The following is a 57,671-nucleotide window of genomic DNA, read 5'->3' on the forward strand; positions in this document are numbered from 1 at the left end:
TCGCATTATAGGGACTCAGATCACATTAGCAAGTATTAATTAGTGTTTTTTGTGATTATTAAATTGAATGATTATTTAGCGAACAACTTGCTTTATTTTCATACTAATTACGCACTATATTGAACATATTTACGCGTTATAATGAGATGCTGTTTTTATAAATTCATTGTTTGTTGTTTTGTTCCTATATAGAGAGAGAAAATATTGTGATTAATATAGATATATTAGTAGGTAGTACATTGGGTGGAACAGAGTATGTTGCGGAAGCTACCCAACCTTTTTTAGAAAAAGCAGGTTTTAGCACTCAAGTTCACTTCTCTCCTGATTTAACCATGTTGAATATAGAAGAAAAAAACATATGGTTAATTTGTTTAGCTACACATGGTGCAGGTGACTACCCTGATAACTTTAAACAAATAGTAGAACAGATTAATAAAATGCAGGGTGATTTGTCTAACATTCATTTTGGCTTAATCGGTATTGGTGACTCGAATTACGACACTTATTGTTATGCTGCAAAACAATTCGATCTTCTGTTACGTGAAAAAGGAGCGCATCGGTTAGGTAATATATTCAATATTGACGTTGTTGAATCACCGATCCCAGAGGACCAAGTTGAAGATTGGATCCCTTTCTTTATAAAAGATCTTAATTATTTAGCTATTTAATTGATAAGTTACCCACAAGTTTCTGTGCATAATTCATTTATAACTACTGAATTAGTTTTGCGTAATCACTTTATAAAAATGTGCATAAATTGGGCTGTTGATAAAGTACTTTTCTATACTCAGGTTGATCGCATTAAGATCCCTTATTATGCACACGATCGGATCTCTTTTAAGATCCTGATCTTTAATCGATTAAAGTTGTTTTACACAGAAATTCAATTGCTTAATAAGTATAGTAATAAAAGATCTTTAAAGATCTATATATAATACTAATACTATTGTTTTCTGTTAAAACAACCTTGTTGCTTTCCTTTATTTTTTAAACGGGTAAAATCTAACTTTAATTTTATATAGCTGTATTTGGAATATTATGATTTACCATGAACAATTTGACGTTATCGTTATTGGCGGTGGCCATGCAGGAACTGAAGCTGCTGCTGCACCTGCTAGAATGGGATTAAAAACCCTATTATTGACTCACAATATTGAAACATTAGGTCAAATGTCATGTAATCCTGCAATTGGTGGGATTGGTAAAGGACACTTAGTCAAAGAGATTGATGCCTTAGGTGGTTTAATGGCATCGGCTATCGACAAAGGTGGTATTCAATTCAGAACGCTTAATTCAAGTAAAGGACCAGCTGTTCGTGCTACTCGTGCTCAAGCAGATCGTCTTTTGTACAAAGCAGCTATTCGTGAAAAATTAGAGAATCAAGAAAATTTACAAATTTTTCAACAAGAAGTTGAAGATCTGATTATTGAAAATGATCGCGTTGTTGGTGTTATTACTAAAATGGGCGTTCGGTTTTCTGCTAAATCAGTTGTATTAACCGTAGGTACTTTCTTAAACGGTTTAATTCATATTGGTTTAAAAAATTACAGTGGTGGTCGTGCAGGCGATCCAGCTTCGATCACTTTATCTGATCGATTAAAGGAAATGCCATTACGCATGGGTCGTCTAAAAACAGGTACACCTGCTCGTATTGACGCACGAAGTATCGACTTTTCTGAATTAGAGGTTCAACACGGTGATAATCCAACACCTGTATTTTCTTTTTTAGGTAATCGTTCTGAACATCCACGTCAGATCCCTTGTTATATCACTCACACCAATGAAAAAACGCATGATATTATTCGTGCTAATTTAGATCGAAGTCCAATGTATTCAGGTGTGATTGAAGGTGTAGGGCCTCGCTACTGCCCTTCTATCGAAGATAAGATCATGCGTTTTGCTGATAAGAATTCACACCAAATATTTGTAGAGCCTGAAGGTTTAACAACGCATGAAGTTTACCCAAATGGTATTTCTACAAGTTTACCTTTCGATGTTCAACTTGCTTTCATTCAATCGATGAAAGGTTTTGAAAATGCATTTGTAACACGTCCTGGCTATGCGATTGAATACGATTATTTTGATCCCCGAGATCTTAAATCTACGTTAGAAAGCAAATACATTGATGGTTTATTCTTTGCCGGACAAATCAATGGCACAACGGGTTATGAGGAAGCTGCTGCTCAAGGTTTATTAGCAGGTATGAATGCTGGCTTACAAGTACAAGACAAAGAAGGTTGGGCTCCTCGACGAGATCAAGCTTATATTGGTGTATTAGTTGATGATTTATCGACACTAGGTACAAAAGAACCTTACCGTATGTTTACTAGCCGTGCTGAATATCGATTATTATTGCGTGAAGATAATGCTGATACGCGTTTAACAGAAAAAGGCAGAGAGCTAGGCTTAGTTGATGACGTACGCTGGGAAGCTTTTAGTAAAAAACAAGAGCTTGTAGAAACTGAATTAAAACGTTTAAAAGGGCAATGGGTTAACCCTAATTCTATTAATGCTGACAAAATTAATGAATTATTGAAAAAACCTATGCAACGAGAAAGTACATTGGAAGCAATGATTCGTCGACCTGAAGTGACTTATGAAAGCTTGATGAAAATCGAAGGTTTAGGTCCTGCAATTGCTGACCCTATCGCTGCAGAGCAAGTTGAAATAAATATAAAATACCAAGGTTATATCGATCGTCAGTTAGATGAAATTGAAAAATTGAAACGTCATGAAGATACGCTTTTACCGAAAGAATTAGATTACTCAGAAATCAAGGGTTTATCTAACGAAGTGACCGCGAAGCTAAATGATTTAAAACCAGAAAGTATTGGTCAAGCATCGCGTGTATCAGGGATCACCCCTGCTGCTATTTCGATTTTATTAATACACTTAAAGAAAAGCGGCGTTCGTCGTAAGGCTGGTTAATGAGTTTACGACTTCAGTTAGATGCGCTTATTGCGCAAACGGATCTTGTCATTACAGATCAACAAGTATCTCAATTAGTACAGTTAGTTGAGTTGTTAGCTAAGTGGAATAAAGCGTATAATCTCACTTCTGTACGCGATCCATCACAAATGCTTGTCAAACATATTATGGACAGTATAGTCGTATCACCTCATTTGCAGGGAGATAGCTTTATTGATGTTGGAACTGGACCTGGCTTACCAGGTCTACCGTTAGCAATTTTAAATCCTGATAAACATTTTGTTTTATTAGACAGTTTAGGAAAACGTTTACGTTTTATTCGACAAGCTATCCTCAGTTTAGGGTTAAAAAATGTTGAGATAGTACAAAGCCGAGTTGAAGAATATCAACCTGAAACTGGTTTTGACTGTGTCTTGAGCCGTGCCTTTGCATCATTAGAAGATATGTTATCTTGGTGTTATCACTTACCGAATACAAGTGGTCACTTCTTAGCGCTTAAAGGGCAATATCCTGAATCTGAAGTTAATAATTTAGATTCTAAATTTAAATTTATTGAGTCGGTTACATTACAAGTCCCACAATTAGATGGTGAACGCTGTTTAGTGAAAGTTAAGCGTGTCTCGTAATCACTCAAATACATATTAAGTAGGTTTTTGTGGGTAAAATAATAGCGATTGCAAATCAAAAAGGTGGCGTTGGTAAAACGACTACTTGTGTTAACTTAGCGGCTTCAATGGCGGCCACTAAACGTAAAGTTTTGATTATTGATCTTGATCCTCAGGGTAATGCAACCATGGGTAGCGGGATTGATAAATATGAAGTTGCTCATACCGCATATGACCTGTTAATTGATGAGCTTCCCCTTGCTCAAGTCATTGAGTCTGAAACGACGGGGGGATTTGATTTAGTCGCTGCTAATAGTGATGTTACTGCAGCTGAAGTTAAATTAATGAGCTTTTTCTCACGCGAGACACGTTTAAGAACTGCTCTAGAAGGCGCTAGGGATGTTTATGATTACATCTTTATAGACTGCCCTCCTTCGCTCAATATGTTAACAGTTAATGCTATGACAGCTGCTGATTCAGTGTTGGTACCTATGCAGTGTGAATATTATGCGTTAGAAGGTTTAACTGCATTAGTTGATACGATTAGCAAACTCGCAGCCGTGGTTAATGCAGATCTAAAGATCGAAGGTATTTTGCGCACTATGTACGATCCTCGTAATCGATTATCTACAGATGTATCAGATCAATTAAAGAAGCATTTTGGTGATAAAGTTTACCGCACTATTATTCCTCGTAATATTCGCTTAGCTGAAGCACCAAGCTTTAGTAAGCCAGTGATGTATTATGATAAAAACTCTACCGGAGCAAGAGCATATTTATCATTAGCGGGTGAAATTTTAAGGCGAGAAGAACAATCTATCAGTACAGAACAGGAAGTTATTTAATATGTTAGGCAAAAAAAGAGGCTTAGGTAAGGGACTGGATTCATTATTAAGCAGCAGTACCGTCACGCGTAATAAGCAAGTCTCACATGATGCGAATGCAGAACAAACACAGCAGCGTATTAATCAAGATCAAGGAGCCTTACAAGACATTGATATCAATCTGTTGCAAGTTGGTAAATACCAACCTCGTCGAGATATGTCATCGGATGCATTACAAGAATTAGCTAACTCAATTCATGCACAAGGCATTATTCAGCCCCTTGTAGTTCGTGAGACCGGTCATCAAAAATTTGAGATTATTGCCGGCGAACGTCGTTGGCGAGCAGCAAAAATAGTTGGACTTGAATCGATTCCTTGTTTAATAAAAAATGTGGAAGATGATGCCGCTATTGCAATCGCCTTGATTGAAAATATTCAACGTGAAAATCTTAATGCAATGGAAGAAGCGATTGCTTTAAAGCGCATTGTTGATGAATTCGAATTAACCCACCAAGAAGTTGCTCAAGCCGTTGGAAAATCACGTACTGCTGTTAGTAACCTACTACGTTTAAATAATCTTAACGAAGATGTTCAAACATTATTAGAACATGGCGATCTAGAGATGGGCCACGCACGCGCTTTATTAGTGTGTGAAGGAACACTACAATCTGATCTTGCTAAAATAGTTGTAAGTAAAGCATTAAGTGTGCGTGAAACTGAAAAATTAGTTAAAAAATCGCAAGCACCAGAGAAAGTTAAAACGCCCCCTCTTTTTTGTGAAAAAACTGAGTTATTTGTTACAACTTTAGAAAATAAATTTGGTCTAAAAGTAACAGCTAAAAATAGTAAAAATGGATCTGGTAAATTAGTCATAGATTACAGTTCTATAACAGACTTAGATGCATTGATCACATTAATAGAAAATAAATAAAGAAAAGCGAAGGTTTTCGTTACTTTATTGTTTTAGATCATATGCAGTTTCCTCTGCTTTATATTAAATAATCATGAAAGTTTCCCGATTCTACTACCTCAACGCATCGCTCCATATTGCATTGACATTTTTTGTCGGTATAATTTGCTCAAGTTTTAATTTGGGCGAATAATTGATTATTTTTTATCATTTATTCATGCTTTGAATTAGCTAGTAAAAGGAAATCAGAGTGGTTGATAAACTAGCAAAAAAAGGTCAGGTTTCAGGGCTGAAATTGGTGGCTTTTCAATTATTATTAATGCTAATTATTGCATTGGTTTCAACAGTGTTTTTTTCGATTAAGTCTGGTTATTCAGCCTTAGCTGGAGGAGTCACTTTTTTGCTTCCTAACCTTATTTTTGTTTTGATGGCATTTGCACACGCAGGTGCGAGACAAACTAAAAAAGTACTTAGGGGGTTTTACGCAGGGGAGGCTATTAAACTCTTTTTAACTGTGCTGCTGTTTGTTGTGTTTTTGAAATACGTGTTGTTATCACTAACAGCTTTCTATATTTCATTCTCATTGCTGGTTGCCTCACAGTGGTTAGCGCCTTTCTTTTTTTATAACAACGATGGGATAAAACATGGCTGGTCAAGGTGAAGCTCTAACATCATCAAGTTATATTCAACATCATTTAACAAACCTTACATGGAGTGTTGATGGTGGTTGGAATGCGCATGATGCTGGTTTTTGGACTTTTCACGTCGATTCTCTACTGGTTGCAGTAGGCCTCGGTGTATTATTTCTTTGGTTATTTCGTAGTGTAGCAAAACATTCAACAGTTGGTGTACCTGGTAAGTTACAGTGTTTCATCGAAATGGTGATTGATTTTGTAGATGAGAATGTAAAAGATACTTTTCATGGCAAAAATGCCTTGATAGCACCTTTAGCATTAACTATTTTCGTTTGGGTATTCTTAATGAACCTAATGGATTTAGTACCTGTAGATTTGCTACCTCATGCTGCGCAAACTATCGGAGTACCTTATCTTAAAGTTGTACCTACAACTGATTTAAACGTAACACTTGGTATGTCATTGAGTGTGTTCGCTTTAATCATTTACTACACTGTCAAAGTAAAAGGTTTCGGTGGGTTCGTTAAAGAACTGACTATGCAACCATTTAACCATTGGGCATTCATCCCGGTAAACTTCTTACTTGAATCTGTAACGCTATTAGCGAAGCCTGTTTCATTAGGACTACGTTTATTTGGAAACTTATATGCTGGTGAGTTGATATTTATTTTGATAGCACTACTGGGTTACTGGCAATTACCACTTTACTTCCCGTGGGCCGTATTCCATATTTTAATTATTGTTCTACAAGCCTTTATCTTTATGATGCTGACCATTGTATATCTCAGCATGGCACACGAAGATCATTAATTAATTTTTAGGTATGACATTAATTTTTACTTTTTAAGTAATTACTTTTAAACATAAAACAATTTAATTTTATTTGGAGAATTTTTCATGGAAACAGTATTAGGTTTTACTGCAATCGCTGTAGCACTTCTAATTGGTTTAGGCGCTGCTGGCACAGCTATCGGTTTTGGTATCTTAGGTGGTAAATTCCTAGAAGGTGCTGCACGTCAACCAGAAATGGCACCTATGTTACAAGTTAAAATGTTCATCGTTGCTGGTCTTATCGATGCAATCGCAATGATCGGTGTTGGTATTGCATTATTCTTCACATTTGCAAACCCATTTGTAGCTCAACTAGCGGGCTAATAACGGATCCTAATTTACTTAATTACTAAGGAGCTGTTATGAATATTAATGCAACCCTAATTGGCCAAGCTATCGCATTTGCGATATTTGTTTGGTTCTGCATGAAGTATGTGTGGCCACCACTTTTAGACGCAATTGAAGCGCGTCAAAAGAAAATTGCGGATGGTTTAACGCAAGCTGAACGTGCAGGAAAAGATCTTGAACTTGCGCAAGCTAAAGCAACTGATAAGTTGAAACAAGCTAAAGCACAAGCGGCAGAAATTATCGATCAAGCTAATAAGCGTCGTACACAAATTGTTGAAGAAGCTAAAAATGAAGCTGAAACTGAGCGCAGTAAAATTATTGCTCAAGGTGAAGCGGAAGTTGAAGCTGAACGTAACCGTGCTCGTGAAGAGTTACGTCAACAAGTTGCTGTTCTAGCTATTGCGGGTGCTGAAAAAATCATTAAGCGTACTATTGATAAAGAAGCGAATAGCGACATTATTGATAAATTAGTTGCTGAACTATAAGGAGCGAAGTTATGTCTGAATTGACTACTGTAGCTCGTCCTTATGCAAGAGCCGCTTTTGAATTTGCAGTTAGTAATAACAAAATCGAAGCTTGGTCTACGATGCTGTTTTTTGCCGCTGAAGTTGCACAAGATGCAACCATGGCAAAGATACTAACACGCGATAAAGCACCAAAAGAGTTAGCTGATCTGTTTATTAATGTTTGTGGAGACCAACTCGATGAGAATGGTCAAAACTTTATTAAAGTATTAGCTGAAAATGGACGTTTGAGTGTTTTGCCACGCATTAAACAACTTTTTTCTGATTTAGAAACTGAGTATAAAAAAGAGATCGACGCTGATGTTGTCTCTGCTTATGCACTGTCTAAAGTTCAGTTGAAAGAGTTGAGTATATCGTTGGAAAAACGCCTCGCACGAAAAGTAAACCTAAATTGTAGTATTGATAAATCGTTAATTGCTGGGATGGTTATTACCGCCGGTGATTTAGTGATTGATAGCACCGCTAGCGGTCAACTATCTCGTTTATCACATACTTTACAATCTTAATGGGAAGTTAGCATGCAACTGAATTCCACTGAAATTAGCGATCTTATCAAGCAACGAATTGGAAAATTCGAAGCGGTAAGCGAAGCGCGAAATGAAGGTACAATCGTTTCTGTAAGCGATGGTATTATTCGCATCAACGGCCTTGCTGAATGTATGCAAGGTGAGATGATCGAACTACCAAATGGTAGCTTTGCTATGGCACTTAACCTTGAGCGTGACTCGGTAGGTGCTGTTGTAATGGGACCTTACCGTGACCTTAAAGAAGGTGAAAAGGTAAAATCAACTGGTCGTATTCTTGAAGTACCAGTAGGTAAAGGTCTTCTTGGTCGAGTTGTTAACACAATGGGTGAGCCGATTGATGGAAAAGGACCTATCGAAAACGATGGTTTCTCTCCAATTGAAGTGATCGCACCTGGTGTAATCGATCGTAAATCAGTTGATCAACCAGTACAAACTGGTTGGAAATCAATCGATTCAATGATTCCAATCGGTCGTGGTCAACGTGAACTTATCATCGGTGACCGTCAAGTAGGTAAAACTGCTATTGCAATCGATGCAATCATTAACCAAAAATCTACAGGTTTATACTCTATCTATGTTGCGATTGGCCAAAAAGCGTCAACAATTGCAAACGTAGTACGTAAACTTGAACAGCATGGCGCGTTAGAAAATACTATCGTTGTTGTAGCATCTGCTTCTGAAGCTGCTGCATTACAATACCTTGCTCCATATGCAGGTTGTTCAATGGGTGAATACTTCCGTGACCGCGGTGAAGATGCACTGATTGTATATGATGATCTTTCTAAGCAAGCTGTTGCTTACCGTCAAATTTCACTATTGCTTAAACGTCCACCGGGCCGTGAAGCATATCCTGGTGATGTTTTCTACCTTCACTCTCGTCTTCTAGAGCGTGCATCTCGTGTAAGCGAGCATTACGTTGAAACCTTTACTAAAGGTGCAGTGAAAGGTAAAACTGGTTCATTAACAGCATTACCAATCATTGAAACACAAGCGGGCGATGTATCTGCATTCGTACCGACTAACGTAATATCTATTACCGATGGTCAGATCTTCTTAACAACTGAACTCTTTAATAGTGGTGTACGTCCAGCGGTTGATCCAGGTATCTCTGTATCACGTGTTGGTGGTGCTGCTCAGTGTAAGGTGATTAAAAAGCTTTCTGGTGGTATTCGTACTGCTTTAGCGCAATACCGTGAATTAGCAGCGTTTGCACAGTTTGCATCTGATTTAGATGAAGCTACGCGTAAACAGCTTGAGCATGGTAAAAAAGTAACTGAATTAATGAAGCAGAAACAATATGCTCCTATGTCAGTTGTTGAACAAGCGTTATCACTATTTGCTGCAGAGAAAGGCTTCTTAAATGATGTCGATGTTGAAAAAGTATTAGACTTTGAAGCATCTTTAATCTCTTACGCTAAAAATGAGCATGCTGAGTTTTATGCTCAAATTAATGCATCTGGTGATTACAACAAAGAAATCGAAGGGCAATTTAAGTCTCTTTTAGAATCTTTTGTTGCGACGCAAACCTGGTAATTAATTAACGGCGAAAGTCGTTAGTTAGCATTAATTAGGAGTAAGAAATGGCCGGCGATAAAGAAATTAGAAATAAGATCGCGAGTGTGAAAAACACTCAAAAAATCACTGGTGCCATGGAAATGGTTGCAGCATCAAAGATGCGTCGTGCGCAACAACGCATGCAAAGCAGTCTTTCTTATGCAACTACTATGCGCAAAGTGATTGGTCATATCGCACTAGGTAACTTGGAATACCACCACCCTTATCTTGAAGAAAGAGATATTAAGCGTGTTGGTTATATTGTCATTTCAAGTGATCGTGGTTTATGTGGCGGTTTAAACATTAATTTGTTTAAACCGGTTATCCAAGAAATGAAAAAACACAGCGAAGCTGGTGTTGAAGTTGATTTAGCCATTGTCGGTTCTAAAGCAAAAAGTTTCTTTGGTAATTTAGGCGCTAACATTGTTGCTCAAGCTACGGCTTTGGGTGATGCACCGTCGATTGATGACTTGATCGGTTCGGTAAAAGTAATGTTAGATGCTTATGATGCAGGTGACCTTGATCGTTTGTATATAGTGAACAATAAATTCGTTAGTACCATGGTACAAGTACCTACAATCAGTCAGTTATTACCTCTGCCAAAAGCAGAAAGTGATAACGAAGTTGCTGCCCATCACTGGGATTACATCTACGAAGGTGATGCTAAAGATATTTTAGATTCATTATTAGTTCGTTATGTTGAATCTCAAGTGTATCAAGCAGTAGTGGAAAACTTAGCGTGTGAGCAAGTTTCACGTATGGTTGCAATGAAAGCAGCAACCGATAACGCAAGTGACTTAATTGAAGATTTACAACTTGTTGCCAACAAAGCACGTCAAGCTGCAATTACTCAGGAACTATCTGAGATTTGTGGTGGTGCGGCTGCGGTATAATTTTAAAATAAAGATTTTAGAGGATCAGAAATGAGTTCAGGTAAAATCGTACAGATTATCGGTGCTGTTGTGGATGTTGAATTCCCACAAGAAAGCGTTCCGAATATATACAGTGCACTGATCGTGACTGAGAAAAACCTAACAATGGAAGTGCAGCAACAAATTGGCGGCGGCGTTGTACGTTGTATCGCTATGGGTGCTTCTGAAGGTTTGAGTCGTGGTTTAGAAGTTACTGATACTAAACATGCAATCACAGTACCTGTTGGTACGGCTACATTAGGCCGTATTATGAATGTATTGGGTGAGCCGATTGATGAATGTGGTCCTGTTGTTTCTGATGAACAATACGAGATTCACCGTGCAGCTCCTTCTTATGAAGAGCAGTCAGCATCAAATGAAACACTGGAAGTAGGTATTAAAGTTATCGACCTAATCTGCCCATTCGCAAGAGGTGGTAAAATCGGCCTGTTCGGTGGTGCTGGTGTTGGTAAAACAGTTAACATGATGGAGCTTATCAATAACATCGCACTGAAACATTCAGGTTTGTCTGTTTTTGCTGGTGTTGGTGAGCGTACTCGAGAAGGTAACGATTTCTACTTTGAAATGCAGGAAGCTGGCGTTGTAAACGTTGAAAAACCTGAATTATCAAAAGTGGCAATGGTTTACGGTCAAATGAATGAGCCACCAGGAAACCGTTTACGTGTTGCCCTGACTGGCCTTACAATGGCTGAGCGCTTCCGTGATGAAGGTAAAGACGTACTTCTATTCATTGATAACATCTACCGCTATACACTAGCAGGAACTGAAGTATCAGCTCTACTAGGTCGTATGCCATCAGCCGTTGGTTACCAACCAACACTTGCTGAAGAGATGGGTGTTTTACAAGAGCGTATTACCTCTACTAAAACGGGTTCTATCACTTCTATCCAAGCGGTATACGTACCTGCGGATGATTTAACGGATCCATCTCCTGCAACAACCTTTGCTCACTTAGACGCAACAGTTGTACTTAACCGTAATATCGCATCAATGGGTCTATACCCTGCGATTGACCCGTTAGATTCAACTTCACGTCAACTTGATCCATTAGTTGTTGGCCAAGAGCATTACGATATTGCACGTGGTGTACAAGGTATTTTACAGCGTTATAAAGAGCTGAAAGATATCATTGCTATCCTAGGTATGGATGAGCTTTCTGAAGAAGATAAGCAAATCGTATCTCGTGCACGTAAAGTTGAGAAATTCCTTACTCAGCCTTACCACGTAGCTGAAGTATTTACAGGTGACCCAGGTATTTACGTACCACTTAAAGACACATTAGCTGGCTTTAAAGGTTTAATTGCTGGTGAATACGACGACATTCCTGAGCAAGCGTTCCTATACGTAGGTGCAATTGAAGAAGCTGTCGAAAACGCTAAAAAAATGTAACAGCTGGAGGTTACTATGGCTAAAGCAATGACCACACATTTAGATGTTGTAAGTGCTGAAAAATCTTTATTTAAAGGATTAGTTTCACATTTATCAGTATCTGGTCAAGAAGGTGAACTAGGCATTATGCATGGTCACACACCACTTCTGACACCAATTAAACCAGGAATGGTTCAATTAGTTAAGCAAAATGGTGGCGAAGAAGTCATTTATATCTCAGGCGGTTTTCTTGAAGTACAGCCAGGTGGTGTTACGGTATTAGCCGATACTGCAATTCGTGGTCAAGATCTTGACAAAGCGAAAGCAGAAGAAGCTAAACGTGCAGCAGAAGCACAAATGTCAAATCCTTCTAAGGATATTGATTTTGCACTGGTTACTGCACAACTTGCGCAAGCAGTTGCGCAGTTACGTGCTATTAAGTTAACACGTAAGTAGATATTTAAACTTTCGTTAAAAAAAGGCGACCTTATGGTCGCCTTTTTTATTGCTGTTAATTTTGGGTAACTAACGAGGCTAATAGTAATAAAAGTGAAATTTATATTTTCAAAAAGCCATTTTTATAGGTCAAGTCTATAACATACCTTGCAGGCTTGTTCTCAACGATTTTCTTCTCTCGTCTAAAATTCACCTATTGATTGTTGATTAAAGTGCTTGAATAAAAATACTAATATGCAACAAATTTTGATATTTTTATATGTGCTTTTAGATTCAGATCACAATCGTATTAAATACTATTATTGTCTATAATTCTTTGTTTTCTTTTAATAAATATTCTTCTAGAATATTTTTTCAGTGTTTAATTAGTTGGTAGTTGTAATATATTTATTATGCTATTGTTAACATATTGTTTACATGACAACTTAATGTGAACAGGTGTCAAAATAAAGTATTAATCACTCTTCGATATATTATTAAAGGATTTATATATGAAAAAGTTAATTGCAGTTGCAGCGCTATCTTTATTACCATTTACAAGTGCGATGGCTGACCAAGATATTGGTTGTGGTCTGGGTTCAATGGTTATGGCAGGCCAAGAAGGTAAAGTATTTAAAGTGTTGGGTGCAACGACAAATGGTACTTCTGGTAACCAAACTTTCGGTATTACTTTTGGTACATTAGGTTGTGATGGTACTGATACAGTGACTTCAACAGCTAAAGTATCTCTATTTATTGATGGAAATATGGATAACTTAGCACGTGACATGTCTAAAGGTGAAGGTGAAACATTATCAACACTTGCAGAAGTTTGGGGTTTATCAGCTGAAGATCAAGTGACATTTAATCAACTTGCACAAGCAAACTTCTCTGATGTTTTCACTTCTGAAAATGTAACTTCTCAAGCAGTATTAGAGAATTTGAATGCATTGATGTCTAATAATGCAGATCTTTCTGCATACACTCTCTCTTAAGCATTTCTTTATATACTTATAATAAAAGCCCCTATTGGGGCTTTTTGTTTAGTGGCTATGAATAAAAAAAGTAAAATACTCTTCTGCATCTTGGCTTTCTTCTCTATCCCATTACTGGCAGATTCTTCTTTAGCAAAATTATCACAAGATAGTTATTGGTTACAGCTTGGACATTATAGAACCGCTGTTACAAGTGATTGGAAGAGTGAAGTCGATGAGTCTTCTTTTTTTATTGCGACACAGGGAAAAACAAACCCTAAAGCTGAATTACTCGCAACCATTGATGCGTTTAATGGTAAAAACTTAAATAGTGAAGAAACTAACGTAATGATCTGTCGCTTTCCCGCTCGTTTTAACTGGTTAAAAACTAAAGTTGATAATGATTGGGGTGAGTTAGATTGCCCTGAATTGCAGCGATGGAAAACGGTTATTGACCCTGCTGGTATTACCTTAGTCTTCCCAACTGCTTTTATGAATAATCCTTCTTCAATGTTTGGCCATACTTTATTAAGAATCGATGCCAAAGATCAAACCCGAAATAAAGAATTAGTAGCATTTGCTGTTAATTTTGCCGCAGATCCAGATTTACATGATAATGCGGCTACCTACGCTTATAAAGGGTTAGTTGGGTCTTATCCTGGGCGTTTTTCTTTAATGCCCTATTATCGTAAAGTACGAGAATACAACGATTTAGAATCTCGAGATATTTGGGAATATAAACTGAATTTAACACCTATTGAAGTTGAGCGTGTGTTGTTGCATTTATGGGAATTACAATCAACTCACTTCGATTATTACTTTATTGATGAAAACTGCTCTTATCAGTTACTTTCTTTGTTACAACTTGCACGTGAAAATATTGATTTAACTTCTTCGTTCACGATGCAAGCTATTCCCTCTGATACTGTTGCAGTATTGAGAGATAATCAATTATTACAAGAGCCTAATTATAGACCAGCTTTTGGCACTAAGTTATTCCATTATTCACAACAACTTTCTGATACTGAATTAAAAGCCGCGCGTTCTTTGATGGAAGGCGGCGAGCTAGATGAAAGCGCATATACTATTCAACAGAAAGCAGCCATTTTAGAAATGGCTTATGAATGGTTAAATTTTGAATTTTATGATCTAGGGTTAGACCGTGACATCGTTGCACCACGTACTAATCGTTTATTAATGGCGCGAAGTAAAATAAAGTTACCATCACCTTTCACTCAACCACTGAAACCTAGTATATCGCCAGAGCAAGGGCATGGTTCATCACGTTTTGGTGTGTCTATTGCCGATACTGACAGTGATCAAGCTCGTTATAGTATATCTTATAGGCTGGCTTACCATGACTTATTAGATCAATCTGCTGGTTTTATCCCTGGCGCCCAGATTAGTTTTTTTGATATTGAAGCGAGCATTAATAATGCAAATAATAGCCGCTTGGAAAAACTGTATTTTATTGATGCAATGGCATTGCCTGTTGATAATAGAATTTTTGATAGCTGGTCTTGGAATATACGCATGGGATTTGATCGACAAGCTGATAAAAAAACGCAAAGTGGGCATTGGTTCACACAAGGTGGTTACGGCAAATCAATTGGTGATCCAAACCAATTACAAGCTTATTTATTAGGTTCTTTTGAACTAAACGGCGGTGACATCACGGACAATGATTTAAAGGCTGGAGTAGGCTCTGAATTAGGTGCTATTTGGCAAGTGAATAAATCCAATAAGGCCGCTTTAATGGCTAATATAATGTATTTACCTGACTCCGATGTAGATTATCATTATCAGGTTGATTTCGACTGGAATTGGGCTTTTGAACGCAATTGGGCGCTACGCAGTAAGTTGCGTCATCAAAAGTGGCGTGCTGAAGAGTCGATGGTTAAATTAACGTTATATCATTATTTTTAAGTTTTATAGCGACTCAGTTGTAGTGAACTCTTTCGCTTTTAGTAGCCACTCTGGTAGTTCTTTTTTACCTTGTTCTGATAATTGGTAAGTTCCTCTTTCTATTTTTTCAAACCAACCATAATAATCGTCACTTAAAAATCGTGTTGCCTGTGGTTCAGTAATGGCTTTATTAATATCCGCGCCTTTAGCTATTGGTTGTGCTAGAAAAAACTCTGCAACGCGAATGCAACGTTGTCTGTATGCAGTTAACCCTGCTTTAGATCTTGTAGAGCCGCCTTTTTGCGTGTCACCTATTCGTTGGTTAAACTCTTTTAATAATCCGGACTGTTTACGTTTATTTTTGCGTGGCATGTAGTCTTGAGGATCAAATACCACCTCCACATATTGTTGCTCTTGTTGGATATCTACGACAATTAAACCGATTGCTAGTCGTTTAATTAGCTTTTTAACCTGTTTATTTTGTTTTTTATAAACAGTGCATTGTTTGGGTACTGCAATATAAACGATATCAGACAAACTAAATCTATCTACCGCTTGTAATAACAAGGTGATATTTAAATTTAATTTTAATTCTACAATAATAATCTGATCATTCTTTTTAGCGACGATATCGCAATTTTTTATCTCACCCTTAACTTCATAGTCTAAACATTGTAGATAGTTCTTAATCGGGAGATATAAATCACTTTCTTTTATTTTATTAGGCATTCTTAATAGTATTTCGCTTAAATTATTTAGTTTGATTAGTATGTTACCTCAATCCCTGATAAGCAAATCGATGGTGTGCCGTTATTTTCCGTATCTATGTGTCAAATAGCCGTTCTTACTGTGATTATTGTTTTGATCATTTACCGCTAATTACACCAGATTAACTATGTCCCGGTGATCTAGGCGGTAATCATTATTAACTTTATGCTTTTATCGTTGCAGAGATAAGCAGGAGTGACCGCCCCATTATAATTAGACATCGCGACAGGTTTAAGTGTGAGCGCGATGCGTTAACTAAAACGACACTTTAGCCAGTGGGGTGCCACAATATTAATTATGTTATCTGCGCAAAATTAGAGTTTCTTAGTGACCCATGTTTTGATCGCTGCCATCGTTATTGTTGTGACTAGTAAGTTGATACAGCAAGTAAGATTAAAATTGATTTATTATTTATTAAAGCTGACAGTTGAAAGTGAGTGCTTACTTCTTATTGTTTTTTTAAGTATTTTTCATATTGAATTGGTTGATTATGTTCTATGTTATTGGTAGTTAGGTATGACTTAAATAGCTAGTCACTTAACTATAATTAATATTATTTTTACACTCAGTCTGATAGTAGATCTATATAGTATTAAAATTATTCGATTTTGTTTGATCTACTTCTCTGCTATTCGCTTGTAAAGTTAGTCTATACCGCTATTGCCATTGGTATAATTGGCTCCAATAGGTATAATAGATTTCATTTTTTTCAATCAACTCGAAGCCTAAATCATGCAAAAATTCGATACAAAAACATTCCAAGGGCTGATTCTTGCATTGCAAGACTTCTGGGCTCGCCAAGGTTGTGCAATAGTTCAACCGCTTGATATGGAAGTTGGAGCTGGAACATTCCACCCACAAACCTTTTTACGTTCGATTGGTCCTGAGCCAATGAGCAGCGCTTATGTACAACCTTGTCGCCGTCCTACTGATGGTCGTTATGGTGAAAACCCAAATCGCTTACAACACTACTACCAATTCCAAGTCGTATTAAAACCATCTCCTAAAAATATTCAAGAGTTGTATTTACAATCGCTTGAAGAAATTGGTATCGATACCTCTATCCATGATATCCGTTTTGTAGAAGATAACTGGGAATCACCAACGTTAGGTGCTTGGGGACTAGGCTGGGAAATCTGGTTAAACGGGATGGAAGTGACACAGTTTACTTACTTCCAGCAAGTGGGTGGACTTGAGTGCTCTCCTGTTACCGGTGAAATTACCTATGGTTTAGAGCGTCTTGCTATGTATGTCCAAGGTGTAGATAGTATCTACGATCTCGTATGGACAGATGGACCAATGGGTAAAGTGACTTACGGTGATATTTTCCATCAAAATGAAGTAGAACAATCGACCTACAATTTTGAGCATGCCGATGTTGATGCATTATTTACACAGTTTGATCAATGTGAAAAAGATAGCCAAAAATTAATTGAAGCTAGCTTGCCGTTACCTGCTTATGAGCAAGTAATGAAAGCATCACATGTTTTTAACTTGTTAGATGCTCGTCATGCAATCTCTGTTACTGAGCGCCAACGTTATATATTACGTGTGCGTTCGTTATCAAAAGCTGTTGCAGAGGCTTATTACGCTAAGCGTGAAGCACTTGGTTTCCCACTTTGTAAAAATTTAAATTAATAGAGGCAAGTTTAATGTCACAAGAAAATTTATTGATTGAGTTGGGAACCGAAGAGTTACCACCAAAATCACTTCGCAAACTTGCTGAGTCATTTGCTAGCAATATCGAAGCTGAACTAAATAAAGCTGAATTAACATTTGAAAAAGTTAATTGGTTAGCATCTCCAAGACGTTTAGCTGTAGTCGTCACTAATCTAGTCGCGACTCAAGCAGATAAAATAGTTGAAAAGCGTGGTCCAGCAGTAAATGTAGCATTTGATGATAATGGTGTTGCGACTAAAGCGGCACAAGGTTGGGCACGTTCTAACGGCATTACCGTTGAAGAGGCCGAACGTTTAGTCACTGATAAAGGTGAATGGCTATTATTTAAGTCTGCGGTGAAAGGCCAACATATTAACAGTCTTATCCCAGCGATTGCGGAGTCGGCATTAGCTAAATTACCGATTGCAAAACCAATGCGTTGGGGAAGTGCAAGTACACAATTTATTCGCCCTGTACATACCGTAACTATGTTATTTGGTAGTGAATTAATTCAAGGTGAATTATTAGGTGTTGCTTCAGATCGCACTATTCGTGGACATCGTTTCATGGGTGAAGCTGAATTAACGCTATCACATGCGGATCAATATGAATCGTTATTAGATGATTCGGGTAAAGTTATTGTTGATTATGAACGTCGTAAAGCGATCATTCGTGAACAAGTAGAAGCCCTTGCTGCCCATGAAAATGGTGTTGCTGCAATTGATGATGAACTATTAGAAGAAGTTACTTCTTTAGTTGAATGGCCAGTAACATTAGTGGGATCGTTTGAAGAAAAGTTCTTAGCAGTTCCTTCTGAAGCGCTTATTTACACGATGAAAGATAATCAAAAATACTTCCCAGTATTAGATAAAGAAGGCAATTTATTACCACGCTTTATCTTTGTTTCAAATATTGTAAGTCGAGATCCTAAGCAAGTTGTTTCTGGTAATGAAAAAGTAGTGCGCCCTCGTTTAGCGGATGCAGAATTTTTCTTTGAAACGGATAAAAAGAAAACATTAGAAAGCCGTTTAGCATCGCTATCAACTGTATTATTCCAAAAGCAATTAGGCACGTTAAAAGAGAAATCTGAACGTATCAGCGCCGTTGCTGAAAAAATAGCGACTAGTATTCAAGCCAATCCAGAGCACGCAAAGCGCGCTGGTTTATTATCAAAAGCAGACTTAATGTCTGAGATGGTAATGGAGTTCCCTGATGTTCAAGGTGTAATGGGGATGTATTATGCTCGCTTTGATGGCGAACATGAAGATGTTGCAGTGGCTTTGAATGAGCAATATTTACCACGTTTTGCTGGTGATAAACTACCTACTTCTTTAGTTGCTTGTGCCGTTTCATTGGCAGATAAATTAGATACGCTGGTGGGTATATTTGGTATTGGACAAGCACCTAAAGGTGACAAAGACCCATTTGCATTGCGTCGAGCTGCTATCGGTCTATTGCGTATCATTACAGATAAAAACTTAGACTTAGATATTGTTGATCTAGTTGAAATAGCTAAAACAGGGTACGCAGATAAATTAACAAATGATAATGTTGTTAACGATGTGGTTGATTTCTTATTTGCTCGTTTCCGTGCAACTTATCAAGCAAATGGTTATTCAGTTGAGTTAATTCAATCTGTTTTAGAGCGTCGTCCAACAAAACCGGTTGATTTTGAAAAGCGTATTAAAGCGGTTGCTAAGTTCCAAACGTTACCTGAAGCGGCACCAATCGCTGCTGCTAATAAACGTATTAGCAACATTCTTGCTAAAGTGACTGAAGAAATTAACAACGAAGTTAGTCAAGATTTGCTTCAAGAAGATGCCGAAATCGCACTTGTTGAAATATTAGGCGCTCTAGAAAGCAAGCTAAGCCCTTTATTTTTAGTCGGAGACTACGAGTCAGCCTTGTTTGAGTTAGCTAGCTTACAGGCGCCTGTAGACGCTTTTTTCGATAATGTGATGGTAATGGCGGATGATTTAGCTGTAAAAAATAACCGTTTAGCCTTACTAAATCGTTTACGTAACTTATTTTTACAAGTTGCTGATGTATCGGTGCTATAAATATTATTATCGATTAATCCGAAAACGGTGAATAGTTATTATAGAAAGCTCAGTTTATACTGAGCTTTTTTGTTTCACGTGAAACAATACTTGAAATCTTAATTATCTAAGAGGCTATTTAAGTTTGAAATAGCTAGATTCAATTTATGGCTAAAGCATATTACCTATCATTATTGGTCCTATCATTTAATATGTTAGATCGTAAATTAGACAGATTGCTTAAAATATTACTCAAATTTAATAAACTGTTTGGTTGAATAATTATTAAATTTATAATGCATCTTTATTACATTTTAAATTTAATTGTTGTTGTCTGTAATTGTTTCACATGAAACAATTGTTTTTTCAAATTAATATTTTATTTTAATTCTCATTTTATATTCAGGATTTTTGCATGCCCTATTCAACATTTGGAAATAAATTTACACAGCACTCAGGCATAACAGAGTTAATGGATGATCTAAATAAAGGCGTAAAAGGCGGTGATGATATTTTAATGCTAGGTGGTGGCAATCCCGCCTCTATTCCGGCTATTCAAAAACGATTCACTGACCTAATGCAGGACTTATTAAATGAAGGGAAGTTAGTTGATACGCTCGCTAATTATGATGGGCCTCAAGGGAAAGATAGTTTTATTACTGCACTGGCAGAACTATTTAATGACTTATATGATTGGAATTTATCTTCTGAAAATATAATGTTAACTAATGGTAGTCAAAATGCATTTTTCTACCTATTTAATTTATTAGCGGGTGATTTTAGCAATGGAAAAAAACGTAAAATATTATTTCCATTAGCACCTGAATATATTGGTTATGCTGATGCCAGCGTTTCAGAAGCATCATTTGTTGCTGTTCGACCTAAAATTACGGAATTAGAAAATCAACAATTCAAATACCATGTTGATTTTGATGCGTTAGAAATAACTGATGATATTGGTGCTATTTGCGTATCTCGTCCTACTAATCCAACGGGTAATGTTTTAACTGATAGTGAAATAGAGAAGTTAGATAAGCTAGCTAAACAGCATAATATTCCGCTTATTATTGATAATGCTTACGGTACTCCTTTCCCTAATATTATTTTCGAGAATGTTAAGCCTCATTTTAATAACAATACTATTTTATGTATGAGCTTGTCTAAATTTGGTTTACCTGGTGCACGTTGCGGTATTGTGATTGCCAATCCAAGTATTATTAAAGCCATGTCTAATCTATCGGGCATTATGGCACTATCCCCTGGCGGAATTGGACCTGAAATTGTATTGCCTCTCGTAAAAACGAAAGAAATTATTACGTTGAGCGACAATGTAATTAAACCTTTTTATCAACAAAAATCTCAAATAGCTATGTCGTTATTATTGAAAAAAATAACTAATAAAAACTTCAGAATTCATAAAGCTGAAGGTGCATTATTTCTTTGGCTTTGGTTTAAAGATTTACCTATTAGCTCGAATGAACTTTATAAGAGATTAAAAGAGAAAGGTTTGATTGTTGTTTCTGGGCATTATTTTTTCCCTGGACTTGATCAGGATTGGCAACATACACATGAATGTATTCGACTCAATTATGCACAAGAAAGTGATGTTGTTGAACGTGGTGTTGATATTTTAGCATCGGTTGTGAATGAGTTATATCAACAGAAATGATAATAAACTTTGGATAGGTTGTTTCACGTGAAACAACCTATAGCGACTTTTAAAGCAAAGAGTATTTTTAAAGGAAAGAATTAAAATATAAACTCAAATCAATAAACTCAAATCAAGGTGAAGACCAATTCACTAACCTTTTCTTTATAAATACTCTCTTCCTTTTTCCCTCTATTTCTTATTAATATTCTTAGTGTTTTAATTTTACTATCAATGAGTTTAATACTTCGCTGATTGTTTTAATGCTGGCACTTGATTGATTAATTTTTTGTAGATGTGTACTGACTTGATGAGTGTGCTTTTCAATCGTTTTCGTGTTTATTGCAACCTCATTAATAGTGATTGACTGCTGCTCTGTTGCGGTTGCTATAGTATTGTTATGTTCATATATACTATCAATAATATGGGAAACTGAATTTAGTTCTTCTTGTACTGATAAACTATGGTTTGCACAATCAATTGCTGCATTACTTTGTAATAACACCATCTCGTTTGCTTCAGTCGTTGTTGATAGTAAATGATCAATGATGGTTTGTATTTCTTTTGTGGAATGTGATGTTCTAATTGCTAAAGCACGTACTTCATCAGCTACTACAGCAAAGCCTCGGCCTTGCTCTCCTGCCCTAGCCGCTTCGATAGCTGCATTTAAAGCTAATAAGTTAGTTTGTTTAGATACGTTATTAATCACTTCTAATACATTATTAATAGAGGCAGTGTCGGCAGTTAATTTTGTTACTACTTTACTTAACGATAAAATATTATCAGATAGTTTTTGAGTTCTATTTACTTGTAACGCTAATGTTGTACTTGCCATATCAACTAGTTTAACGGCTTTATTTGTCTGCTGACAAGTTTCTGCTGCACTCTCGGTAACATCAGTAAATGAATTTGATAGAGCTAAAATGGAGTACGTTACTAACTCTGTTTGCTTTTGTTGCTGTTGACCGCTCTCTGCGGCTTGTAGAGTACGTTCTTGTAATAAGTTACTCTCTATTAAGGATTGTTCTGATTGTGCCTTTAAGGCACTTGTAAGGTCCATCAAATATCTTTGTAATTGCTCGCAACGGAGAGTCACTGAAGTGAATTCTGATAGTTGGCTTTTGATAGTGAATTTTTTACTAAAATTTCCCGTTGTTAATGCATCAAAAAATGGCAAAAGCTGGCGAATAAAATGTAAGCTTTTGAACTGTAGCCATGCAGATATTGTTAGGATCAAAATAAATATTAGTAACGTAAAGGTGCCAATTAATTTTACTTTTTTGGTTATTTCCTGTTTTTGTTGATCGACCACATTTGAATATAAGGTAAAACTTCGAACTAAATTATTTAAAGCGAGTGTTATTTGTTCTTGGCTGCTCACTATGGCCGTTAATATTTTAGTTGTGTTGGTTAGTTCTTTGGGATAACGCCTACTTAAACTGCTTAAATCATTAATGCTTTGCCTCGTTAAATCAACAGTCTCTGGCTCATCAAAACTAAATTCGTCGACTTCTTCTGTGGTATATAAAAGTAAACTAGGTAAAGCATCGAGTTGATCAATATTACTTTGAACTATTTCATTTTCTGTTAACAGTTGTTGTTTTGTTTGTGAATTATTTAGTTGTAAATAGCGTTGTCTTAATAACCCAATTTTTTGTAACTGTTGACTTAAAGTTAATAATTGTTGCAGATATTGTGTTTTAACTATCATGCTAACGTCGGATTTTTTAGTTAAAGCAATTAAATCAGATATTAGATCATGTCGTTCTACTTCGTTATTTATTAATAAAATTTCTGGATTTGCAGCCAATTTCCCTGCTGCTCTTGCCTGTTGAATCGCTTTCTGTAATTTTGTAATTAGTATAATGACTGAGTCTGATTGCCTTTGTTCAAGCCAGTCTATAGGTGTATCACGTAGTTTTTCTAGTTTATTACTTGCATCAAGTAATTTATTAGCATCACCTGAAGCAAGGTAATGTTGTAAAGAAAGTGTTACATCAGAGGCTAATTCCGATTTTATAGCATGGTAAGACTGATTGATTTGATATGGCTTATCCATCTCATGCCATGCCCATATTATAAAAGCACTGATGAGAATAAGTAATAAGGCAATACAACAAGAAATAAATTTTGTAAGTAAGTTAATTGACATTATGCGATGCTTATAAAAAAGTTAAAAGCAGAGCATACAACTTGAATATTGCAGTTATATTGCAAAAAATAACCATTTAGAGGTGTAAATGAGTTCACTAGAAAGTGTAGAGTTTATTTAGATATATTTATCAATGGCATAAAAAATCCAGCTGCTAGGCTGGATTTTTATATTCTTCAATTTTAACAACCTTTAAAAGTTGCTAATTATATGAAGCTTAGATATCAATATTTCCGACACGTAGTGCATTTTTCTCGATAAATGCACGACGAGGCTCAACATGGTCACCCATTAAGGTTGTAAATAATTGGTCCGCACCAACAGCATCATCAACCGTCACTTGAAGCATGTGACGCGTACTAGGATCCATCGTTGTTTCCCATAGTTGACTTGGGTTCATCTCTCCCAGACCTTTATATCGTTGAATATATAAACCACGTTTTGATTCATGCATTAACCAGTTTACTGCTTCAATAAAGTTTTCCACTGGTTTAGTACGTTCACCACGTTGAATATAAGCACCTTCTTCTAATAGGTTCTGTATTTCTACACCTAAAGCAACTAATGATTTGTATTCAATTGAACCAAAGAACTCTTCATCAAAAGTATAAATAGTATCAACACCATGTTTACGTACAGTAAACAAAATTTTGTTGGTTAATTCATCTTCTGACTTAACGACATTAGCTTTATAGATGGTCCCTTCTAAATCTTGGCGGTTTAACACCTCAATAATAGTTTCCATCCATGTTGTTACTTTATCTGCATTCACTAGATCTTCAGCTTTTAATTCAGGCTGATAGATCAGTTTATCCAATACAACATTTGGGTAACGACGTGTTAAGCGAACAATCGTTTCTTGTGCAGTACGATAACGTTCAATCATACCTTGTAAAAATAAGCCGGTGATACCAGGTGCATCAGCACTTACGTGTAAAGATGCGCCTTCCATTGCGAGAGCAGTTAAGTAAGCTTGTAACGCTGGATCATCTTTTAGGTATTGCTCTTGCTTGCCTTTTTTCACTTTATAAAGCGGTGGTTGAGCAATGTAAATGTAACCATTTTCAATTAACTCAGGCATTTGACGATAGAAGAACGTTAATAATAGCGTACGAATGTGAGAACCATCGACGTCGGCATCGGTCATGATGATGATGCGATGATAACGGGTTTTCTCTGGGTTATATTCGTCGCGGCCAATACCACAACCTAATGCTGTAATTAGCGTTGCTACTTCTTGTGAAGATAACATCTTATCAAAGCGTGCTTTTTCAACGTTAAGAATTTTACCCTTAAGCGGTAAAATAGCTTGGTTCTTACGAGATCGGCCTTGTTTCGCACTTCCGCCAGCCGAGTCCCCTTCCACTATATATAGTTCAGAAAGTGCAGGGTCTTTTTCTTGACAATCTGCCAATTTACCCGGTAAACCTGCTAGATCTAATGCGCCTTTACGACGAGTCATATCACGTGCTTTACGAGCTGCTTCACGTGCGCGTGCGGCATCAACAATTTTACCAACAATGATTTTTGCTTCCGTTGGGTTCTCTAGTAAGAACTCTTGCAAGCGTTCATTCATTGCACCTTCAACAATTGGTCTTACTTCAGATGACACTAAACGGTCTTTTGTTTGTGAAGAGAATTTTGGATCGGGCACTTTAACAGAAATAACCGCTGTTAAACCTTCACGTGAATCACCACCTTCAGTCGAGGTTTTGTTCTTATTGTTTTTAACTTTTGCTAGTTCTTTCTCAATGTACGAGTTTAAGGTACGCGTTAATGCACCGCGGAAACCCGTTAAGTGAGAACCACCATCACGTTGAGGAATATTGTTGGTGAAACAGTAAATATTTTCTTGGAAACCATCATTCCATTGCATTGCAACTTCAACTGCAGTGCCATCTTCATGTTCTGTATTAAAGTGGAATATTTTATTATGTACTGGTGTTTTGTTCTTATTTAAATATTCAACAAAAGCGTGTATACCACCTTCATAATGGAAATGATCTGCTTTATCTTCTTCACGTTTATCTATTAATTTAATAGATACACCAGAATTCAAAAATGATAATTCACGTAAGCGTTTAGCTAAAATGTCATATTGAAATGTCACATTTGAGAAGGTCGATGGGCTAGGCCAAAAACGAATCTCTGTACCGGTTTGATCTGTATCACCGATAACTGCGATTGGCGCTTCTGGCTCACCTTTTGCGTAAGTTTGTTGGTGAATATTACCGCTACGCTTAACCGTCAAACGTAGTTTGTCAGATAATGCATTTACTACTGATACACCTACACCGTGTAATCCACCCGATACTTTATAAGAGTTATCATCGAATTTACCACCGGCGTGTAACACGGTCATTATTACTTCAGCTGCAGAAACACCTTCTTCTTCGTGCATATCAACTGGAATACCACGGCCATCATCACGTACTGATACGCTGCCGTCAGTATGGATAGTACAAATAATATCGCTACAGTGGCCTGCTAGAGCTTCATCGATTGAGTTATCTAATACCTCAAAAACCATGTGGTGTAGACCCGTACCGTCATCGGTATCACCGATATACATGCCAGGGCGTTTGCGAACCGCATCTAACCCTTTTAGTACTTTAATACTTGACGAATCATAACTATTCTCAGCCATAAAACTTTCACCTTTCTACTGTAATTTTACCCTGTTTCACGTGAAACAGAGTGCGTTCTTGCGTAAATAAATCTCCGATGCTCTGCGCTGAAATAGCGCTAATAAACACCTGAGCATCGGACTCTATAATATGTTTTGCTAATAGTGTTTGCTTGTTGCTATCGAGTTCAGAACTGAAGTCATCAATTAAAAAAACACACTGCTTATTGTCGATGGAATTTAAAAACAACCCTTGTGCTAAACGTAATGCATAAACAAGTAGCTTTAACTGCCCTCTCGATAGAACATCAGAAACAGGTAAGTTATTGATTTTTAATTTTAAATCCGCCTTTTGGGGACCAATACTTGTATAACCTAATTGCTTATCTCGATGAAAATTGTCGGATAAATATTGTGCTAACGGCTTATTGTTTTTGTCCCAACCACAAAAAAATTGACTTTTGATAGTAAACTCGGGCAGAAAATCTGCAATAGTTTGTACTATTAAAGGCTCTAATTTCGCAAAGTAATCGGCTCTCTGTGCGCTTATTTGCTCACTCAAGACACAAAGTTCATTATCCCATACTTGAAGCTCTTTGTAAGCGTTACATTGCTTTAAAGCGGCATTCCTTTGTTTTAAAAGTCGCTTTATGCGAGACCAGTTACTATAAAACAAAGGATCATGATAAAAAACGCCCCAATCTAAATAAGCACGGCGATTTTTAGGACTTCCTGATAATAAAGAATAGCTTTCAGGCGTGATTAATTGCATCGGAATGTATTGTGTTAATGACGCTAACTTCTTAACTATCTGACCATCGATTTTAAGGGTAGTTTCACCGCCTCTCGACTTTTGTAAACCGATTGGAAAAACGCGCTGCTGGAAATTGATTTCGCTATAAAGTGTAAAATGAGCTTGGTCGTGTTGAATAACTCTATTGGTTAAATGAGTTCGAAAAGAACGGCCTAATCCAAGTAGGTAGATAGCTTCCAGTAATGACGATTTGCCACTACCATTTTCACCAACAATTAAATTAATTTTGCAGTCAAAGATGAGTGTAGCGGAGTCGATATTACGGAATTGGTTAATGATTAATTTCTGTAATGACATTAATCAATTCCTTAAATAAAACGTGATAGGTGCAATTGTTAATCGTTAAAGGCGCATTGGCATTAATACGTATAGTGAGTCATCACTATCAAGAGATTCTATCAAAGCACTGTGATCAGATGTACTGAAGGTGATTTTTACTTGTTCGCTTTTCAAGGTGTTTAATACATCCAATACATAACTTACATTAAAACCTATTTCTAACTCTGCAGAATGATAATCTACATCGATATACTCTTCTGCTTCTTCTCGTTCTGGATTATTGGCGGTAATTTTTAATAAGTTTTCAGATAGTGTTAAGCGCACGCCGCGGAATTTTTCATTGGATAAAATGGCTGCGCGAGTGAAAGCTTGTTTTAGCGTTTCACGACTAGATATTAATTCTTTATCACCATTTCGCGGAATAACACGTCGGTAATCAGGAAAACGTCCATCGACTAATTTAGTGGTGAATACAAATCCATCAATCACAGCACGTAAGTTGTTTTTACCTAATTGAATGGTAACGTTAGCTTGCTCTTTATCTAATAGCTTAACCAGTTCTAAGACCCCTTTTCGAGGCACAATAACGGATTGCTCTTCAATCGCTTGGTCAATATTAATAGAACAGGATGCTAAGCGATGCCCATCAGTAGAAACACTACGTAAAGTATTACCTGACACTTCAAAGAACATACCATTCAAGTAATAACGGACATCTTGGCTAGCCATTGCAAACTGCGTGAATTCAATGAGCTTTTTAAATTCATTTTGCGGTACGGTTAATTCGATCAAACTTTGCCATGTTTCAATATTTGGAAAGTCAATCGAAGGTAAGGTTGAAAGTAAATAACGGCTTCGACCAGATCGAACGGTTACCCGTTCATTTTTTACTTCAAAAGTGACTTCACAGGGATCGGCTAATCCGCGACAAATATCTAATAATTTACGCGCTGGTACAGTAATTGCTCCATCTTCAGATGCTAGATCTAATGGAATTTGTGCCATTAATTCTACTTCTAAATCTGTACCCGTTAGGTTTAAAAAGTTATCTTTTACTTCAATCAGTATGTTACCCATAATAGGTAAAGCTGGGCGCCCGCCCGCAACTGAGCCGACTACTAATTGTAGTGGGCGTAATAAAACTTCACGAGAGATAGTAAATTTCATCAGATAACCTTTTCTTACATGGATAATGTGCGGATAAGTATTTTGTAGTCTTCTTGAATATCATTATTTTCACGACGCAATTCTTCTACTTTGCGGCAAGCATGCAATACCGTGGTATGGTCTCGACCGCCAAATGCTTCACCAATTTCAGGTAAGCTATGTTGGGTTAACTCTTTTGCTAATGCCATGGCTATTTGACGTGGACGAGCGACCGTACGAGTACGACGTTTTGAGGACATATCAGAAATTTTTATACGATAGTGCTCAGCGACGACTTTTTGAATGTTATCAACCGTAGTTTGTTTGGTATGAACTGCTAACATATCACGCAGTGCATCTTGTACTAGCGGAATAGTAATATCCTGCCCTGTAAATTGTGCTTTTGCTGAAATATTCGCAATCGCTCCTTCTAAAACACGTACATCGGTAATAGTTAATCGTTTTGCGATAAAGAAGGCCACATCATCGGGTAAATGTAAACCACGCTCTTCCGCTTTAGTAATTAAGATTGCAACACGCGTTTCTAATTCTGGCGGATCAATTGGAATTGATAATCCCCAACCAAAACGTGTACGCAGTCGTTCATCAATCCCTTCAATTTCTTTAGGGAAACGGTCACTGGTTAAAATTACTTGTTGATGCGCATCTAACATTGAGTTAAATGTTTGGAATAATACTTCTTGAGATCGGTCTTTACCTGCGAAGAAATGAATATCATCGATTAATAGTGCATCTAACGACGCGTAATATTCTTTAAATTGCTCAATGGTATTATTACGGATTGAATTGATCATATCTTGAACAAAACGTTCTGAACGAATATACACAACTTTGCTGTCAGGATTTTCTGCCACAATGGCATTACCCACGGCATGTAATAAATGTGTTTTACCTAAACCTGGATGTGCATATAAAAATAATGGGTTATAAACATCACCAGGATTTTCTGCAATTTGTTGTGTTGTTGCAATTGCAAAATTATTAGATTTACCTTCAACAAAGTTATCAAATGTATATTTTTTAATTAAATTGCTTTTATGCGCAACAGTTGGTGACTTTGACTCACCTTCCCACGGTTGGTTAGTATTTAAAACAGGCGCTGCTTTTTGTGCCGCTGGTTTATTAGCTGCAGCATTTGCAGTACCGACTAATAAACGTATCTTTATAGTTTGATTGGCATCTATTGCGTGGATTAATGTTTGTAATTTAGTCTCAATGATATCCATATACTTTTCACGTACCCACTCACTGGTATATTTATTTGGTGAGTATAATGACAGTACATTATTATCATATTCTGCCTGTAGAGGACGTAACCAAGTGCTAAAGTCTCCTGCTGATAGCTCATCTTTTAATTGTGCTAAACATTCTTGCCAAATAGCGAGGGACATCGTCGAACTCCAGTAGATACATTAGGGCGGATAATTCTACCGACAAGAGCGGCATTACGCCATAAGATCTGTTAACAAAAAGAAAAAAAAGATCCTTGTATTTTGTTGCATTCAATGTTTAAAGCATCCACAAGCATGTAACTAGGTGGCATCTGGCATCTCGTACTTTATCCACAACAAGATAGTTTAGCCATTCAGAAATAAAGCTTGACAAGATCGCGGAAGATCCTTGCTAATTAGCGCTGCTTATATATAATCTTGCCACCCTAACTTTTGAGTTTGGCTCGTAGAGATAATTTATCTTCTTAGTATCAATTTCTAAGGAGTATGAATTTAATCTGCCAGAAAGAAGCATCTCTGATTGACTTTTAGTCGATCAATCAATAGAATTCGCTCTCTTTTTAATCGGCTAATGCTTTTAATTATTCTTGCCTGGTTACTTTTCGAAGTAATTAAGCTTATTTTTTAAAAAAACTAGCTACTGTACAGTACTTAACAATAAGTGGAAAAGAGCATGAAACGTACTTTTCAACCAAGCAACATCAAGCGTAAGCGTTCACACGGTTTTAGAACTCGTATGGCGACTAAGAACGGTCGTGCCGTATTAGCTCGTCGTCGTGCTAAAGGCCGCGCTAGCTTAAGCGCATAATTTACCAGACGTGGTGAATTATTCGTTTTCTCGGGAGTTACGTTTGTTAACTCCCGAAGATTTTCAACCTGTATTTAAAAATGCTATTCCGGCAGTATCTCCACACTTAACTCTTCTTGCTAGAAAAAATACCCTAGAACACCCTCGTATTGGTATGGCTATTCCTAAAAAGCACATTAAACATGCTGTAGGACGTAATCGTATCCGTCGCATTGTAAGAGATCATTTCCGCCTTCAACAACATGAGCTTCCAAACATCGATATCGTCGTCGTTGCCAAAGCTGGTATTGCTGATTTATCAAATCAAGAACTTCATAAAGTATTGGATAAGTTATGGCGAAAATTAGTGCAGCGTTGCAATGGATAGCAATTAAATGTATTCGTGGTTATCAGTTAGTTATTAGTCCTATGATTGGACCTCGTTGCCGATTTACGCCAACTTGTTCACATTATGCGATAGAAGCAATTAAGAGTCATGGTATGATAAAAGGATGTTGGCTAGCGGCTTGTCGTCTTGTAAAATGCCATCCTTTTCATGAAGGAGGATATGATCCTGTACCTCCTTGTTGCGCTACTAAAAATAAACCTAAACCTTAGAGATAAAATACGTTATGGAATCACAACGCAATTTACTTTTCCTCGCACTCTTGTTTGTTAGCTTCTTGCTATATCAAGCCTGGGTTGTTGAGCAAAACCCTCAGCCAATTGCTGCTGCGCAAACGACTGAACAAAGCACTACAACACAATCATCAGTTCCATCGACTAGTAATCATAGTGCTGATATACCAACTTCATCAGATGATACTGCTTCTGTACAAGTACCAACACAAGCATCAACTAACGCGATTGCTGTTTTAGCTAACGATCAATTACGTTTAGAAATTACTTTAGTAGGTGGTGATGTCATTGTTGCTGATTTAATCGGTCATGATGATTCATTAGATTCAGGTGTACCATTCCGTTTATTAGAAAATGATAATGGCTTTACCTACATCGCGCAAAGCGGTCTAATTGGAAAGCAAGGCCCGGATGCAAATCCTAAAGGACGCCCTTTCTATAGCGTTGATAAGACTGAAAATGTTATCTCTGAAGGCCAAGACTCGGTTTCTACTGCATTACGCTATGTAGATCAAGCTGGTAACGTATTTATTAAAACGTTCACATTAAACCGTGGCGAATTCAATGTACATGTAGATTATACTATTGAAAATAAATCAGATAGTGAAATCAATGTTCAGTTATACGGGCAGTTAAAAGAATCATTAGAAGAGCATTCTACAAATCTAATGATGCCGGTTTATCGTGGTGGTGCTTACTCCACAACTGATACTAAATACAGTAAATACAAATATGACGAAATGGTTGAACGTAACCTGAACAAATCAACTGAAGGTGGTTGGGTTGCAATGTTACAGCACTATTTTGTTTCTGCTTGGATCCCGTCTCCAACAGACAATAATTTGTTGTACAGTAATGTTATCCAGAATAAAGATGCGGCCATTGGTTTTAAATCTCCAATTAAAACTATCGCACCTAACAGCACTGAAAAATTTGCTACTAACCTTTGGATAGGTCCTAAATTACAAGAAGAAATGGCACAAGTTGGTGAGAACTTAGACTTAACTGTAGATTACGGTTGGTTATGGTGGCTTGCACAACCGTTATTTAAATTGTTGTTATTCTTCCAAGGTATTGTTGGTAACTGGGGTGTGGCAATTATTTTGATCACCTTTACAGTTAAAGGTGTGTTATACCCACTGACTAAAGCGCAATATACGTCAATGGCTAAAATGCGTTTACTACAACCTAAAATCCAAGCATTACGTGATCGTTACGGTGAAGACCGTCAAAAAGTATCAAAAGCAATGATGGAAATGTATAAAGAAGAGAAAGTGAACCCATTAGGCGGTTGTTTCCCTATCTTATTACAAATGCCAATATTCATCGCTTTATACTGGTCATTAATGGAAGCGGTTGAATTACGCCATGCACCATTTATGTTCTGGATCCAAGATTTGTCAGTACAAGACCCGTTCTACATACTGCCAATTCTAATGGGTGTAAGTATGTTCTTCATTCAAAAAATGTCTCCTGCTACGGTTCAAGACCCAATGCAGCAGAAAATAATGAAGTTTATGCCTGTTGTCTTTACTTTCTTCTTCTTGTGGTTCCCTGCAGGTCTAGTACTTTACTGGCTAATGAGTAACATCGTGACATTAGTACAGCAAACTATTATTTACCGTCAGTTTGAAAAGCAAGGTTTAGGACATAAAAAATAGTTTAACTATTTAGCTTTTGCATAAAGCATCATAAATAATTATATTATTTAATCATTGAGAAAAGGCGACTATAATAGTCGCCTTTTTTATTGCCTTTATTTTTAGGAACAGAACATGATAAAAGCGACTGATACTATTGTTGCACAAGCAACTGCACCTGGCCGTGGCGGCGTTGGCATTGTGCGTGTTTCTGGGCCTGATGCAGAAGCGGTTGCACAGATTATTTTAGGTAAATTACCTAAAGTGCGTTACGCGGAATATCTACCTTTTCACGATCAAAATAATGAAGTTCTAGATCAAGGCATTGCATTATTATTTAAAGGGCCAAATTCATTCACAGGCGAAGATGTGCTGGAGCTACAAGGACATGGCGGCCCTATTGTGATGGATATGCTGATCAAAGCTATTTTAACCATTAAAAACCTTCGTAGCGCTAACCCAGGAGAGTTCTCTGAACGTGCATTTATGAATGATAAGCTAGATTTAGCCCAAGCAGAGGCTATTTCCGACTTAATTGAAGCTAGCTCAGAGCAAGCCGCTAAAAGTGCGCTGCATTCACTGCAGGGTGAATTTTCCAATAAAGTAAATGAACTGGTTGAAAGCCTTATCTATTTGCGCATTTATGTGGAAGCTTCCATTGATTTTCCCGAAGAGGAAGTTGATTTTTTAAGTGATGGAAAAATTGCTAGCGATTTATACAAAATTATAGACAACCTAAGCGCCGTTAAAGAACAAGCTAAGCAAGGTGCTATTTTACGTGATGGAATGAAGGTGGTGATTGCTGGGCGACCTAATGCTGGTAAATCAAGCCTATTAAATACCTTAGTGGGCAAAGAAAGTGCAATTGTGACAGATATTGCCGGTACAACACGAGACGTGATGCGAGAGCATATTCATATCGATGGTATGCCATTGCATATAATTGACACTGCTGGCTTGCGTGAAGGTGCTGATGAAGTGGAACGTATCGGTATTGAACGAGCGTGGACTGAAATTAATAATGCCGATCGTATTTTGTTTATGCTGGATGCCACCACTACAGACGCAGAGGATCCACGCGAAATCTGGCCTGACTTTATTGATCGTTTACCGAATAATGTAGGCTTAACCGTGGTGCGCAATAAAGCCGATCTAACAGGTGAAACATTGGTCACAACAGAGCATGATAATCATCCTGTTTACCGTATTTCGGCTAAAACTGGTTTGGGTGTCGATGATTTAAAACAACACCTTAAAGATATTATGGGGTATCAAGGTAATACTGAAGGTGGGTTTATGGCAAGAAGACGCCATTTAGAAGCCATTGACCGAGCTGAACAACATTTATTAGAAGGTAAAGTGCAGCTTGAAGAATACCAAGCCGGTGAATTATTAGCAGAAGAGTTACGTTTAACACAGCAACATTTAAGCGAAATCACAGGGGAATTTACTTCTGATGATTTATTAGGACGTATTTTTTCTAGTTTCTGTATCGGTAAATAAAGGTTTAAAATCTATTTTATTAAACCGCCTATCTGGCGGTTTTTTTATCTTAAAATTTTAACGCCTTGAAGTAAGACAAATACTCGCGACATGATTCTAACAAGCCTAAATATTATTTAAAATAAATTGAACTTTTTTAAAAATCATTAATATTAGTAATATTTTTGTCATACAAAATCCCTAGACTGCTTCTCCGTGAACAGCACTTAGCTGTTGAACAAAAATTATATTCCTTAGATATTATTTTAAATAAAACACGGATGAATCATGAAAAAAACATTATTAGCAACAGCAATTCTAGCAACCGTAGTGTCAGCAACGGCAAACTCTGCAACAGTATATGATAAAGACGGTACAACGCTAAAAGTAGGTGGTCGTGCTGAAGTACGTGCTGAGTTTATTGATAATGATGAAGGCTCGATTACTGATGAAAGTCGCGCTCGCATTAACTTTGGTGGTGAAACTAAAATTTCAGAATCATTAACAGGTTTTGGTTTCATGGAATATGAGATTAAACCAGGTGAAGAAGCTAAAAACCGTTATTTATTCGCTGGTTTCGCAACTGAATTTGGTAAATTTTCTTACGGTCGTCAAGATACAGCGAATGTACAAGTATCTGACATGACTGATATTGCTTCTTATCATTCCGGTATTCAGCAAGTATTTGATGCTTCATCGGATAAAGAAGATAATACTTTTCTTTACTCGAACAAGTTAACGGATCAATTAACGCTACAAGCTAACTATACGGCGAGTGATGTTGATGATAGTGATTCATATGCTATCTCTGGTCTGTATGAGTTCGATTTTGGTTTAGCGCTTGCTGCTTCTTACACTGATACAGAAGCAGACCAAAACCAAGCAACATTAGGTGCTGCATATACACTAGATAATCTATATGTTGCTGTTACCTACGCGATGGGGGATATTGATGCTGATAATGATTTCAGATCGATAGAAGCAGCCGTTCAATATAAATTTACCAAAGAGTTTCGCATGATAGGTATTATTGGGCAGGCAGAAGAAGCGGATGTAGATACAGAAGACTTTTACGCAATAGAAGCACAATACCGATTTAATAAATCCATCCGAACTTATGTTTCCTACGCACTCAACAACCTCGATGACAGTGACGATTCATTAATTGCAGGTGTTCGTTATAATTTTTAATGACAACTACAACAGCATTCATAAACAATCTCGGCACTGCCGAGATTGTTTTATTTTAAGGAGGATTGCAATCTGTGTAGCAATACTATTTTTTTACTAATTATACCAATCTAAGAAATTATCTAGTCATTTATGCTTGTTAAAATGAATCCTAGATTCGTTGTTGATTTTGTAATGAGAATAACTAGTTGCTGCAATCAGTGCCTTGCTATCATTCATTTTCCCTAACGCCTAAATAGACCATTTATTTATCCAGATAAGTATTAAAAAGAGTATTTCTGTTTTTCATTCAGTATTAATAGCTAGCGATTATTCAAACATCCCCTTGGTGCTACTTTTTCTCTCTTCGTGATTGTTCATTTAATTCGGTCGAATATATAACGGGACAATCAAATACTCCACATTACTTAGCTTTACTGTTTTTCTTCTATTATTTTTTTGTGAGACATTGACCATTGCAAGTAGGGGAAATAGCACTATTTATTAGGTTTATTTAGCTAGTCATACAAATAAATATAACGTTAAGATGTTGATTTTTAAGTGTTTGATTATTTTCTGTTCGTGTAAGCCAATAATTAATGCAAATAAAACTGCAATTATTAATTAACAAAGACGTAATATTCATCTCGCAAACGGGAAGTTGATTTACAGGATGTAGACATCAAACCATCGCATTGTCAGGATGACAATTGGACCTCTCAGGATGAGAGTTTATAAAACAGGATGTTTTATAGTCATGGAAGAAAAGGACACTCTAGGATAGAGTTTTTAGTATCTACTAGGATTGTGGATATTAAGTCAAGATGACAAAGAAGGACACCTCCTAAGGAAAGGGAGATGATGGATAAACAGGATGTTATCTAATACGGATGTTACAAGGACGAGCCCAAAGGAGTTGGGAAGTGGACGCCTAGTATGGCATGGTCAAAAGGATGTAACGCATGGAGCATCAACTATCACGGATTCGATAGAGAGACTAAATTAAGGGCAGCTTCGGCTGCCCTTTCCTTTTTCTGCTTTTTAATTCACGCTAACTGGCTTTTCAAGCTATCTTCTAATAACTCATACTTAAATTTAAACCCTGCTTTTATCAATTTTGTTGGTCGAACATTAGTGCTCGATAATAATAATTCTTCTCCCATTTGTGCAAATAAAATCTTTACCATCAATGCTGGTAATGGAAATATACAAGGTCGTTTTAAAGTGTTGGCCAATATGACTGAAAAAGTTTGGTTATCAACGGGGTTTGGAGCAACTAGATTAACAGGCCCTGACAAAGAATGATGTTGCATAATAAATAAAATGGCATTCAACTCGTCTTGTAAGTCTATCCAGCTCATCATTTGTTTACCACTACCTATTCTCCCTCCCACTCCCATTTTAAAAGGTGTTAGCATTTTAGCTAATGCTCCGTCTTTTTTACTCAAAACGATACCAGTACGTATATTAACAACACGAGTCTTAGTTTGATCGACTTGTTGACTAACACATTCCCATTGTGATGCTAATTGGCTGACAAAGTCGGTACCTTTAACTGATTCCTCATCGACGGGTTGTTGACCACTATTACCGTAAAATCCAATCGCAGAAGCACAAATAAATAAGGTGGGAGGTGTGGCAGAATTATTGATGTAATCGACCATTAACTGAGTTGATTGTAAGCGGCTTTTGCTTATTTTTTCTTTAACTTTATCGGTCCAACGTGACTTCGCTATATTCTCTCCAGCTAAATGAATAATGATGTCTGGATTAGGGTGTCCGTTTAGCTGTATTTCTTGGGCTTGAATATTCCAATAAGGTGAAGAGGTATTAGGAGTACGAGTTAAGGTATAAACATTGTAACCATGAGAGTTTAAAAGCGATACTAATGAACTACCGATTAAACCTGATGAGCCAGTGATCAGTACATTTTTTTTATTTTCAGTTACTTTACTCATAGTCACTCCTTAATCTTATTAGGACTACATACGTTAGTAATGATAAAATGGATCTTTATTTTTTAGATGAACCAGAATTATGCTGTTAATGATCGATAATTATGACTCCTTTACTTATAACTTAGTTCAGTATTTTGGTGAGCTACAGCAGAAAGTGATCATTAAACGCAATGACCAAATTAGTTTACAGGAAATTGCTGACCTAAACCCTGAGCATATCGTTATTTCCCCAGGGCCTTGTACACCTCATGAAGCGGGAGTGTCGTTAGCAACCATTGAGCGTTTTGCAGGGCAAATTCCAATCCTAGGGGTGTGTTTAGGGCATCAAAGTATTGCGCAGGTTTTTGGCGCTAATGTGATTCGAGCCAATAAAGTAATGCATGGTAAGAATTCATTGATAAATCATGATAATAAAGGTGTTTTTACAGGTTTGAATAATCCATTAAATGTCACTCGCTACCATAGCTTAATTGTGCAGGAAGGGAGTTTGCCCGCTTGTTTTGATGTTTCTGCAAGAGTTATCCAGAGTCAGGAAATTATGGCGATTCGTCATAAAGAGTTTGCCTTAGAGGGGGTACAATTCCATCCTGAAAGTATTCGATCTGAGCAAGGTTTAATGCTGCTTAATAATTTTATTAATCAAGATCTTGGATTGTCAAAATAAGTGCGTATATTAACCATTTATTAGGTCATTTTATTCATGTTTTAGCCAGTTAAAGGAACTCTTTATGTCAAACACTCACATTACACGTTCGCTATTTGATCAAGTTATGGTGCCAAACTATGCTCCGTTAGAAATGATCCCTGTGCGCGGTGAAGGTTCGCGAGTGTGGGATCAACAAGATAATGAATATATTGATTTAACTGGTGGTATCGCTGTTAATGCTTTAGGTCATGCCCACCCTGAATTGATACAAGCTTTGACTGAGCAAGCGAAAAAGTTATGGCATGTCAGTAATATATATACAAATGAGCCAGCGCTAAGCTTGGCACAAAAATTAGTGGATAATACGTTTGCCGAAAAGGTGTTTTTTGCAAACTCCGGTGCTGAAGCGAATGAAGCTGCATTAAAATTGGCTCGTCGAGTTGCATTTGATAAATATGGCATAGATAAAACTGAAATCATCGCTTTTTACCAAGGTTTTCATGGTCGTACATTCTTTACCGTTACTGCTGGTGGACAAGCCTCTTATTCCGATGGTTTTGGTCCTAAACCTGCCGCTATTACGCACCTTGAATACAATGATATAAATGCACTTGAAAAAGTCATTTCAGATAAAACTTGTGCGGTTATTTTAGAGCCATTACAAGGTGAAGGTGGTGTTTTACCGATCACGCCTGAATTTGCACAAGGGGTAAGAGCATTGTGTGATAAACATAATGCGTTAATGATTTTTGATGAAGTGCAAACAGGTATGGGTAGAACTGGTAACTTGTTTGCTTATATGGGGTTAGGTGTCACTCCTGATGTATTGACGTCAGCTAAAGCACTGGGCTCAGGCTTTCCTATAGCAGCAATGCTAACTAAAACCTGTTATGCAGAACACTTAACCGCTGGTACTCATGGTACAACATTTGGTGGTAATCCACTTGCTTGTGCCGTTGCCGGCAAGGCCTTTGACCTTATTAACACAGAAACAATGTTAACGGGTGTAAAACACAAAGAAAAACTAATACGTCAACACCTACAAGCCATTAACGATGAGTTTTCTATCTTTAAAGAAGTTCGTGGTGCAGGTTTATTGTTAGGTGCCGTATTAAATGAACAATATCAAGATCAAGCTAAAGTTTTCTTTTTAGAGGCTGCTAAGCAAGGTCTACTTATTTTAGTGGCGGGGGCAAATGTACTGCGTTTTGTACCAGCTTTAAATATTTCAGATGACTTAATCGAGCAAGCAATGCTGAAATTAAAACAAGCAGTAAAAAATATCGTCAATAAAGATACTTAAGAGCAAAGTTGTCATTCTGTAAATGAATGACGTTTTGCTTCAATTAGATTTAAAAACTGGGAGCTCATAAGATGAGACGCGAATTAGCAATAGAATTTTCTCGAGTAACGGAAGCGGCAGCATTAGCAGGATACAAATGGTTAGGCCGAGGTGATAAAAACACCGCTGATGGTGCTGCTGTAGAGGCGATGCGCCTTATATTTAACCAAATAGATATTGACGGTGAAATTGTTATTGGTGAAGGCGAAATCGATGAAGCGCCAATGTTATATATTGGTGAACATGTGGGGACTGGTGTAGGTGATGCGGTTGATATTGCTGTAGATCCGATTGAAGGCACTCGAATGACTGCAATGGGACAATCAAACGCATTGGCAGTACTTGCCGTTGGTGAAAAGGGTAGCTTCTTACGTGCACCAGATATGTATATGGAAAAGCTTATTGTTGGTCCTAATGCTAAAGATGCGATTGATTTAGAGCGCTCACTAGAGCAAAACTTAAAAGCGATTGCATTTGCCCTAGGTAAATCATTATCTGAATTGACCGTCGCTACGTTAGCAAAACCACGCCATGATCGTATCATTAAAGATATGCAGGGTATGGGTGTACGTGTATTCGCGATTCCTGATGGTGATGTAGCTATCTCTGTATTGGCTTGTATGCCAGATAATCAAGTTGATGTGTTGTATTGTATTGGCGGAGCCCCTGAAGGTGTTATTTCAGCGGCTGTAGTACGTGCTCTGGATGGTAATATGCAAGCACGCCTTATTCCTCGTCCAATGGTCAAAGAGCCGACAGAAGAGAATATTCGCATTGGTAAAGAAGAAGTTGCTCGTTGTGAAGCTGTAGGCATTGAAGTTAATAAAGTATTAAAACTTGAAGACTTAGTGAAAAATGATAACGTTATTTTCTCGGCAACGGGTATTACTAAAGGCGATTTAGTAGAAGGTGTTTCTGTTAACGGACGTTTAGCGACGACTGAAACATTATTGGTACGTGGTAAATCACGTACAGTGCGCCGTATTCATTCAACACATTATTTAGACCGTAAAGATCCAAACTTAAAAGATATTATCCTTTAACGGTTTGTTGCTTAATAAAAAAGGCGCCTAGTGCGCTTTTTTTGTATCTATAATATTTATAATAAATATCATTTTCGTAACTTAACCTGGCTCACTTGATGATTAATCGATTTTTTTAGAATTAAATTAGCTCGGTCACGGGTGGGGCGAATATTTTCTTCTAAATTAATCCCGTTAATTTCATCCCAAATTTTAGCTGCTATTGCGATCGCTTCTCGCTCAGTCATTTTTGAATAACTATGAAAATAAGCATTGGGATCAGTAAATGCACCTTCTCTAAATTTCAGAAAACGTTGAATATACCAAGTTTTTAAGAGCTCTGTATCAGCATCAACGAAGATAGAAAAATCAACAAAATCAGAGACAAATACTCGATGAGATTGTTCTGGATCGTTTAATGCCGCAGTTTGTAATACATTCAAACCCTCTAAAATAACAATATCAGGCTGTTCAAATTGCAATGACTGATCCGGAATAATATCGTAGGTTAAGTGTGAATAAATCGGTGCAGTTATTTTCTTTTTACCCGATTTAATCGCTGAGACAAATTCGATTAACGCTTTAATATCAAAGCTTTCAGGAAATCCTTTACGATGCATTAAATTACGAGCCACTAAATCTTTATTAGGGCGTAAAAAACCATCAGTTGTTACGAGGGCAACTTTAGGATGCTCTGGCCAACGTGATAATAAGGCCTGTAAAATACGTGCCGAAGTACTTTTTCCAACGGCAACACTCCCAGCAATACCGATAATATAAGGTACTTTTTCATTATGCGCATCAAGGAATTTATCACGTACAGTATGTCGATATTGGCGTGCACCCACATATAAGTTTAATAAACGAGAAAGTGGTAAATAGATATCTATCACTTCCTGCATTGATAAGGACTCATTGATACCTTGTAATTGGGTGATATCCTCTTCTGACAGCGTTAATTTAACATTGTCTCGTAAATGCGCCCATTCATTACGCTCAAAGTGCATATAAGCGCTAAGCAAGCTTTGTTGGTTGAATGCCGCATGATTACTCATTAGGTACTGCGCTTGTTTCTTCGAAATAAATTGATTTGCTGTTACCAATTGGGTCATCGGCATAAAGGTGGTATTGCCCTGCAGGCTTAATTAGTAACTCAAATAGATTAACCAGTGCCTCTTGAGACTCTTCAATATTAGCTTGTTCATGTAGGCGTTTAAGAGCTGTATCAAAATTACTTTTTACCCAACAACTATAATCATAGAGATCTAAATACGCCTCTTGTAATAGATAAACACCTTCGATCAAGATGATATCTATATTATTAAAGTTATAATCTACTTTACGCGGGCATTCTGCATCGTCTAAGTTGACTGATGTTTTAATGCTACCAAATAATTTCAAAGGTAGTACTAACTCTTCAAACATCTCGTCAAAGCGATAAGCATTTAAATAATATTCTTCGGGGCTGTTCATGACGTTAAAGCGAATGCTTTTACTCGCTTCCCAATCATCAGTATGAATAACCGCTACATTTAAACCATCTAATCTTAGGGCTGCGGCTATTTTTTCGGTTAATGCACGTTTGCCACTGCCTTCGATACCACTAATAGCAACAACTTGTGCTTTGGTGGATTCTTTATGGTTGTGTAGTTCTTTAATAGCACTTTTCATTTGTGCCGCATTATTAAACATGGTTTTCAACGATCATCTCCCTATCTAGACGGCGCTATTATGCCACAAAAATGAAAAAAGCCACTAAAGTGGCTTTTAATTTTAGATAAGGATACTTTAGTGCCTGATTTAATCAGTTTTTTTAGTTAAAAATGTCACTAATTCAACGAACTCAGCAGTGCTTCTCACTGATCCTGTATTTACTTTATATTTACCATTAACAATCAGTGTTGGTACACCGCGAACTTTAAAGTTTTCAGTATTACGCTTCATTTGTGAAGCAAGGCCATTAACAGGGAAGCTAGCTAAAGCGCCTTTTGCTTCCTCTTCAGACACACCGGCTTTATCAAAAATAGCTAGGATATCTTTTTCACCATTAATAGGTTTACGTTGTGTATGTATTTGATCAAAGATAATACTAGTCACTTCTTCTTTAACATCTAATAGATCAGCTGCAGCGAAGGCTTTAGTTACTTCTGGACCCATGTTACCACCTAAGAAGTTAACGTGATTTTTCTTAACCGCTACATCAGCTGGTAATTCGCTTTGTAATGTTTTCATTAGGGGTTCAAATTTAAAACAATGTGGGCAATAAAAAGAGAAAAACTCTAAAACTTCAGGCTTTTCTGTGGCTGTTTGTTTAATAACATCATAATGCGTGCCTTCTTTGAAATCAGCCGCGTTTACACTTAACGGTAATAAGAATAAGCCGATTAATAGAGCAAAAACCTTTTTCATATTTGTTCCTTTATTGTATTTAGAGTCGTAATTAGTATTTATTATTTTTAATTAGTACTGTGGTTGAAGTGTTAAAGGTGCTTCATCCAATAATAATAACTGTTGTTGCAAGGATTGTAGCAAGTCTTTCCAGTATTGGTCAGTTATAAACCATGGAAAGTTTCGAGAAAATGCCGGATCTGCCCACCTATTGTTGATCCAGCTCACATAATTGATGATGCGCATTGTGCGTAACGCCTCAATATACGGCAATTGTTTGGTATCGAAGTCAAATTCTTCTTGGTATCCTTCTAAAATCATTGATAACTGTAGTTGTTGTTCACTACGGTCTCCATTTAGTAACATCCAAATATCTTGTATTGCAGGGCCCATTTTACAATCATCAAAGTCGACCCAATAAGGCAGATCTTCTTTTAGCAATATATTACTCGCATGTGCATCACCATGAACGGCAATCAATTTTAATTTAGTAGGATTAGTCGCTTTTATTTTTTGTTGAATTTGCTCAATGACAGTGAAAAGAGGGGATTTAACAGTATTCGGTATATATTCACAGCTTTTTAAGTCATTTAAGGCTTGTTCAATGGTGGTGACCATATCGAAATTTGGTCGAGTGGTAAATTGATGCTGAGAGCCGATTTTATGTAATTTTCCTAAAGCTATACCTACATCATATAAACTATCAATATTATCAACTGCTAGAGTGCGAGCAGAGAGGTTATTAAATAAGGCAAAATGATAGCCTGCAAACGAGTGTAAGGTTTTGTCATCAAACATAAGTGGTACAGATAGATTTAAACCCGATGCTAATAAGCGTTGACTAAATGCATGGTCTTCTAATAATTGTTGCTCGTTCCAACGTCTTGGACGATAGAATTTAACCACATAACGCTGTTTATTCTCATCACTAAATGAGTAAACGCGGTTCTCATAAGAATTTAACGCTAATAAACCTGTTTCAGGATAAATTCCAATGCTTGCTAAGGCGTCCAACTGACACTCGGGTGTCAACTTTCGATAGCTTAAAGGTTCGTTTTGCATTCTTTTCTCCAACAAAAAAAGGCGCAACTAACAATTAGCGCGCCTTAATAAGGTTAATTTAACAGTATTTACTTACAAGCCAAGAAAGAATGAAGCATCTTGTTGGATTACTTCGTCGCTATCATCTACGTTAGTTAGTTTGATAGTAATAGTTCTTTTTTTCTCTTTAATATCATAAGGGTCAACAGCAATGGAAATTGGTTGAGTAAAAATTTCTCCAGAGCTTATAGTTACTTGCTTCGGCCCTATCATGGTCGCATCTTTTAACCCTGAAAAAGTAATATTGTAGGTCTGTGCTTGAATCGTTTTATTGAGTACTTTTAAGGTATAAGTATTTTCTATTAAACCATCAACGTTTTCACGATATAAAGAAGTTCTATCACGTAAAATTTCCATCTCTACTTTGGTTAATGTGGCTATATTAACAAAAAACAAGACAAGCATGACAACCAACATCAACCCATACCCAATGATTTTAGGGCGCATTAGCTTGGTTTTTTTACCTTCCAATATTTGTTCTGATGTGTATGAAATCAAACCCCTTGGATAACCCATTTTATCCATGGTTTCATCACAGGCATCAACACAGGCACCACAGTTAATGCATTCATATTGTAAGCCGTCACGAATATCTATGCCTGAAGGACATACTTGCACGCATAAATCACAATCAACACAGTCACCCAACTCAGTTTCTGAACGGTCTATTTTACGTGAACGAGGGCCGCGCTTTTCACCACGTGTCGCATCATAGCCAACACTATAAGTGTTCTTATCAAACATGGCAGATTGAAAGCGTGAATATGGACACATATGAATACAGAAAATAGAACGCATCCAACCCGCATTTGCATAGGTTGAGAAAGTAAATATAAACACCATTAATAAAACAAGCATGCTACTTTGACCGGTGAAAAAATCACGATAAAGCGTTTCAACAGGAACAAAATAAGAGCAAAAAGCAAGGGCAGTAAATAATGAAACTATTAACCAACCGGTGTGCTTCGCTGTTTTTCGCCATATTTTATTAAAACTCCACGGCATTTGATCAAGTCGTTTACGTTTATTAGCCGTGCCTTCAAAGCGTTCTTCGAACCATATAAAAATAAAGGTCCAAACTGTTTGTGGGCAAGTGTAACCACACCAAACTCGCCCTAAATAAGTGGTGAAGAAGAACAGGGCAAAGGCGGCTATTATAAATACCCATGCCAGCAAGGTTAGATCTTGAGGAAATAGAAGCATGTTAAAAAGATGAAATTGTTGCTTATCAACATCAAATAAAACAGCTTGATGTCCATCCCAACGGATCATAGGAATGGTGAGGAATAATAGAATTAAACCCCAACCTGTTAATTTACGAATTTTCTGAAAAAGGCCGTAAGCTGCACGCACATAAATACGATTGCTTGGATTAAAACGATCGGCACTTTCTTTATGAGTTGTCTTGATCTCTTTAATTTTAATTTTCTGCGTCATTTGTAAACACCTGCTGTAAATAATACCGCGATTATAAAGGAATTATGAGTGAATAAATGCAACAGATAAAACAAAAACTATGCTCAAATTACTGCTTTATAATAAATACTTAGCTATAAATAGTAATGATTATTGTTTAACTTATTTTTGCTCTGAATGAGCTTGATTTGGAAGATTAGTTCGCAGTTTGTTTAGCAGTAAACAAATCATTATTAAATTTAAATCTTTGGGATAGATCATTTAACGAAGAAAATCGTGGTATTGCATGGTTTACTTTATTTTGAGCTGAAGTAATTAAAGCTTCGCAATAAACAAAGCTTTATTTAATACTAATGCTTATAGTGTTTCACTACAGCCTTTCGCACTCATTACTGGTATTGCAGTCGCTTTTGCTGTGTTGTAAGCACTGTCTAGTTTTACTTTTGTACTTTCAGTGCTGATACCTGCTGCTGTAAGCATGCTTGAACCTGACTCAAGGTTGGCTGCTTGTGCTTCGTAAGTAACAAAAGTTTGCTTGATTGCAGAGCAACTTAGACTAGGGAAGTTTGTATTAAGTAAGTTGCTTGTTAAGCTGCTAACAGAGCTAGTAGCGCCGTCAGTGGCAGAGGTCGCTGCTGAGTTAGCTGTTGAAGTAAGGTCTGAGCTAGTAGTTTGACAACCAGCTAGTAGGGCGCCACCTAATAAAATTAAAGCAATTTTTTTCATTTTTTAGTTCACTTATAGTTTAAAGAAATAGAAGTGTATTTTTTAAAATGAAAACAATCAATAAGGTAATAGGATGTTATTGATATAATATCCTATTACCGACTTACTAGGATTGCTTTGTTGATGACCTTTATTGCGGGGAATGTTGTTTAAACTGATGGTGCTCCTGATCATAAAAAAAGTCATGCTTTGCCAGTCTTTCTACTAGTAGTGACTTTTCAATTTCATAGGTAACACAGAGATCTTCAAGTGTTTCACTTTCATTTCTTAATTTCATATTAACGATGCTAAGCAGCATATTAACATCCATTTTTTTATAATTTTCTAACATTGCCTTCATCCTTTTTATTGATTAAGTCTATGTCCGTTTTATAATAAACCGCGTGCTTTTAATAATGCAGTTTGAAAGTCATCTTCACAATCTTTTGCTATGCCAGGAATCATGTCACCTTTTGCAGTTTGATCCATTTTTAAATGATAAATAATCACTTCATCTGTTAACTCTGCAACCGATTTATCAAACCCTGATTCAGTTGCTATTAACTGTAATACTTCTAATAAACTCAATTCTTGATTTTTTAACCAATAAGGCTTTATTAGCGCTAAAATTTCATTGATACGATGAGTTTGCATATATTAGACTCCTTGTAATGGATACATAACTTAATTAAGCCGTGATCAGGATTTCTCCATACTCACTAAAAGCTTGTTGATTAATTAACTCTTCTGCGAGATCTTCAATATCAAAACGAGCGCCATCAAATAACATTAATGCTAATTTTTCATTAGCTTTTATTGGCATACTAAATTGCTCACTTAATTTTTTTAATGTTTCCCAAGAGATAATACATCTAATTAAGTGCCCTTGGCATTGAGCTTGAAACTCTACTTGTTGTAACTGAGCGTTATAGTATTCGTTATCTGCAAAAATAATACTTTGATTCATATTAAATTAACCGGCTAAATTATGACGTAATTCATTTAACACTTGTTTCGCGCCAGGTTTGACACCGCGCCAAATAGCAAAGCTTTCTGCCGCTTGGCCAACTAACATACCTAAACCATCAATGGTTAAGCGAGCACCATTCTCTTTTGCCCATGCATTAAATGCCGTTACTTGAGCATTATAAGTCATGTCATATATGGCTGTTTCTGGGGTGATCAATGCCGTGGATATATTTGGTAAACTACCGTGTAAACCTGCTGAGGTAGAGTTGATAATGAGATCAAATGGACCTGATAAATCACTAAATTCAGAGGCATTAATATTTCCTAATGCTTTGAAAATAGAGACCAAGGTTTCAGCCTTTTCAAAAGTACGGTTTGCAATCGTTAACTGTGCAGGATTTTCAGCTAAAAGCGAACTACATACACCACGTGCAGCGCCACCAGCGCCTAATAATAAAATGCGTGCGCCGGTTAGGTTTACATGGTTATTTTTTAAGTCTAAAACTAACCCTGCACCGTCAGTGTTATCACCAATAATTAACCCGTCATCAGTTTTCTTTAGTGTATTTACTGCACCGGCTAAACGTGCACGATCCGTTAATGACTGTGCAAACTGAAAAGCTTCTTCTTTAAAAGGGGCAGTAATATTGCAGCCTTTTGCATTACTATTAAAAAAGGCTTGAACTGCTGCAGTGAACCCCTCAACCGGTGCTTCAACAATACCGTAAGACATCTGTTGCTGTGTTTGATTAGCAAATAAAGTGTGGATAAAAGGCGATTTACTATGTTTGATTGGATTGCCAAATACAGCGTACTGATCCATGTGAGCTCCGATTTCAATAAATTTAGTAAGGGTTAATTTATCATGTATGTGTTATTCAGGGTATTTTATGAGGTACTTTTCAGCGCTTTATTATAAATAAATTAGGCGTTTCTTAATAATTGAAGGTTGCTAACTCAAGCATACTTATTTTCGAGCAAGTTAGTGTTGTTAAGCTTTGCAGTTTGTTAATATAGTGGTTCATTATCTGGCATATCTTTCTGCTAAATAGCTACTTTCCTTTACTGAGTTTTTTGATTATGCCAATAACTACTTTATTAACCACTGCGTTAGCAAAACGCGAGACCCTTATTAATAATTTATCAAACGCTAATTTACCAAAAACAGATTGTTTTCGTGTTTTTCATGGCACGGTTGAAGGTGTTAACGGGCTTAATATTGATCGTTATGGTGACGCTTGGTTAATTCAGACTTTCCATCAAACACTTAATGAGGAAGAACTACAATCAATCCATAACGTATTGTTAAGTGCAGCTGATTTACCTGTTGTATATAACGATCGGTCTAATAAAAACTCTCGTGTTATCAATGAACTTGATGTAGACATTGATGCTTATGCACATTCCGATCAAGTGATCGCTGAAAATGGCATATTGTTTAATAGCAAGCTACGCCATGAAGGACAGGACCCGCTATTATTTTTAGATATGCGTGTTGGGCGTGAGTTTGTTAAAGCAAACAGTCATAAAAAAACGGTACTAAATCTGTTTTCATATACCTGTGGTATTGGCACTGCTGCTGCGGTAGGTGGCGCAAAACGGGTGGTTAATGTTGATTTTTCCTCTTTTGCATTAGCGGCAGGAGAAAAAAATGCGCAGTTGAACGGAGTTGAATTAGTTTGCCAGTTTATTCAAAGTGATGCTTTTCCGGCATTACGCCAGTTAGCTGGGCTTAAAGTCGCGAGCCGAAATAATAAAAAACTGCCTAGTTATCCTAAAATGTCTGCTTCTCAGTTTGATTTGGTCTTTTTAGATCCACCTCGTTTTGCTAAAAGTGTATTTGGTACCGTGGATTTGGTCAATGATTACCAAAGTCTATTTAAACCGGCAGTGCTAACGACTAAACAGGGCGGCACCATTGTGTGTTGTAACAATGTAGCGAAAGTTGATAAAGAAGCATGGTTTAAAAGTTTAGTCCGTTGTGTTGAAAAACAGGGCAGAGAAGTAAGTCATGTTGAATGGTTAGATTGCCATCAAGATTTTCCATCGTTTGATGATAATCATCCATTAAAAATAGTGGCCTTAACCTTATAATAATTATACTTATTATGCATATCAGTAGACACAAAAAAGCCGAGTAAACTCGGCTTTCTCTTCAAATATTAGAGTGTATTAACTTTCTAACAAACGTTGTGCGGCACTTTTTATACCTGGATAATTTTGTTCAGGTAAAATATCAGCCAGTTGTAACAATTTACCAGCTAATGCTGTATTGCTTTCTGCTGAGACGTTAATATGACCCATCTTACGACCATCACGTTGTGCTTTTCCATACCAATGACTTTTAACATCACTGATGCTAAGTACTTGCTCACTGATACTCGCCTGACCTAACACATTGATCATCGCACTGACTTTTTGCAACTGAGTATCGCCTAATGGTAAACCGGCAACCGCACGCATGTGGTTTTCAAACTGACTACAAGCCGTACCTTGTTGTGTCCAATGACCTGAGTTATGTACACGCGGAGCAATCTCATTGACCATCAATTGTCCATCTACATCAAAGAACTCAATTGCTAATACACCAATATAATCCATTTCTGTTGATAATTTATTAAATGCATCAATCGCTTGTTGTTGGATGCTAAGATCCATCTCAATAGCCAAGGATAAGGTTAATACACCATCCGTATGTTGATTTTCAGTAACAGGGTAAATTGCAATGTTTCCCGCTTTATCACGCGCACCAATTACTGATACTTCACGATTAAAAGGGATCATCTTTTCTGCAATAATACTATGTGGAAAACTTTCTGTACCCGTAGCAATAAACTCAGCCATTTCAGCCCAAATCAGCTCCAGTTGGTCGACTGATTTTAAGCGCCACTGGCCTTTTCCGTCATAACCCGCTTGGCAGGTTTTAATGACTAACGGTAAACCAAGTAATGAAACTGAATCAGCCAAGTGTTGCTTTTCAGTGATCAGTTTATAAGGGGCAGAAGGAACGCCAGTATTATCAAGTAGGGCTTTTTCAATACTGCGGTCGCCACCAGCTTTGATTGCGGCTTTACCTGGAAAGAACTTACTACTTGCGCAGCAAAGTGTGAGTACATCATCTGGAATATGCTCAAATTCACAGGTGATCACATCAACAAATGCGATAGCCTGTTCAAGTGTTTGCTCAAATGATTGCAACGTTAGCGGATGAATAACTTGTTTTGAGCCCACATCATAAGCGCGCACATTCAAATTTAATGGGGCAGCTTCTAAGCTCATCATACGTGCAAGCTGTCCTGCACCTAATACTAAAATGTTCATATTAAATCGCAGGATCTGGGTTAGCTAAGACAGTGTCTGTTTGTTTTTGACGGAATGCATCAACTTTAGCGAGTAGATCTGGTTGCTGACAAGCTAGAATTTGCGTTGCTAATAGTCCCGCATTGGCAGCACCCGCTTCGCCGATAGCAAGCGTACCTACTGCAACGCCTTTAGGCATTTGGCAAATTGATAATAAAGAATCGATACCTTTAAGTGCCTTAGATTGAACTGGAACACCTAATACAGGTAAGCTGGTAAAAGCGGCTGCCATGCCTGGTAAGTGCGCAGCACCACCTGCACCTGCAATAATCACTTTAATGCCACGTTCAGCAGCGCTAGAAGCGTAATCGGCTAATAGTTGTGGAGTACGGTGTGCAGAAACAACACGTGTTTCATACTCAATACCAAAAGAATCTAGCATATTTGCTGCGTGTTTCATGGTCGGCCAGTCAGATTTTGAGCCCATAATAATACCAACTTTCATGCATACTCCTGTATAGGGGATTATTTAAATATCGTTCAATGATACGCGCGATTATATACCCGTTACCCTACAAGATGCAAAGTTCGGCCTGTCAATTAGGGAATTGAGATGAGGCTAAAAATGTAGGAATTTTAGACACCTTCATTTTAACCATGAAGGTGTTAATTTAAGCAATGATTAATAGCATATTAAGCAATCAACGTAAGCGTTTACCGGTTAATGCATCATGGATTTGTGAAGGGTTTTCTAACCCCGTGACAGGCTGATCAATCACATAATCAAGAAGTGGGTGATTAACAAACATTTGCTCGACTTGTAACGTGGTAGTGCAGGCTTGTTCACCCGATAAGTTTGCGCTGGTGGAAATGATTGGCTTACCAAATGCGGTGCATAATGCTTGGACTACAGGGTGTTTGGTTACTCGGACGGCAATACTATCAAAGTCGCCGCTGACCAATTTTGATAATGAGCTTTGCACAGGTACAACCCAGGTAAAAGGGCCGGGCCAAGTGGCTTTAATATTATCCAGCTGTTCAGGACTTAATGATGAAAAGTCGGCATAACTTTGTAATTGCTCGATATTTGCGGCAATTAGAATTAACCCTTTATGGGCGGGGCGTTGTTTTAAATCGAGAATTTTTTGAATCGCTACTTCGCTATCAGGATCACAACCTAAGCCAAAAACAGATTCAGTAGGGTAAGCAATAACACCCTGTGTTGTTAACGCTAAAAGTGCTTGAGAAAGCGAATCTTCGTTGATCGTCATTAAGAGTCCCACTAATTATAAAGTTTAAGCTGTTTTAATACTAAACAGCCGATAATTATATAGGCTTACTTCGATAACCACATCCTTTTTTAGGACAGATTATACGTGTAGCGGTAGCCGTTTTCCGTTCAACTAATATAGGCCACTTACATTCAGGGCAGAACTCATTCACGGGTTTATCATTCACTGCATATTTACAATCAGGGTAATTGTCACAGGCATAAAACGTTTTACCAAAACGAGATTGACGAGCAACTAAATGGCCGTTTTTACAGCTTGGGCAGGGGACTAAGTTTTCTTTTACAGTGCTTTCTGTTGCCTTATTTTGCTCAGATAATTGCGCAGTATGCTCACAATTAGGGTAGTCACTACAACCTATAAATAATCCAAAACGGCCTTGTTTTAACACCAATTCATGCTGGCAAAGAGGACAGCAGCTACCTGTTAATACCTTTTTGATGTCGCTTTTTTCATGCAATGGCCGTAAATAATCACAGGCAGGATAAGCACTACAACCCAAAAATGGTCCTTGCTTACCGTTTCTAATATGTAATGGTGACGCACACCTGGGGCAAGCTTCTGACATTTTCTTGTGGTGTGTATCTAAATTGGCCATGTTAGTGGATCAGTCCTTCTTCGAAATCCATTAACATCGACTCTAATTGTAAGAATGCATCATCACTGACGGGGTCGTTGAATAAAACCATTAGAATCAACCATTTTACATCTTCTAAAATAAGTTCACCGTCACTGTCTAATGACATAATGCAATCAATGACCATTTCTCGCGTATGTGTTGTTAGTATTTTAGCTTCTTCTAAATAGCTAATGTAATTACGCGACTCTAATGAAATTTGGCGCTGCTCTATTTTGTTATAGATTCGATGAGAGGTTGTTTTTTCAGCAATGGTTCTGCTTTGTGGTTCTTGGTTATGCATATTAGCAAGGTTGTCTAACCAAGCTAACGCTTTGTGAATTTCTGACTTCTGAAAGCCTTCTTGCATCAATTCATCGGTCACCTCTTGTGTATCAAGTTCCATTGTTTGATCAACTTGGATATAACTTTCAAAGAGATACATGATAATTTCGAACATAACGGACCTTATAACTTAATGTAACCTTGCGGTTGGACGTTAATTATACCATTTATCTCTAATTCTATTAACTCATTTTGTAAGGTCACTACATCCCAACCGCTGCGGGCTAAAATAGTCTCAAAGCTGGTCAGGTGATAGTCGATCATATCGAGTAAAACATGTTGGTTTTTAGGTGTTTTATTTTCTTTTCCCAAGGAGGGGGGGGAAATGTTTAATAGCGGGAATTCTTCTAATATATCAACACTGTTTAAGACTAATTTAGCACCTTGCTGGATCAGTTTTAAACAACCGCAAGCCTGTGGATTATCTATTGAACCTGGTAGCGCAAAAATTTCTCTGTTGTGCTCTGCGGCATAACGCGCAGTGATTAATGAACCACTTTTTACTGAAGCTTCAATCACTAACGTGCCTAAGCTTAAGCCTGAAATAATTCGGTTACGACGAGGGAAGTTACTTGGGTAGGCAGGAGTATCAGGCCAAAATTCAGAGATTAATAACCCTTTTTCACGAATTTTATGGGCTAATGACAAATGGCGTTTCGGATAAATATTATTAAGGCCGGTACCTAATACCGCAATGGTCGCTCCCGTTTCTTTTAACGCACCTTGATGGGCGACACCATCAATGCCTATTGCTAAACCGCTGGTGATGGTTAAACCTGCTTGAGTAAGTTGTTGCGCTAATAACATCGCTTTTTCTTGCCCATAGGGAGTACAACTGCGACTACCGACAATAGCAATTTGTGGCGAGTTGAGTAATGCTAAGTTTCCCTGCGTGAATAATAAGAGAGGTGGGCTGCTGATCTGTTTTAATAAGCGCGGGTAGCGAGGGTCTGCATAGCTGATAATAGCTTGATCTGGTGCACTATCTTGCCAATCGAGACAAGTTTGTATATGTAATTGATTAGGGGATAAAAAAGCACTTATTTGTTTGGGGTCAAGGTTATGTTGACTTAATTGTTTTGCATTAAGTAGGAATAACTGTTGAATAGAGTAATGTGATAGCAGTGTAAAAATTTTGCGCTTTTGCAAACCTGGAATAGCATCAAGTGCTATCCAGCAATATAGTGGATCAAGTTCGCTATCTTGTTCAAATAGATTTTTTTGAATAACAACCTCTCTTAATTAAAGAGTCTGCCCTGTAAAATGCTAACCCTTAAACTTAATCTTTAGTACTTGGCTCATTACTTATTTTTTCTCGCAATATAATGCGTATACCTTCACCATTTTTAAATATATCTTCTAGAGAATGAGTCATCTTTTCTGATGTTAATGCAGTTGTTTGTAAGTGTTTACCTCGGCCTGGCAAGTATTTGCTCCAGGATTTTTTAGGATTTGGGTGTGTTAATAATTCGTTATCTGAATCAACAAGGTAGATCAAAAAATCATTAGATTCAGTTAAATATTTGAGCACATATGTCATATCTAAATTGATGATGACCATGCCAGAAAAAGCGCCATCAAAATAGACAGGGTGAGCGATCCGGTAGGTAGGATTAATTAATTGTTCTATAGCCCCTTGTTCTCTATTTAAATCAAAGGGTGAGTGCCAAAGCTCTCCTGCAGGCGTTTTTTGAGTGGCGGTAAAATATTCACGACTACTTTTATCTTGCAGTGCTGCTTCTTTAATGATCATGGGTGCTGAATCATTACTGGATTGTTCAATTCGAATTTTTTCTTGGCCTTGAGCATCTATAAAGCGAACTTGCATATAATACTTATTAATAGTCGCTGCAGTGAGGAATAACTCACTCAAACTATCTCGGTCTGATTCTTGGTTTTTAGCGATGTAGGCATTCATGAAAGGCGTATCAACCAGCGAAGTAAGTAATCTCTCCTGCTGGCTGATAATGTGTTTTAGGTACTCACGTTTAATTGCAATCTCATTGCTTGCTTTGATTTGTATTGAATTTTCTATCTCAGAAGCATTGGCGCTAGAAATAATCGAACCGTTAAATAAGTTTACAATGAACATCGTTAGCACAAACAAAAATTTAGGGCAGCTTGACGTCCAAATGCGAAAGTGCTTAGGCGTTTTAGAATAATTTAAAAATGCAAACTTATTGGATCTTTCTGTGTGCCTACTTTGATAGTGCATTTTATATTTTCCCAATTAATTAGTGTAAAACATTACTTTTTACTCGTTACTCGAGTAAGCCTAAAACGTTGAGATTCCGGTCGGTGCTTAAATATTATTTAGTGTTTATAAGTTATCGATGCTCGATTAAAATGGTAAACCTTCAATGTCATACTTAGCGCCCATAACATCTTTGCCGCGCATAATAATAGCAATACTCACTTGATCGTAGACTTTGAACACCATTAGTTCGCCAACTCGTTCAGGGGGAAGTATTAAATTTGCTTCACTTATCTTGTCGAATGCATCACCATCTTCTTTATAAATGATATTCGCATCCCTAATTAATAATGCAGGCCCAGAGCGCAAGATAGAAAACATAGAGCCGATCTTGATGCTGTCTATTTTACCTTTATTAATCACCACTACATCCCACTTTCCAATGGCCGTTGCATTATTTAAAGCAGATAAAATATGTCCTTTTTTACTTTTAGGTACTGGCTGAGGAATAAAGTAAGCAGGTAAAGAGTCAAATTCAGGAATAGATAAAATTAAATCGCCCTGTCGTGCTTCGCGAGAGCTTTTAATGAAGTCATGTGGTGTAACCTGATCAGTTGTATCAACATTGGGACTTTTTGATACCTGTGAATTACCAATAAAAATTAATTTTGTACCTAAACTATTGCCCGCTTCATCTTTATAGGTTTCACCTAAACGATAGATACCGTACAGTTTATCTTTATCGTAGTGTCCTTGAGCGTAAAAAATATCACCTTCAAAAAAACGTGGAGAGCCGAGTGCATCTCCCAATAAACGCGGTGCATTGTGTAATAAATCGGGATCAATAATATGGTCTTTTGATAAAAAGGCTGAAATCGCTTGTAATGGAATCGTTGGAATTGCTTGTGCTTTTTCTTGTAAGCGGGGGGTTGGCGATAATTTTTTTAATTGCTTACGTGTTAATCTCGGTTCACCATCTACCCAAATCAGATTTAAAACATCACCAGGATAAATTAAATGTGGGTTGTTTATTTGTGTGTTTGTTTCCCATAAACGCGGCCATAACCATGGGCTGTTTAAAAAATGAGATGAGATGCCCCATAGTGTATCGCCTTTTTGCACGATGTAGGTTTCTGGGTGATCTCCTTTGAGTTTAATCTTGTCTGCAAAAGCGGTCATTGACAGAGCGACACCTAATATAAGTGAAGCAATGAGTTTTAATTTCATAACAATCCTTGTCCTGTGATTAATAAAACTGTTTTTTGCAAAGGGAAATGACTAGAATTAACATTTTTAACATTAACTATGAGTGCGATAATACCATGCCTTTACTTGAAGTATTACATTTTCCAGATGAACGTCTAAGAACTGTAGCCCAACCTGTCGACAAGATCACTCCTGAAATTAAAAAAATTGCAGCGGATATGATCGAAACTATGTATGACGAAAATGGTGTTGGTTTAGCTGCAACACAAGTCAACATTCACCAACGCATCGTTGTTATTGATGTTTCTGACGAACGCAATCAACCAATTGCTCTGATTAATCCTACTATTCTAGAGAGTTCTGGCGTAGAAGTATCGGAAGAGGGTTGTTTATCCGTTCCTGATACAAATGCAGATGTTGAACGCGCAGAGTTCGTTACTTTGCAGTATCAAGATTTAGAGGGGGAAACACAAGTGGTGAAGGCTGATGGTCTATTTGCTGTTTGTATTCAACATGAATTGGATCATTTAAAAGGTAAATTATTTATTGATTATCTTTCTCCATTTAAACAAAAGCGAATTAAAGCCAAGCTGGAAAAATTACAGCGTCAAAATAAAAAGTTTTCATAATTTATTCTCATATCTATAAGGTTGTTTCGTGGAAAAACTTAATATCATTTTTGCAGGTACGCCTGATTTTGCTGCCAACCATTTACAAGCATTAATTGCCGCTGACTTCAATGTTGTCGCTGTTTATAGTCAGCCGGATCGTCCAGCAGGGCGAGGAAAAAAACTGACCGCAAGTGCAGTAAAAGAAGTGGCGTTAGCAAATGATATCGCTGTGTATCAACCTGAGAATTTTAAACAAAGCGAGAGTATCGAACAACTGGCTGCATTAGATGCAGATTTAATGATTGTGGTCGCTTATGGTTTGATTTTACCAAATAGCGTACTAACTACGCCGCGTTTAGGATGCTTGAATGTACACGGGTCTTTATTACCTAGATGGCGTGGCGCAGCGCCTTTTCAACGTGCTATTTGGGCCGGAGACAAAGAAACCGGTGTCACTATCATGCAAATGGATGAAGGGTTAGATACAGGGGATATGCTTAAAAAAGTAAGCTGTCCGATTGATGCAGGTGAAACTAGTGCTTCTCTATACGCAAAAGTTGCCAAACAAGCTCCAGCTGTATTAATTGAAACAATCAAGCAATTACAAGCAGGGCAATTAACTGCACAAAAACAAGATGAAAATGCGGCAACTTATGCTAAAAAGCTGAGTAAAGCTGAAGCCTTAATAGACTGGAATGATCAAGCTGAGTTTATTGACCGATGCATTCGTGCTTTTAATCCGTGGCCTATTAGCTATTTTAAATGGGCGGGACAAGTCATTAAAGTACATAAAGCGACGCTAGTTGATAAGGTTAGCACTGCGACAGCGGGCACTATTCTAGAGGTTGATAAAAAGGGTATTCAAGTTGCTACAGGCCAAGGAGTGATCAACCTTGAAGTGATTCAACTGGCAGGAAAAAAAGCAATGCCAGTCCAAGACGTTTTAAATTCTCGACGGGAACTGTTTACTGTTTCTAGCAACTTACTCGAACAAGGTTAATGATAATGAATGTACGTGCGATTGCCGCTAAAGTGTTAAATCAAGTTGTAGAAAAGGGGCAATCACTATCACAAGCATTGCCTGCTATTCAGCAAGAGCTTTCCCCTAAAGATAAAGCCTTAGTACAAATGCTTTGTTATGGCGTACTGCGTACATTGCCT

The 57,671-nt window shown here is 37.2% G+C and carries 57 protein-coding genes (1 of these 57 running past the window's edge); 32 read left to right on the plus strand and 25 right to left on the minus strand.

All coding sequences use genetic code 11. The features are described 5' to 3' along the window. Positions 1–206: 206 nt before the first annotated feature. The 16 genes from mioC (at position 207) to MT391_RS11180 (ending at position 15,321) form a co-directional block, all read left to right on the plus strand. A complete protein-coding gene (gene mioC, locus MT391_RS11105; protein ID WP_499498047.1) occupies positions 207–668 on the plus strand; it encodes an FMN-binding protein MioC in 462 nt (153 codons plus the stop codon). A gap of 370 nt (positions 669–1,038) precedes the next feature. Continuing rightward, the gene (mnmG, locus tag MT391_RS11110) at positions 1,039–2,928 is read left to right on the plus strand and encodes a tRNA uridine-5-carboxymethylaminomethyl(34) synthesis enzyme MnmG (RefSeq protein WP_028869429.1); all 1,890 of its coding nucleotides are present in this window, start codon (positions 1,039–1,041) and stop codon (positions 2,926–2,928) included. Continuing rightward, positions 2,928–3,554 carry a 16S rRNA (guanine(527)-N(7))-methyltransferase RsmG gene (gene rsmG / locus MT391_RS11115; RefSeq protein ID WP_028869428.1) on the plus strand — a complete coding sequence of 209 codons (627 nt, stop codon included), beginning with the start codon at positions 2,928–2,930 and terminating at the stop codon, positions 3,552–3,554. The genes mnmG and rsmG overlap by 1 nt, the downstream gene beginning before the upstream one ends. A 29-nt stretch (positions 3,555–3,583) precedes the next feature. Beyond that, positions 3,584–4,378, plus strand: a complete 795-nt coding sequence (locus tag MT391_RS11120; RefSeq protein WP_028869427.1) for a ParA family protein — start codon at positions 3,584–3,586, stop codon at positions 4,376–4,378. A 1-nt stretch (position 4,379) separates the two neighbouring features. Next, positions 4,380–5,288 carry a ParB/RepB/Spo0J family partition protein gene (locus MT391_RS11125; RefSeq protein WP_028869426.1) on the plus strand — a complete coding sequence of 303 codons (909 nt, stop codon included), beginning with the start codon at positions 4,380–4,382 and terminating at the stop codon, positions 5,286–5,288. A 229-nt stretch (positions 5,289–5,517) separates the two neighbouring features. Next, positions 5,518–5,928: an ATP synthase subunit I gene (locus tag MT391_RS11130; RefSeq protein WP_028869425.1), complete on the plus strand. Its 411-nt coding sequence runs from the start codon at positions 5,518–5,520 to the stop codon at positions 5,926–5,928. Further along, on the plus strand, positions 5,912–6,712 hold the full coding sequence (atpB, locus tag MT391_RS11135) for a F0F1 ATP synthase subunit A (RefSeq protein WP_028869424.1): 801 nt from the start codon (positions 5,912–5,914) through the stop codon (positions 6,710–6,712). Before MT391_RS11130 ends, atpB begins: the two co-directional genes overlap by 17 nt. A gap of 87 nt (positions 6,713–6,799) precedes the next feature. Further along, entirely contained in the window at positions 6,800–7,057 is a 258-nt protein-coding gene (gene atpE / locus MT391_RS11140) for a F0F1 ATP synthase subunit C (protein ID WP_025565310.1), read from the plus strand. Between the two features lie 38 nt (positions 7,058–7,095). Next, positions 7,096–7,566, plus strand: a complete 471-nt coding sequence (atpF, locus tag MT391_RS11145) for a F0F1 ATP synthase subunit B (RefSeq protein WP_028869423.1) — start codon at positions 7,096–7,098, stop codon at positions 7,564–7,566. Positions 7,567–7,577: 11 nt separating this feature from the next. Further along, complete coding sequence (gene atpH / locus MT391_RS11150; protein ID WP_028869422.1) at positions 7,578–8,111, plus strand: F0F1 ATP synthase subunit delta; 534 nt, start codon at positions 7,578–7,580, stop codon at positions 8,109–8,111. A gap of 12 nt (positions 8,112–8,123) precedes the next feature. Further along, positions 8,124–9,665 carry a F0F1 ATP synthase subunit alpha gene (gene atpA / locus MT391_RS11155; protein WP_028869421.1) on the plus strand — a complete coding sequence of 514 codons (1,542 nt, stop codon included), beginning with the start codon at positions 8,124–8,126 and terminating at the stop codon, positions 9,663–9,665. 47 nt (positions 9,666–9,712) lie between these two features. After that, positions 9,713–10,579: a F0F1 ATP synthase subunit gamma gene (atpG, locus tag MT391_RS11160; RefSeq protein ID WP_028869420.1), complete on the plus strand. Its 867-nt coding sequence runs from the start codon at positions 9,713–9,715 to the stop codon at positions 10,577–10,579. Between the two features lie 30 nt (positions 10,580–10,609). Next, a complete protein-coding gene (gene atpD / locus MT391_RS11165) occupies positions 10,610–12,007 on the plus strand; it encodes a F0F1 ATP synthase subunit beta (RefSeq protein WP_025565305.1) in 1,398 nt (465 codons plus the stop codon). 15 nt (positions 12,008–12,022) lie between these two features. After that, the gene (locus MT391_RS11170) at positions 12,023–12,442 is read left to right on the plus strand and encodes a F0F1 ATP synthase subunit epsilon (protein WP_028869419.1); all 420 of its coding nucleotides are present in this window, start codon (positions 12,023–12,025) and stop codon (positions 12,440–12,442) included. A 491-nt stretch (positions 12,443–12,933) separates the two neighbouring features. Further along, positions 12,934–13,416 (plus strand): DUF3015 family protein, encoded by a 483-nt coding sequence (locus MT391_RS11175; RefSeq protein WP_028869418.1) that lies wholly within the window; start codon positions 12,934–12,936, stop codon positions 13,414–13,416. Between the two features lie 57 nt (positions 13,417–13,473). Continuing rightward, complete coding sequence (locus MT391_RS11180) at positions 13,474–15,321, plus strand: Lnb N-terminal periplasmic domain-containing protein (protein ID WP_499498051.1); 1,848 nt, start codon at positions 13,474–13,476, stop codon at positions 15,319–15,321. A 3-nt stretch (positions 15,322–15,324) separates the two neighbouring features. Here MT391_RS11180 and MT391_RS11185 read toward each other — a convergent pair whose 3' ends face one another. Continuing rightward, positions 15,325–16,029 carry a DUF2161 domain-containing phosphodiesterase gene (locus tag MT391_RS11185; protein ID WP_499498052.1) on the minus strand — a complete coding sequence of 235 codons (705 nt, stop codon included), beginning with the start codon at positions 16,027–16,029 and terminating at the stop codon, positions 15,325–15,327. 771 nt (positions 16,030–16,800) lie between these two features. On the opposite strand from MT391_RS11185, the gene glyQ reads away from it, so the two are divergent. The 3 genes from glyQ (at position 16,801) to MT391_RS11200 (ending at position 21,435) form a co-directional block, all read left to right on the plus strand. After that, positions 16,801–17,706, plus strand: coding sequence for a glycine--tRNA ligase subunit alpha (gene glyQ, locus MT391_RS11190; RefSeq protein WP_160064804.1), 906 nt, complete (start codon positions 16,801–16,803; stop codon positions 17,704–17,706). A gap of 14 nt (positions 17,707–17,720) precedes the next feature. Continuing rightward, positions 17,721–19,787 carry a glycine--tRNA ligase subunit beta gene (gene glyS, locus MT391_RS11195; RefSeq protein ID WP_499498054.1) on the plus strand — a complete coding sequence of 689 codons (2,067 nt, stop codon included), beginning with the start codon at positions 17,721–17,723 and terminating at the stop codon, positions 19,785–19,787. Between the two features lie 394 nt (positions 19,788–20,181). Next, positions 20,182–21,435, plus strand: a complete 1,254-nt coding sequence (locus MT391_RS11200; RefSeq protein ID WP_182690083.1) for a valine--pyruvate transaminase — start codon at positions 20,182–20,184, stop codon at positions 21,433–21,435. A gap of 190 nt (positions 21,436–21,625) precedes the next feature. Here MT391_RS11200 and MT391_RS11205 read toward each other — a convergent pair whose 3' ends face one another. The 5 genes from MT391_RS11205 to dnaA all read right to left on the minus strand — a co-directional run bounded on the left by MT391_RS11205 (position 21,626) and on the right by dnaA (position 29,843). Further along, a complete protein-coding gene (locus MT391_RS11205) occupies positions 21,626–23,473 on the minus strand; it encodes a methyl-accepting chemotaxis protein (protein WP_182690084.1) in 1,848 nt (615 codons plus the stop codon). 310 nt (positions 23,474–23,783) lie between these two features. Then, complete coding sequence (gyrB, locus tag MT391_RS11210) at positions 23,784–26,213, minus strand: DNA topoisomerase (ATP-hydrolyzing) subunit B (protein ID WP_028869411.1); 2,430 nt, start codon at positions 26,211–26,213, stop codon at positions 23,784–23,786. A 7-nt stretch (positions 26,214–26,220) separates the two neighbouring features. Continuing rightward, on the minus strand, positions 26,221–27,303 hold the full coding sequence (recF, locus tag MT391_RS11215) for a DNA replication/repair protein RecF (protein WP_028869410.1): 1,083 nt from the start codon (positions 27,301–27,303) through the stop codon (positions 26,221–26,223). A gap of 45 nt (positions 27,304–27,348) precedes the next feature. Continuing rightward, positions 27,349–28,452, minus strand: a complete 1,104-nt coding sequence (gene dnaN, locus MT391_RS11220; RefSeq protein ID WP_028869409.1) for a DNA polymerase III subunit beta — start codon at positions 28,450–28,452, stop codon at positions 27,349–27,351. Between the two features lie 14 nt (positions 28,453–28,466). Next, on the minus strand, positions 28,467–29,843 hold the full coding sequence (gene dnaA / locus MT391_RS11225) for a chromosomal replication initiator protein DnaA (protein WP_028869408.1): 1,377 nt from the start codon (positions 29,841–29,843) through the stop codon (positions 28,467–28,469). Between the two features lie 514 nt (positions 29,844–30,357). On the opposite strand from dnaA, the gene rpmH reads away from it, so the two are divergent. The 6 genes from rpmH (at position 30,358) to MT391_RS11255 (ending at position 35,423) form a co-directional block, all read left to right on the plus strand. Beyond that, positions 30,358–30,492 (plus strand): 50S ribosomal protein L34, encoded by a 135-nt coding sequence (gene rpmH / locus MT391_RS11230; protein WP_028869407.1) that lies wholly within the window; start codon positions 30,358–30,360, stop codon positions 30,490–30,492. Positions 30,493–30,505: 13 nt separating this feature from the next. Beyond that, positions 30,506–30,859 carry a ribonuclease P protein component gene (gene rnpA, locus MT391_RS11235; RefSeq protein ID WP_499441627.1) on the plus strand — a complete coding sequence of 118 codons (354 nt, stop codon included), beginning with the start codon at positions 30,506–30,508 and terminating at the stop codon, positions 30,857–30,859. Further along, on the plus strand, positions 30,826–31,089 hold the full coding sequence (gene yidD, locus MT391_RS11240; protein WP_028869405.1) for a membrane protein insertion efficiency factor YidD: 264 nt from the start codon (positions 30,826–30,828) through the stop codon (positions 31,087–31,089). Before rnpA ends, yidD begins: the two co-directional genes overlap by 34 nt. A gap of 14 nt (positions 31,090–31,103) precedes the next feature. Continuing rightward, complete coding sequence (yidC, locus tag MT391_RS11245; RefSeq protein ID WP_499498056.1) at positions 31,104–32,771, plus strand: membrane protein insertase YidC; 1,668 nt, start codon at positions 31,104–31,106, stop codon at positions 32,769–32,771. A 114-nt stretch (positions 32,772–32,885) separates the two neighbouring features. Further along, entirely contained in the window at positions 32,886–34,253 is a 1,368-nt protein-coding gene (gene mnmE / locus MT391_RS11250) for a tRNA uridine-5-carboxymethylaminomethyl(34) synthesis GTPase MnmE (RefSeq protein ID WP_182690086.1), read from the plus strand. A gap of 267 nt (positions 34,254–34,520) precedes the next feature. Further along, complete coding sequence (locus MT391_RS11255; protein ID WP_028869402.1) at positions 34,521–35,423, plus strand: porin; 903 nt, start codon at positions 34,521–34,523, stop codon at positions 35,421–35,423. A gap of 1,025 nt (positions 35,424–36,448) precedes the next feature. Here the strand turns inward: MT391_RS11255 and MT391_RS11260 are convergent. Beyond that, the gene (locus MT391_RS11260; RefSeq protein ID WP_499498058.1) at positions 36,449–37,360 is read right to left on the minus strand and encodes a TIGR01777 family oxidoreductase; all 912 of its coding nucleotides are present in this window, start codon (positions 37,358–37,360) and stop codon (positions 36,449–36,451) included. Positions 37,361–37,439: 79 nt separating this feature from the next. On the opposite strand from MT391_RS11260, the gene MT391_RS11265 reads away from it, so the two are divergent. The 3 genes from MT391_RS11265 (at position 37,440) to glpX (ending at position 40,391) form a co-directional block, all read left to right on the plus strand. Further along, complete coding sequence (locus tag MT391_RS11265) at positions 37,440–38,024, plus strand: anthranilate synthase component II (protein WP_499498060.1); 585 nt, start codon at positions 37,440–37,442, stop codon at positions 38,022–38,024. Positions 38,025–38,088: 64 nt separating this feature from the next. Further along, on the plus strand, positions 38,089–39,309 hold the full coding sequence (locus MT391_RS11270; protein ID WP_499498062.1) for an aspartate aminotransferase family protein: 1,221 nt from the start codon (positions 38,089–38,091) through the stop codon (positions 39,307–39,309). 71 nt (positions 39,310–39,380) lie between these two features. Continuing rightward, positions 39,381–40,391, plus strand: a complete 1,011-nt coding sequence (gene glpX / locus MT391_RS11275) for a class II fructose-bisphosphatase (protein ID WP_028869398.1) — start codon at positions 39,381–39,383, stop codon at positions 40,389–40,391. 68 nt (positions 40,392–40,459) lie between these two features. Here glpX and coaA read toward each other — a convergent pair whose 3' ends face one another. From coaA to aroE, 10 genes are all read right to left on the minus strand, one after another. Next, positions 40,460–41,425, minus strand: a complete 966-nt coding sequence (gene coaA / locus MT391_RS11280; RefSeq protein WP_499498064.1) for a type I pantothenate kinase — start codon at positions 41,423–41,425, stop codon at positions 40,460–40,462. Beyond that, a complete protein-coding gene (locus MT391_RS11285) occupies positions 41,418–42,062 on the minus strand; it encodes a uridine kinase family protein (protein WP_499498121.1) in 645 nt (214 codons plus the stop codon). Before MT391_RS11285 ends, coaA begins: the two co-directional genes overlap by 8 nt. 108 nt (positions 42,063–42,170) lie before the next feature. Beyond that, on the minus strand, positions 42,171–42,779 hold the full coding sequence (locus tag MT391_RS11290; protein WP_028869395.1) for a thiol:disulfide interchange protein DsbA/DsbL: 609 nt from the start codon (positions 42,777–42,779) through the stop codon (positions 42,171–42,173). A 51-nt stretch (positions 42,780–42,830) separates the two neighbouring features. Then, positions 42,831–43,820 (minus strand): serine/threonine protein kinase, encoded by a 990-nt coding sequence (locus tag MT391_RS11295; protein WP_499498066.1) that lies wholly within the window; start codon positions 43,818–43,820, stop codon positions 42,831–42,833. Between the two features lie 72 nt (positions 43,821–43,892). Continuing rightward, positions 43,893–45,296: a cytochrome c oxidase accessory protein CcoG gene (gene ccoG / locus MT391_RS11300; protein WP_028869393.1), complete on the minus strand. Its 1,404-nt coding sequence runs from the start codon at positions 45,294–45,296 to the stop codon at positions 43,893–43,895. A gap of 336 nt (positions 45,297–45,632) precedes the next feature. Then, a complete protein-coding gene (locus MT391_RS11305; protein ID WP_028869392.1) occupies positions 45,633–46,001 on the minus strand; it encodes a hypothetical protein in 369 nt (122 codons plus the stop codon). Between the two features lie 130 nt (positions 46,002–46,131). Beyond that, positions 46,132–46,332: a DUF4250 domain-containing protein gene (locus MT391_RS11310; protein ID WP_028869391.1), complete on the minus strand. Its 201-nt coding sequence runs from the start codon at positions 46,330–46,332 to the stop codon at positions 46,132–46,134. Positions 46,333–46,370: 38 nt separating this feature from the next. Then, the gene (locus tag MT391_RS11315) at positions 46,371–46,634 is read right to left on the minus strand and encodes a YihD family protein (protein ID WP_028869390.1); all 264 of its coding nucleotides are present in this window, start codon (positions 46,632–46,634) and stop codon (positions 46,371–46,373) included. Between the two features lie 34 nt (positions 46,635–46,668). Then, positions 46,669–46,947, minus strand: coding sequence for a DUF1488 family protein (locus MT391_RS11320; protein WP_028869389.1), 279 nt, complete (start codon positions 46,945–46,947; stop codon positions 46,669–46,671). A 6-nt stretch (positions 46,948–46,953) separates the two neighbouring features. After that, positions 46,954–47,772: a shikimate dehydrogenase gene (gene aroE, locus MT391_RS11325; RefSeq protein ID WP_028869388.1), complete on the minus strand. Its 819-nt coding sequence runs from the start codon at positions 47,770–47,772 to the stop codon at positions 46,954–46,956. Between the two features lie 257 nt (positions 47,773–48,029). Here aroE and MT391_RS11330 point away from each other — a divergent pair, with 257 nt between their 5' ends. Continuing rightward, on the plus strand, positions 48,030–49,043 hold the full coding sequence (locus MT391_RS11330) for a class I SAM-dependent rRNA methyltransferase (RefSeq protein WP_028869387.1): 1,014 nt from the start codon (positions 48,030–48,032) through the stop codon (positions 49,041–49,043). A 78-nt stretch (positions 49,044–49,121) separates the two neighbouring features. Here MT391_RS11330 and MT391_RS11335 read toward each other — a convergent pair whose 3' ends face one another. The 8 genes from MT391_RS11335 to MT391_RS11370 all read right to left on the minus strand — a co-directional run bounded on the left by MT391_RS11335 (position 49,122) and on the right by MT391_RS11370 (position 55,920). After that, positions 49,122–50,270 (minus strand): 5-(carboxyamino)imidazole ribonucleotide synthase, encoded by a 1,149-nt coding sequence (locus MT391_RS11335; protein WP_182690088.1) that lies wholly within the window; start codon positions 50,268–50,270, stop codon positions 49,122–49,124. A gap of 1 nt (position 50,271) precedes the next feature. Next, positions 50,272–50,754: a 5-(carboxyamino)imidazole ribonucleotide mutase gene (gene purE, locus MT391_RS11340; RefSeq protein ID WP_028869385.1), complete on the minus strand. Its 483-nt coding sequence runs from the start codon at positions 50,752–50,754 to the stop codon at positions 50,272–50,274. A gap of 196 nt (positions 50,755–50,950) precedes the next feature. Beyond that, positions 50,951–51,520, minus strand: a complete 570-nt coding sequence (gene tsaC, locus MT391_RS11345) for an L-threonylcarbamoyladenylate synthase type 1 TsaC (RefSeq protein WP_028869384.1) — start codon at positions 51,518–51,520, stop codon at positions 50,951–50,953. A gap of 55 nt (positions 51,521–51,575) precedes the next feature. Beyond that, entirely contained in the window at positions 51,576–52,136 is a 561-nt protein-coding gene (locus MT391_RS11350; protein WP_028869383.1) for a DNA topoisomerase family protein, read from the minus strand. A gap of 1 nt (position 52,137) precedes the next feature. Continuing rightward, entirely contained in the window at positions 52,138–52,614 is a 477-nt protein-coding gene (locus MT391_RS11355) for a Smg family protein (protein ID WP_028869382.1), read from the minus strand. 8 nt (positions 52,615–52,622) lie between these two features. Beyond that, a complete protein-coding gene (dprA, locus tag MT391_RS11360; RefSeq protein ID WP_483826404.1) occupies positions 52,623–53,726 on the minus strand; it encodes a DNA-processing protein DprA in 1,104 nt (367 codons plus the stop codon). 52 nt (positions 53,727–53,778) lie between these two features. Then, positions 53,779–54,591, minus strand: coding sequence for a cache domain-containing protein (locus MT391_RS11365; RefSeq protein WP_169727664.1), 813 nt, complete (start codon positions 54,589–54,591; stop codon positions 53,779–53,781). Positions 54,592–54,840: 249 nt separating this feature from the next. After that, on the minus strand, positions 54,841–55,920 hold the full coding sequence (locus tag MT391_RS11370) for a LysM peptidoglycan-binding domain-containing protein (RefSeq protein WP_051369191.1): 1,080 nt from the start codon (positions 55,918–55,920) through the stop codon (positions 54,841–54,843). A gap of 95 nt (positions 55,921–56,015) precedes the next feature. Between MT391_RS11370 and def the strand changes: the two genes are divergently transcribed. The 3 genes in view from def to rsmB are tightly spaced (at most 28 nt apart) and all read left to right on the plus strand, a layout consistent with a single transcriptional unit that may run on beyond the window. Further along, positions 56,016–56,528 carry a peptide deformylase gene (gene def, locus MT391_RS11375; RefSeq protein WP_028869378.1) on the plus strand — a complete coding sequence of 171 codons (513 nt, stop codon included), beginning with the start codon at positions 56,016–56,018 and terminating at the stop codon, positions 56,526–56,528. A gap of 28 nt (positions 56,529–56,556) precedes the next feature. Beyond that, positions 56,557–57,510, plus strand: a complete 954-nt coding sequence (gene fmt, locus MT391_RS11380) for a methionyl-tRNA formyltransferase (protein WP_499498071.1) — start codon at positions 56,557–56,559, stop codon at positions 57,508–57,510. Positions 57,511–57,515: 5 nt separating this feature from the next. Beyond that, positions 57,516–57,671 carry the 5' end (the start) of a 16S rRNA (cytosine(967)-C(5))-methyltransferase RsmB gene (gene rsmB, locus MT391_RS11385; protein ID WP_499498073.1) on the plus strand. It continues 1,143 nt past the right edge of the window, so only the first 156 of its 1,299 coding nucleotides appear in the window; it begins with the start codon at positions 57,516–57,518; its stop codon lies beyond the right edge, outside the window.

Source organism: Vibrio sp. 1-Bac 57 (genome assembly GCF_037546855.1).
In the GTDB taxonomy this organism is placed as follows: Bacteria; Pseudomonadota; Gammaproteobacteria; order Enterobacterales; family Psychromonadaceae; genus Psychromonas.

What these genes read in the sequence shown, in the direction of transcription:
- mnmG (WP_028869429.1), top strand. Translation starts at nt 1,039, where the DNA reads ATGATTTACCATGAACAATTTGACGTTATCGTTATTGGCGGTGGCCAT.
- rsmG (WP_028869428.1), top strand. Translation starts at nt 2,928, where the DNA reads ATGAGTTTACGACTTCAGTTAGATGCGCTTATTGCGCAAACGGATCTT.
- MT391_RS11125 (WP_028869426.1), top strand. Translation starts at nt 4,380, where the DNA reads ATGTTAGGCAAAAAAAGAGGCTTAGGTAAGGGACTGGATTCATTATTA.
- atpB (WP_028869424.1), top strand. Translation starts at nt 5,912, where the DNA reads ATGGCTGGTCAAGGTGAAGCTCTAACATCATCAAGTTATATTCAACAT.
- atpE (WP_025565310.1), top strand. Translation starts at nt 6,800, where the DNA reads ATGGAAACAGTATTAGGTTTTACTGCAATCGCTGTAGCACTTCTAATT.
- atpF (WP_028869423.1), top strand. Translation starts at nt 7,096, where the DNA reads ATGAATATTAATGCAACCCTAATTGGCCAAGCTATCGCATTTGCGATA.
- atpH (WP_028869422.1), top strand. Translation starts at nt 7,578, where the DNA reads ATGTCTGAATTGACTACTGTAGCTCGTCCTTATGCAAGAGCCGCTTTT.
- atpA (WP_028869421.1), top strand. Translation starts at nt 8,124, where the DNA reads ATGCAACTGAATTCCACTGAAATTAGCGATCTTATCAAGCAACGAATT.
- atpG (WP_028869420.1), top strand. Translation starts at nt 9,713, where the DNA reads ATGGCCGGCGATAAAGAAATTAGAAATAAGATCGCGAGTGTGAAAAAC.
- atpD (WP_025565305.1), top strand. Translation starts at nt 10,610, where the DNA reads ATGAGTTCAGGTAAAATCGTACAGATTATCGGTGCTGTTGTGGATGTT.
- MT391_RS11170 (WP_028869419.1), top strand. Translation starts at nt 12,023, where the DNA reads ATGGCTAAAGCAATGACCACACATTTAGATGTTGTAAGTGCTGAAAAA.
- MT391_RS11175 (WP_028869418.1), top strand. Translation starts at nt 12,934, where the DNA reads ATGAAAAAGTTAATTGCAGTTGCAGCGCTATCTTTATTACCATTTACA.
- MT391_RS11180 (WP_499498051.1), top strand. Translation starts at nt 13,474, where the DNA reads ATGAATAAAAAAAGTAAAATACTCTTCTGCATCTTGGCTTTCTTCTCT.
- MT391_RS11185 (WP_499498052.1), bottom strand. Translation starts at nt 16,029, where the DNA reads ATGCCTAATAAAATAAAAGAAAGTGATTTATATCTCCCGATTAAGAAC.
- glyQ (WP_160064804.1), top strand. Translation starts at nt 16,801, where the DNA reads ATGCAAAAATTCGATACAAAAACATTCCAAGGGCTGATTCTTGCATTG.
- glyS (WP_499498054.1), top strand. Translation starts at nt 17,721, where the DNA reads ATGTCACAAGAAAATTTATTGATTGAGTTGGGAACCGAAGAGTTACCA.
- MT391_RS11200 (WP_182690083.1), top strand. Translation starts at nt 20,182, where the DNA reads ATGCCCTATTCAACATTTGGAAATAAATTTACACAGCACTCAGGCATA.
- MT391_RS11205 (WP_182690084.1), bottom strand. Translation starts at nt 23,473, where the DNA reads ATGGATAAGCCATATCAAATCAATCAGTCTTACCATGCTATAAAATCG.
- gyrB (WP_028869411.1), bottom strand. Translation starts at nt 26,213, where the DNA reads ATGGCTGAGAATAGTTATGATTCGTCAAGTATTAAAGTACTAAAAGGG.
- recF (WP_028869410.1), bottom strand. Translation starts at nt 27,303, where the DNA reads ATGTCATTACAGAAATTAATCATTAACCAATTCCGTAATATCGACTCC.
- dnaN (WP_028869409.1), bottom strand. Translation starts at nt 28,452, where the DNA reads ATGAAATTTACTATCTCTCGTGAAGTTTTATTACGCCCACTACAATTA.
- dnaA (WP_028869408.1), bottom strand. Translation starts at nt 29,843, where the DNA reads ATGTCCCTCGCTATTTGGCAAGAATGTTTAGCACAATTAAAAGATGAG.
- rpmH (WP_028869407.1), top strand. Translation starts at nt 30,358, where the DNA reads ATGAAACGTACTTTTCAACCAAGCAACATCAAGCGTAAGCGTTCACAC.
- yidD (WP_028869405.1), top strand. Translation starts at nt 30,826, where the DNA reads ATGGCGAAAATTAGTGCAGCGTTGCAATGGATAGCAATTAAATGTATT.
- yidC (WP_499498056.1), top strand. Translation starts at nt 31,104, where the DNA reads ATGGAATCACAACGCAATTTACTTTTCCTCGCACTCTTGTTTGTTAGC.
- mnmE (WP_182690086.1), top strand. Translation starts at nt 32,886, where the DNA reads ATGATAAAAGCGACTGATACTATTGTTGCACAAGCAACTGCACCTGGC.
- MT391_RS11255 (WP_028869402.1), top strand. Translation starts at nt 34,521, where the DNA reads ATGAAAAAAACATTATTAGCAACAGCAATTCTAGCAACCGTAGTGTCA.
- MT391_RS11260 (WP_499498058.1), bottom strand. Translation starts at nt 37,360, where the DNA reads ATGAGTAAAGTAACTGAAAATAAAAAAAATGTACTGATCACTGGCTCA.
- MT391_RS11265 (WP_499498060.1), top strand. Translation starts at nt 37,440, where the DNA reads ATGCTGTTAATGATCGATAATTATGACTCCTTTACTTATAACTTAGTT.
- MT391_RS11270 (WP_499498062.1), top strand. Translation starts at nt 38,089, where the DNA reads ATGTCAAACACTCACATTACACGTTCGCTATTTGATCAAGTTATGGTG.
- glpX (WP_028869398.1), top strand. Translation starts at nt 39,381, where the DNA reads ATGAGACGCGAATTAGCAATAGAATTTTCTCGAGTAACGGAAGCGGCA.
- coaA (WP_499498064.1), bottom strand. Translation starts at nt 41,425, where the DNA reads ATGAGTAATCATGCGGCATTCAACCAACAAAGCTTGCTTAGCGCTTAT.
- MT391_RS11285 (WP_499498121.1), bottom strand. Translation starts at nt 42,062, where the DNA reads ATGTTTAATAATGCGGCACAAATGAAAAGTGCTATTAAAGAACTACAC.
- MT391_RS11290 (WP_028869395.1), bottom strand. Translation starts at nt 42,779, where the DNA reads ATGAAAAAGGTTTTTGCTCTATTAATCGGCTTATTCTTATTACCGTTA.
- MT391_RS11295 (WP_499498066.1), bottom strand. Translation starts at nt 43,820, where the DNA reads ATGCAAAACGAACCTTTAAGCTATCGAAAGTTGACACCCGAGTGTCAG.
- ccoG (WP_028869393.1), bottom strand. Translation starts at nt 45,296, where the DNA reads ATGACGCAGAAAATTAAAATTAAAGAGATCAAGACAACTCATAAAGAA.
- MT391_RS11305 (WP_028869392.1), bottom strand. Translation starts at nt 46,001, where the DNA reads ATGAAAAAAATTGCTTTAATTTTATTAGGTGGCGCCCTACTAGCTGGT.
- MT391_RS11310 (WP_028869391.1), bottom strand. Translation starts at nt 46,332, where the DNA reads ATGTTAGAAAATTATAAAAAAATGGATGTTAATATGCTGCTTAGCATC.
- MT391_RS11315 (WP_028869390.1), bottom strand. Translation starts at nt 46,634, where the DNA reads ATGCAAACTCATCGTATCAATGAAATTTTAGCGCTAATAAAGCCTTAT.
- MT391_RS11320 (WP_028869389.1), bottom strand. Translation starts at nt 46,947, where the DNA reads ATGAATCAAAGTATTATTTTTGCAGATAACGAATACTATAACGCTCAG.
- aroE (WP_028869388.1), bottom strand. Translation starts at nt 47,772, where the DNA reads ATGGATCAGTACGCTGTATTTGGCAATCCAATCAAACATAGTAAATCG.
- MT391_RS11330 (WP_028869387.1), top strand. Translation starts at nt 48,030, where the DNA reads ATGCCAATAACTACTTTATTAACCACTGCGTTAGCAAAACGCGAGACC.
- MT391_RS11335 (WP_182690088.1), bottom strand. Translation starts at nt 50,270, where the DNA reads ATGAACATTTTAGTATTAGGTGCAGGACAGCTTGCACGTATGATGAGC.
- purE (WP_028869385.1), bottom strand. Translation starts at nt 50,754, where the DNA reads ATGAAAGTTGGTATTATTATGGGCTCAAAATCTGACTGGCCGACCATG.
- tsaC (WP_028869384.1), bottom strand. Translation starts at nt 51,520, where the DNA reads ATGACGATCAACGAAGATTCGCTTTCTCAAGCACTTTTAGCGTTAACA.
- MT391_RS11350 (WP_028869383.1), bottom strand. Translation starts at nt 52,136, where the DNA reads ATGGCCAATTTAGATACACACCACAAGAAAATGTCAGAAGCTTGCCCC.
- MT391_RS11355 (WP_028869382.1), bottom strand. Translation starts at nt 52,614, where the DNA reads ATGTTCGAAATTATCATGTATCTCTTTGAAAGTTATATCCAAGTTGAT.
- MT391_RS11365 (WP_169727664.1), bottom strand. Translation starts at nt 54,591, where the DNA reads ATGTTCATTGTAAACTTATTTAACGGTTCGATTATTTCTAGCGCCAAT.
- MT391_RS11370 (WP_051369191.1), bottom strand. Translation starts at nt 55,920, where the DNA reads ATGAAATTAAAACTCATTGCTTCACTTATATTAGGTGTCGCTCTGTCA.
- def (WP_028869378.1), top strand. Translation starts at nt 56,016, where the DNA reads ATGCCTTTACTTGAAGTATTACATTTTCCAGATGAACGTCTAAGAACT.